The organism is Bacteroides sp. HPS0048 (assembly GCF_964240755.1).
Classification (GTDB): domain Bacteria; phylum Bacteroidota; class Bacteroidia; order Bacteroidales; family Bacteroidaceae; genus Bacteroides; species Bacteroides nordii.
Genome location: NZ_CAXSVC010000007.1, coordinates 115,343 through 173,013, shown reverse-complemented (window position 1 = coordinate 173,013; position 57,671 = coordinate 115,343). Strand labels below are relative to the sequence as shown.

Sequence of the window (57,671 nt, the reverse complement as noted above, 5' to 3'; positions counted from 1 at the left end):
ATTAGTGCATTCCTGCCGAATGGTTCCCTCGGCCTCATTTACGTAGCGTTAAACAAAACTCCGGCAAAAAGCGTCAAAGGGGCGATTGTCTGAGCGAAGCGAGTTCGAGCCCCTTTAGCTTTTTACCGGAGTTTTGTAGCGAAGTAAATGCAGCCTTGATCTTTTCTTTGGTTCTTTCTTTTGCATCAAGGCAAAAGAAAGAATATCAATTTACCCACACCTTGAAGCCCCACACGTCGTACATATCAGGCATCCTTCCTGATAAACCAGTGTTTCGTTTCCGCAGTTCGGGCACTTCTTGCCTTTGGCTTCCGTACCATCCTGGATATATTTCTTCAATGCACGTTCCACACCGTTTTTCCAGGTATTGATATTTTCACTATCCAGTTGCAGCGAACCTACCAGTTTGATAACCTGTTCAATTGGCATTCTGTAACGAAGCACTCCGGAAATCAGTTTTGCATAGTTCCAGTATTCCTTGTTAAACTTCTCGGACAGACCTTCGATTGTCATCTTATATCCGCGCTTGTTCTCGAACTGGAAATCATAGCGTTTGTTTCCGTTTTCGTCTACATTCTTAATAATACGTCCGCAAACGACACTCTTCGGAATGAAGATACCTTCATCATCATCCTGCAGACCGGTGAATATTTCATAAGGGTGTCCATCGAGCAGACCTACCAATGCTACCCATTTCTCTTTATTATTCTGGAAACGTACTACGTCGGCTTCCAATACAGATGGGCGGGTTTCGACTACAGTAGGTGGTTTGCAGGGAGGCAGACCCTCTTTCTTTTCTGGTTTGGCAGAGATCAATACTCCTGAACGTGATCCGTCACGGTATACTGTACAACCTTTACAGCCCGATTTCCAAGCTTCCACATACAAACGGTTTACGAGATCCTCGTCTACATCGTTCGGCAGATTAATCGTTACACTGATGGAGTGGTCTACCCATTTCTGGATACGTCCTTGCATCTTTACCTTCATTAACCAGTCTACGTCGTTAGAAGTAGCTTTATTATAGGGTGATTTGCTTACCAGTTCGTCGACTTCCTCCTGAGAATAACGTTTAGCTGGGTCGTATCCGTTAGCTTCCATCCAGGTCACAAACTTATGATGGAATACGATATATTCTTCAAAAGCATCTCCTGTTTCGTCTACAAAGTCAACATGGACATTGGTATCGTTCGGATTTACTTTTCTGCGACGTTTGTATACAGGCAAGAACACAGGCTCTATACCCGAAGTTGTTTGCGTCATCAGACTTGTTGTTCCGGTTGGAGCAATAGTGAGGCAAGCTATGTTACGGCGTCCATACTTTTTCATTTCTTCGTACAGTTCCGGATCTGCTTCACGCAAACGGTTGATGAATGGGTTATTCTTTTCGCGTTCTGTATCGTATATTTCAAAAGCACCACGTTCTTTAGCCATTTCTACTGATGAACGGTAAGCGCAAAGAGCCACAGTCTTGTGAACTTCTTCGGAGAATTCCGTAGCTTCTTCAGTACCGTATCGCAGACCCAATGCGGCAAGCATGTCACCTTCAGCTGTAATACCTACACCGGTACGTCTTCCCTGACCGCTTTTCTTATAGATCTTTTCCCATAGTTCGCGTTCGGTACGTTTTACTTCACCATTTTCAGGATCTTCGTCTATCTTCTTCATGATACGCTCAATCTTTTCAAGTTCAAGATCGATAATATCATCCATGATACGCTGTGCAAGTGCCACATGTTTCTTGAACAGATCGAAATCGAAGTAAGCATCCGGCTTGAACGGATTAACTACATATGAATAAAGGTTGATAGCCAACAAGCGACAAGAATCATAAGGGCATAAGGGGATTTCGCCGCACGGATTGGTCGAAATGGTTTTGTATCCTAAGTCTGCATAACAATCGGGTACAGACTCACGAATAATTGTATCCCAGAACAATACACCCGGCTCTGCAGATTTCCATGCATTGTGCACTATCTTTTTCCATAAGGTAGAAGCGTCAATTTCTTTAGTGGTGGTTGGATTGGCCGAATCAATCGGATACTGCTGTATGTAAGGTTGCTCTTCTACTGCGGCCTGCATGAATGCATCGTCCAGTCTTACGGAAACATTCGCTCCGGTTACTTTTCCTTCCGTCATCTTGGCATCAATGAATGCTTCTGAATCCGGATGTTTGATAGATACGCTCAACATTAATGCACCCCGACGTCCGTCCTGTGCCACTTCGCGGGTGGAGTTAGAATAACGTTCCATGAAAGGAACCAACCCGGTGGAAGTCAGTGCCGAGTTTTTTACCGGAGAGCCTTTAGGACGGATATGTGAAAGATCATGACCTACACCTCCGCGTCTTTTCATTAATTGTACTTGCTCTTCGTCAATTTTGATGATGGCACCATAAGAGTCGGCTGCACCATCTACTCCAATTACGAAACAGTTGGATAATGAAGCTACTTGATAGTCATTGCCAATACCTGTCATTGGGCTACCCTGGGGAACAATGTATTTAAAGTGGTCGAGCAGATTGAATAACTCTTCTGCACTAAGCCCATTTGCGTACTTGGCTTCAATACGTGCCACTTCATTTGCAATTCTCCAATGCATGTCTTCCGGAGATTTCTCGTAAATATTTCCGAAAGAATCCTTGACTGCGTATTTGTTTACCCAAACTCTGGCAGCAAGTTCGTCTCCTTTGAAATAATGTAAAGATTCTTTAAAGGATTCTTCGTAAGAATAAATTTGTTTTTCCACGTTGGTATGTGTCTTAGATTACTTTAATAAATAAGAAAATGTGTAGAAGCTTACTTATCATTAACAAACGTGCTGCAAAGCTATGAATGTTTTTTGGTATATCAAAATAAAAATGAGATAAATTGCTGACTGGCTGCAAGTTTTCCATTTCTAAATGGTAAGCTATTGATAAACAATAAAATGATTGTTTTGTTCGATGCTTGAAGTTTTCCAAAAAGAAAATTAATCTATTTAGTGTAAATAGCAAAATAAAAATTCTTTTTATATCTTTGCAGGAAAAAAGATATGATTGAGACCGTTAAGAACAGAAGAACAATCAGAAAGTACTTACAAAAAGATATTTCATCTGATTTGTTAAATGATTTGCTTGAAGCTTCTTTTCGCGCTTCTACTATGGGAGGAATGCAGTTATATAGCGTTGTTATCACACGTGACAGCGAAATAAAAGAAAAACTCTCTCCTGCACACTTTAATCAACCAATGGTGAAAGGAGCACCGGTAGTACTTACATTTTGCGCAGATTTTCGCCGTTTTACAAAATGGTGCGAACAGCGTAAAGCAATACCGGGATATAATAACTTGATGTCATTTATGAATGCGGCGATGGATACATTGCTAGTAGCACAAACTTTCTGCACATTGGCAGAAGAAGCAAGATTGGGTATTTGCTATTTGGGTACTACTACCTATAATCCACAAATGATTATTGATACCTTGAAGCTTCCGGAACTTGTTTTCCCGATTACTACAGTGACGGTAGGTTATCCCGATGGTATTCCTGCTCAAGTAGACCGGTTGCCTTTAGAGGCTGCTATTCATGAGGAACATTATCATGATTATACGGAGAAGGATATTGATAAACTGTATGCTTACAAGGAGTCGTTGCCTGAAAGTAAACAATTTGTAGAAGAAAACCGGAAAGAAACGTTGGCTCAGGTGTTTACAGATGTCCGTTATACAAAAAAGGATAATGAGTTTATGTCTGAGAATCTGTTGAAGGTATTGAAACAACAAGGATTTATGTAGACAATAAAAAAGAGAGACAATACTTATAATTGATACTGTCTCTCTCTTTTTATCTAATTTCCTTTCTTTTTTAGTAATGCTTCTATATTCTCCAGATCAGAACGGAAGCTTTTGTCCACTTCGCACTGTCCTTTTACGGTTTTACAGGCATGGAGTACGGTTGCATGATCTTTATTGCCAATAAACTTGCCAATCTTTGAAGTAGAGAAATCTGTATGTGTTTTGGCTAGATACATTGCTACCTGACGAGCTTGTACCACTTCTCTTTTTCGTGATTTAGTATGGATGGCAGTAGTATCTAATCCAAAATGTTTGCATACCACATTGATGATATCATCAATACCAATGCTTTTGGCCTCATTACGAACAACGCCACGTACAATGTGTTGCGCCAGATCGAGATCTATTTCTTTATTGAAGATAGTAGAACGCGCCATGATAGCAATAACGATACCTTCAAGGTCGCGTACGCTCTCATTAACATTCTCTGCAATATATTCAATAACTTCAGGAGGGAACTGTAAACCATCACGATGAATTTTATTACGCAGAATATTTTTACGTAATTCTACTGTTGGCTTTTCAAGTTCAGCCACCATTCCCCATTTAAAACGGGTAAGAAGGCGTTCTTCCATTCCTTGTAATAATACGGGTGCCCGGTCGGAAGTAAGAATCAATTGCTTGCCGTTTTGGTGCAGGTGATTAAAAATATGAAAGAAAGTATTCTGCGTTTTGGTAACGCCTGCAAATTCTTGAATATCGTCAATAATCAGTACGTCGATTGTCTGGTAGAAGTTGATGAAATCGTTTGTAGTATTATTACGAACAGAGTCGGTATATTGTACCTGAAAAAGATGTGCTGATACATACAATACTCTTTTCCCAGGATACAGTTCTTTTATTCTTGTTCCGATGGCATTGGCTAGGTGAGTTTTTCCTACCCCTGATGCACCATGTAAGAACAAGGGGTTGAAGGCAGTACCAGCTGGATTTTGAGCTACGGCTTCAGCAACACTTCTCGACAGTTTGTTACTGTATCCTTCAATGAAGTTTTCGAAATTATAGTTGGGGTTTAAATGTGGGTCCAGATCTTGTGGTGCCGGAGCATGTAATAGGTTCGGTGCTTTATTGCCACTACCACGAATTACACTTGTTTGTGGCACGGCTATAGAGCGGTTGCTGGCTTCAAGATTTACCGTTTTATTCGGTATTGAAGTCCGGTCTACCATTACATTATACATTAACTTGGTTCCTTCGCCTATGACTTTATATAAAGTCTTTCGTAACAAGTCCACAAATTTATCTTCCAGAAATTCATAGAAGAACTGGCTGGGTACTTGTACGATTAACGTTTTGTCCTCATATTTTAATGGTACGATGGGAACAAACCAAGTTTTATATGTCGATTCGGGAACATTGTCTCTAATTATTTCAAGACAGCGGTTCCACAGCCCGACATGATTGGATTCACTCATAATGGCTATAATACATTTATTAATTAAGCAAAACTTCTACGCTTGCAAAATTGGGAATCTTATTTGAGAAAAACAAATCTATTTTTTCTTGTATTTCTCACTGAAAGAATAATGCCTTTACTTTCAGATACTTATGATCCTTCGATAAAATAGTCCCATTGTTGGTACTATTGTTTTTTTATAATATTCTGTCTGTGAGAGTGTTATAGTATTATCAAAGGAGTAAGATATTTAAATAAGCATTTCTATATTTTATTTCTTTCAGTCTGTCTATGCACTTTTCAAAGCTTTTAAGACTTGTAATTGAATACGACGCTATTTAGATAAAATCTATATAACGCTAATTTCTTACTTATCTTTCTTTCCGAATAAAGAGAAGTGCACATACCGTTTGGGGTGTTCTTTTAAGTCCTCAAGTAGGCTTGCAGCATTAGCAGTTGTTGCATTCAGATTGTTATAAAGTTGTGGATCGTTTAGTAACAATCCTACTGTATTGTCTTTGCTGTTTAGCTTTTCTGTAACCATTTTTACGTTGGCCAGTGTTTGTTCAATTTCTTTGAACGTAGCAGCATAATCAATTTCCTTCAGGTTTCCACTAATAGTAATAAAGTTATCTCCGATTGTATTTAGTTTACCTGTTAGCTGTGGAATATCACGTCCCATTAATACCTTTAGTTGTCCACTTGCTACTTCAAGATTAGCAGCAGTCTTTTCTACAGAGTGTAGTGTAGCGGGAATGCTCTGATTATTCAGAATGTTATTTAAAGAGATCATAATGGAATCCAGTTTCGGCAACATTTGTTCTATCTGCGGCATGAGTGCAGCTACGCTTTCCATCATACCGTTGTTCAATTTACCTGGAATAGTGTCTCCTACTGCATATTTTTCCCGGGGATTGTTTGCCAGAAGGATATTCATTCTTACTCCTCCCATCAATTCGGATACCAATTCGGCAGAACTTCCTTTAGGGATGCGGAGCTCTGTATCCAATTCTACTTCTACTATTACATTTTCAGCTTGGTTATAATCATAATAAATGTCACGTACAATACCGACGCGTACTCCATCAGCGAAAACGGGGCTTGATTTAGCCAATCCGTTTACATTCTGAAATTTTACATAGAAATAACTTGAAGGTTTGAACATATTGATTCCCTTCAGATAGTTGATACCGTAAACGAGTATACACAGGGCAATGATTCCCGCTATTCCTATTCTGACTTCTTTTGTAATGTATTTCATTTCTGTTCTCTATTTATTTCGTTTCTTTTTAAACTCTGCAATTGCTGCGTTAATATTCATTTTTTCTCCATCCCGGAAAGCTATAATAAAAGCATCCTTAAACTTATCTGTAATAGCACGTTTATTTCTTAATACTTTATTATAATCGGTTGAGGCTCCATAAGTGTACTTATACAATCCTTTTTCTTTATAATAATCTACGTCTTTCAATCCCTTTAAACGTTTATCGTTTTTGGTCAGCGGACTTGACGAAGTTAGTATCTGTATTTTAAACGTTATTTCTCCACTATTTGTTGCACTTTCTACTGTGATAGGACGTTGCTGTGGTTTGGCTTGTGCTACCAACTCCGTTTGGTCTGGTGCACTGTCTGGTTTTTCTTCTTTAGGCTGTTGGGCTGCCAGTTCGTTCTCAGACATCTCTTCATCATCAGGGATGATGGTACGGCTGACACCTGTCAGACGAATCTCATGTTCTTTTTTATAAGTAAGAAAAGCACGATAGATTCCTTTAGCTAATGTACCGGTTCCTTCTTCGGAGTTGAGATAGCGCTCTTCTTCAGGAGTTGAAATAAAACCCAGTTCTACCAGAATACTTGGCATAGCGCTTGCTTTTAGTACAAGAAATCCGGCTTGGTGTACTCCGCGATCTACACGCTTGCAGGTATGGCGGAATTGTTTTTGTATCAGGGAAGCCAAATGTACACTTTGCTCCATATATTTATCCTGCATAAATTCAAAGATGATATACGACTCAGCCGAGTTGGGGTTAAAGCCGGCATAACGGGTTTTATAATCACTTTCGTAAAGGATTACTGAATTCTCACGTTGTGCAACAGCGAGGTTAGCGTCCGATTTGGCAAGACCGAGCGTCCAGGTTGATGCGCCTTTAGCGGTGCGATTATTGGCTAATGCATTGGTATGTATGGAAATAAACAGGTCGGCTTTGGCATTATTAGCTATTTCTGCACGACGATTCAGTGGGATAAATACATCTTTAGTGCGGGTAAAGATTACTTTCACGTCATCACAGTTCTTTTTGATCATGTTTCCCAGCTTTAATGCAACGTTCAGGTTGATATTCTTTTCTTTAGAAATCTTACCTACGGCTCCAGGATCATGCCCGCCATGCCCGGCGTCAATTACGACAACAAAGTCTTTTGCCCATGAATTACTGATACAAAGCGGGGAGCTAAGTAGCCAAAGGCAAATGAATGTATATAATATGTAGTATCTATGACGTCTCATTTTATTGGAATGACGATGCAAATGTAGCAGAATTTTGCTGAAAACTTACTATTCAATATTAAGTTTTGTATTTTTTTCCATATTTCATGGGTTTATTTCCATGATTCGTTGTTACTTTGTGTTTTGAAATTATAAATGATATAGCGATGCTTAAGTTCCTGAAGAATTGGACGTTGCCCATTGCCATGTTGGTGGGGGCCATTGGTTATCCATTATTTATCACTCTTTCTTTCTTGACTCCGGTACTTATTTTTACCATGTTACTACTCACTTTTTGTAAGGTGTCTCCTCGTGATTTAAAGCCGAAGCCTCTACATTTATGGTTACTTTTGATTCAGATTTTTGGGGCTATTGCTGTTTATTTACTCTTTTTCCGTTTTAATAAAATTGTAGCAGAAGGAGCAATGGTTTGTGTTATTTGCCCTACAGCTACTGCGGCTGCTGTTATTACTTCCAAATTGGGTGGGAGTGCTGCCAGTTTGACTACTTATACATTGATTGGTAATATTGGTACTGCTATTGCTGTTCCGGTTTTGTTTCCATTGATTGAGGCGCATGCTGATATTAGTTTTTTTGATTCGTTTTTGTTGATATTGAGTAAAGTTTTTCCTTTATTGATTTGTCCTTTTTTAGTTGCATGGTTTTTACAACGTTTTGTACCTCGCGTACACCGTACGTTGTTGAATTATCATGAACTGGCATTCTATCTTTGGGCTGTATCTCTTGCTATTGTTACTGCACAGACTCTCTCTTCTTTAATTAATGATCCGGCAGATGGGATAACTGAAATCATGATTGCTCTCGCAGCTTTGGTAGTTTGCTGTCTGCAATTCTTTTTTGGAAAAACACTCGGTAGTTTGTATAATGATCGCATTAGTGGCGGTCAGGCGTTGGGGCAAAAGAATACCATTTTAGCTATTTGGATGGCTCACACATATTTGAACCCTCTTTCTTCCGTTGCTCCGGGAAGTTATGTTTTGTGGCAAAACATTATCAATAGTTATCAGTTGTGGAAAAGGAGAAAGAAAGAGATTGAATAGTAAGTGTAAATTTTTGGTAGTTAATTGTTTATAATATGGGAGACAAGATGAATGCAGATTATAAGGTAGGTGATTTGATTTATGACGCAAATATTTATGATGGATTAAACACCTTCCTGTCTGATTTGCAATTTTACAAAAAGTGGTTGCCGGAAAATAAGGATGATAGGAGGATACTTGAACTCTGCTGTGGCACAGGCAGACTTACGCTTCCGATAGCAAAGGATGGATACAATATTTGTGGGGTTGATTACACTTCATCCATGCTTGAACAGGCAAAGGCAAAAGCTTCTGAAGCAGGATTAGAGATTAATTTCATTGAAGCAGATATTAGAACATTAAACTTGCAGGAAAAATTTGATTTTATTTTTATCCCATTCAATTCAATCCATCATTTATATAGAAATGAAGATTTATTTAAGGCGTTAAAGAGGGTTGAGAGTCATCTCAAAGAAGGGGGCTTATTTTTGCTTGATTGCTTTAACCCTAATATTCAATATATTGTTGAAGGCGAAAAAGAACAAAAAGTAGTTGCTGAATACACAACCAGCGATGGAAGAAAAGTATTGATAAAACAAATAATGCATTATGAAAGCGCAACCCAAATAAATCGTATCGAATGGCATTATTTTATAAATGGTGAGTTTCATTCAATCCAAAATATGGATATGAGATTGTTTTTTCCTCAAGAATTAGATTCATATCTGGAATGCGCTGGATTTAATGTTCTTCACAAGTTTGGAAGTTTTGAAGAAGAAGCCTTTAATGATAATTCGGAAAAGCAGATATACGTTTTATCATTTAATAAATGACGTTACCAATTTTAGGTGTATCCTGGAGCAGCATTTGCTGCAGACAAAACATTTTAATTGTTAGAGAGTCCGCTTGGGCTGATGTGAGAAAAAGTATTATACGAAATCTACCTGAAAGTATTGCGATATTGTCTACATGGGCAATGGATAGTGATTCTTACAGTAGGTATTTTATGCCTGCTTCTAATTCTAATAATATCTTTTTGGCTGCGAGCCCACCACCATATCCGGTTAATTTGTGATTGCTGCCAATAACACGGTGGCAAGGGACAAATATGGAAATGGGATTTGTACCATTGGCTGCTGCTACTGCACGGATGGCCTTAGGATTGTTTAATCTTTGCGATAGTTTTGCGTAAGATATGGTTGTTCCGTAAGGAATATTAAGTAATTCATTCCATACGGCTTTTTGAAAGTCTGTTCCGATAAAGGCTAATGGAATATCAAATGTAGTTCTTTTTCGAGAGAAATATTCATCTAACTGCGCCATTGCTTCCGTTATTATTTCAGAATTTCCTATTTCATATTTAGCATGTAGTGTGTTCTGTAGCCGTTTGTCAATTACTGCTCTACGTTCCTCATTCATCCAATCGCACATGCAGAGCTTCTCTTCAAAAGATCCAAGTATTAACTTCCCGCATATGGATTGATAGTATTGTATTTGAATTGTTTCCATATTGTTATGTGTCTATAATTGTTGTTTATTAAATTGTTTGATGGGAGGGAGTATATGCTGTCCTTTAAGGTTTCGTTTTGTTTCATTAGGTTGAGAATTTTGTTTCAACCTATTGAGAAAGATTTCTCAATACGGTGAGAATTTTGTTTCAACACGTTGAGAATATTTTCTCAAAGGATTGAAACAAGATGAAACATTCGTGTTCCGAATCAATATAGTAGATACTTTTCCCGCATTTCTTTGTACTTTTGTAGTTCCGTCTTCCATCCTGCCCGTATTTCCGTTTCACTTTTTCCTGCTAAAATCTCTTTACGTACAGTATCTGTACCCATTAGAAGGTCGAACCAGCGTGCCCGGTCGAAGAAAGCGCTCCCGGCATTCGATTTCCAGTAAAAGCGCAGGAAGTAACGCAGAGTGAATCCATCTATATTGGCAACTCTTCTTAAATCTTCTCCATAACACAGTTGGTCTTTGTGCATGGGATTCTTGTCAAAACCGGGTAGCGAATGCGGAGTGAATGTAAAGTCACCATACTTTTTATCCGGTGCACCGAGCACCTGAAATGGGAAGGTTGTACCCCGCCCCACACTGATACGGGTTGCTTCAAACGGACAGAGAGAAGCGTATAACCGTATAGCCTGGTCATTAGGCAGATTAGGCGAGGGCTTAATAGGAAGAGAATAAGGTTGGCCGTGTTCCCAGCCCGTCATGGGAATGACTGTCAACCGGCAGGCATCCGGGGTTTTGTTTATCCACCCTTCACCATTTATCATGAGCGCCAGTTCGCCAATGGTGCAACCGTGGAGTATAGGGATAGGCAATATACCTACAAAACTACGGAAAGCAGGACGAAGAATGGGCCCATCTATATAGTCGCAAGGGTTGGGCCGATCGAGTACAATCATCTCTTTCCCATTCTCAGCGCAAGCCTCCATTACATAAAACATTGTACTGATATAGGTATAGAATCGTGCTCCCACATCTTGTATATCGAATATAATAATATCTATATCCTGCAATTGTTGCATGGTAGGCTTTTTATTATTCCCATAGAGTGAGATGAGGGGAATTCCCGTCCGACTGTCTTTTCCGTCTTTTATCGTTTCACCTGCGTCTGCATTACCACGAAAGCCGTGTTCTGGGGCGAACACTTTCACTACATTAATGTTTAGTTGTAAAAGGGTATCGAGCAGGCAGGTTTGTTCTTCACCAACAATGGAGGTGTGGTTGACTACCATTCCTACCCGTTTTCCTTTCAGCAGTGGTAGGTATTCTTCGGTACGTTCTGCTCCGGTAGCGAGAGTGCCTTCTGCAAAGAGGGTGCTAATGCCAATAAACAGGCTGGTGAGAATGAAGATTATTTTTCGGTGCATCTCGGTATTTTTTAGTAATATTGCACAAAAATATCCATTTGTATTGATTATTACAAGTTATAATAGGTGAAGTTATGAATCCGATTGATATAATTGATAAATACTATCCACAGGATAATGAATTGAAACATATTTTATTAGTACACAGCCAGTCGGTGGCCGACAAAGCACTGTGGATAGCTGCGCGGCATCCGGAGTTAAATCTTGATGAAACATTTCTTTATGAAGCAGGCATGCTTCATGATCTTGGTATCTTTCTGACGGATGCTGCTCCTATTTATTGTTTTGGTACAGAACCTTACATCTGCCATGGCTATCTGGGAGCGGATTTAATGTGTAAAGAAGGTTTTCCGTTGCATGCTTTGGTATGTGAAAGACATACGGGTGCCGGGCTTTCATTGAAGGAAATTCTTCGTCAGCAGCTTCCGATTCCTCATCGCGAAATGCTTCCTGTGAGTATGGAAGAACAGGTAATATGTTTTGCGGATAAATTCTACTCAAAGACCCATCTTGACAGAGAAAAAACGGTAGAAGGTGCCCGGAAAAGCATTGCGAAGTATGGAGAGGAGGGATTGAGCCGTTTCAATCGCTGGTGTGAGCTATTCTTGTAGCACTAAAAAATAATTAAAAAGAGAGATTCCGATGTATAATTGATGAAGATTGTGTACTTTTGCCCCTTCAAGCGTAAACTATTAGTTAATGACGCCATTGAAAGCAAATACATTAATATCATTTATACTACTGTTTGTCTTACTGGTGCTTCCTGATGAGGCCATGTCTCAACGTCGCCGAAACAGGGGAGTAGAAGGAGGTGTAGAGACATTTAACCCTCCGGCAGCTCTGAATGCAGATTCTTTGACGACTGACTCGGTCAGAACAGATTCTGTTGTTGCTAAACCCATTAAGAAACAGCCACTGGATGCTCCGGTGATTTATTCTGCAAACGATTCCATTGTTTTTGAAGAAGGAGGATATGCTCATCTTTATGGAGATGGGAAGGTAAACTATCAGAAGGTAGAGTTGGGAGCACAAATTATCACCATGAATATGGACAGTAGTACGGTGTATGCTCGTGGTGTGAAAGATTCACTGGGAGTAGAAACCGGAAAGCCTGTTTTTAAAGACGGTGATACTTCTTATGATACGGAGGCTATCCGTTACAACTTTAAGAGTAAAAAAGGATATATTAATAACGTTGTCAGTCAGCAGGGTGAAGGATATGTAACCGGTAATAATGCAAAGAAAGGCGCTGATGATGAACTGTTTATGCAGAATGGTAGGTATACTACCTGTGATCATCATGATCATCCTCACTTTTATCTTCAACTAACAAAAGCTAAAGTCCGTCCGAAAAAGAATGTGGTAACGGGGCCTGCTTATCTGGTGGTGGAAGATGTACCGTTACCATTGGCTGTACCCTTTTTCTTCTTTCCCTTTTCCAGTAGTTATTCTTCTGGGTTTATTATGCCTACTGTTCTTGATGATTCTGCCCGTGGATTTGGTCTATCGGATGGAGGATATTACTTTGCTATCAGTGATTTGATGGATTTGAAATTAACAGGTGATATCTTTACGAAAGGTTCGTGGAGGTTAGGGTTGGAGACGAATTACAACAAGCGTTATAAGTTTTCCGGTTCTTTGATGGCCGATTATCAAGTGACAAAGACGGGAGATAAGAATATGCCGGACTATTCGGTATCAAAAGACTTTAAGATTGTATGGAGTCACCGACAGGATCCTAAAGCAAACCCTAATGCTACTTTCTCGGCGAGTGTAAATTTTTCAACTAGTAGTTATGAGCGTACCAACATTGGTAACTTATACAATTCTCAGTTGCTGACTCAAAATACGAAGACATCAAGTATCAGTTACTCACGTACATTTCCAGATATTGGTCTGACATTGTCGGGGACTACTAATATCTCGCAGACTATGAGAGATTCTTCTATTGCAGTGACATTGCCTGATCTTAATATTTCATTGACTCGTCGTTTCCCATTCAAGAGAAAAAAAGCAGTAGGTGCAGAGCGTTGGTATGAAAAAATTTCATTCCAATATACCGGTCGTTTGACAAATTCTATCACAACTAAAGATGATCGGTTGTTTAAATCAAATCTGATAAAGGATTGGAAAAATGCTATGCAGCACACCATACCAGTAAGTGCTACATTTACCCTTTTCAAATATTTCAATCTGACCCCGTCATTCAATTATACAGAACGTTGGTATACTCACAAGACTGATAATTATTACGATGAAGAAAAGCGTCAGTGGGTAGCTACCGATACTATTTATGGTTTTAACCGCGTGTCCAATTATAATTTCTCTTTGGGGTTGAGTACCAAACTTTATGGTATGTATAAGCCTATTTTTATGAAGAAGAAAGAGATACAGATTCGTCATGTTGTTACTCCGCAGGTAAGTGTGAGCGGTGCACCGGGGTTTGGGAAGTATTGGCAGGAACATGAAGATGCCAATGGAAATATGTCGTATTTTTCTCCTTATACCAGTCAGCAGTTCGGTACGGCACCACGTGAGAAACAGGGGACAGTGACTTTTGATTTGTCGAACAATATAGAGATGAAGTTTAAAGACCGGAATGACTCTATTAAAAAGATAAGTCTGATTGATGAATTAGGAGGTTATATTTCTTATAATATGGCTGCTGAGAAGAGGCCGTGGAGTGATCTTACTTTGCGTCTACGCTTAAAACTGACGAAAAACTATACTTTCAATCTGAATTCTACATTTGCTACATATGCCTATACGTTTGATAAAGATGGTAGGGTTGTGACTGGTGACCGTACAGAATGGTCTTACGGACGTTTCGGACGTTTTTCCGGTTGGGGATCTTCATTTAATTATACCTTCAATAATGAAACCTGGAAGAAGTGGTTTGGTCCTAAAGACGACAAGGATCAGAAGGATAAAGACAAGGATCAGAATGGGGAAGATAGCGAAGATATGGATGCTGGAAATGATACCGGAACCACAAAAAAGGTGGAGAAAGCACAGGCGGACGCTGATGGTTATCAGGTGTTCAAGATGCCATGGTCTTTGAGTGTGAACTATTCATTTAATATTCGTGAAGATCAGAGCAAACCTATTAATGTACATTCAATGCGCTATCCGTTTTCTTATACGCACAATATTAATGCCTCTGGTAATATCAAGCTTTCAAATAACTGGCAGGTGTCTTTTAGTACCGGTTACGATTTTCAGGCGAAAGAAGTAACTCAGACGTCAATGACTATTTCTCGCGACTTACACTGTTTCAATATGTCAGCAAGTCTCTCTCCTTTCGGACGTTGGAAATACTATAACTTTAAGATTAGTGCTAATGCAAGTATTTTGCAGGATTTAAAGTGGGAGCAAAGAAGTCAGACGCAGAGTAATATACAGTGGTATTAAAAATTTCCTTCTACTTTTAAGTATATATTCGATAGAATTTCAAAGAAATAAAAAAGCCAACCAGTCACTGAGACTGGTTGGCTTTTTTATTTATAGAATATTCCTACTTTACGATCAGTTTGACTGTTTCTGTTTTTGCATCGGTAGCGATTACAACCAGATAAGTTCCTGAACTAAGTGTGTTGATATTCATACTCTGTTCTGATGTTTCATTACCTGTAGCAGTAAGTACAGTTTGTCCGAGTAGATTATGAATTGCAATATTCTTAATCTGACTTCCATTGGTCTTGATATTGATCTGCTCACTTGCTGGGTTGGGATAAAGTGACAACTCTGCTTTAATGGTAGTATTATTTTTAATACCTGTAGGAGCGTTCTTTCCAAAGTTTGGACGGATATAAGGAGCACCATAACCCGGTAGTTCACTCATGAATCCATTTTTGGATGCTGCAATTAATCCATCTTTTGATTGGTCACATACTAATCCCATGTTCACTGCACTTTCTTGTTTTACCTCAAACATATATTTGCCGGGAGCAAGATTTGTTTCAGGGAGTTTGTAAACGATTTCTTCTCCACCTTTACCTCTGAGTACAGATTTGGTAACCATCGTTGCTCCTATCTCTGAGTTATTATTAGTGTTTATTTTATATACGTTCAGGGTGATTTTATCGTTGGCTTGTTCTTCTTTAAGCATGAAACCAAGGCTGAGTGAGGTCAATACGTCCTCTTTCAGTATAGTGAATGCTGCACCAAATGCAACGGGACCACTACCACTACCTACACCAAATTTGAAATCGGTTGGGTTATCCCAGGCATAAATAGAATCGGTTACAATCGTTGTAAGCTGAGCTGTATTATTTGTAAGGTCGTCATCCTGAGTAATGCTAGCTTCGACAGAGAAAGCAGGTACTTGTTCTTTACTGCTTACTATATTGTCCAGATTAAAATTGAAGGTTTCCTTCTTTGTTTCTCCTACAGCCAAGGTCGGGATGGTGGTAGTTGCTAAAACATCATCATAAGCTTTCACGTTCAGTTTGATGTTGTTTTCAACTTGTTGTCCATAGTTTGCAACAGTTACTTCAAACTTCTGTGCCGTGTTTTTGATGTGGAATTGAGGAATCATTCTTGGATATTTCTCTTCGCTGGTGATTGATTCTACCTTAATATCATGTTCCAAAATCTTACTTACGCTGATACTGAATATTTCAAGATAAGACAGTTCGGTTGCGTTGAAGCTGATACCATAGTTACCTTCTTCGGTTACAGTAAATGTTATCTCTTTCTTAACTGTAGTATAATTAGTAAATTCTTTGAATTTCCCTAATTCGTTCCAGTTAGTTATATCACTTCCACTTTTTCCAAATGTAATGTTAAACAGGTCATATTTTATACCTCCGATAAGCAGTTCACTTCCTGCACTGTAATTGAAGCTGAGGCGATAGTTACCCGGTTCCATATGAATACATCTGGATAATAAAGAAGAAGGTACTTCTGCTTTATAAGCTCCGGACTTATAAATCCAACCGTTAGGGGTTATAGGATTCCAGTTTAGAAGATCAATGGCTTTCTCGAAGTTGGATTCAAACGGTAATAGGGCAGGTGATAGATTAATAACACGACCCGCTACCGTATCATTGGCAAAATTCGTTTGACCTGTGCACTGAGCTACTACTTTTATATTGTATCCTTGATCTACAGATGAAAAATCAACAGGTGTGGCAAAAGTAACATCCAATGAAGCATCTGGAGCTATTACCTCTGTGAAATCTTGTGTCACTTTGATATCTTCATCTTCCAATTCATAATATAGGCTGAAACCGTTGATCGGTCCTGTTCCTAAGTTTTTGACAGTTACTTTGATAGGGCTACTTCCCAATGTACAATCGGAAGGAGGAAGTATCAGATTTTCCAAAGCAATATCCGGCACTCCATTAAAGCTGCCTTCATCAATAGCTATATTATCTATGTAGATACTTCCTTTATTTTTTTCTGATATAGCATGAAAAGAGAAGTAATAATCTCCGGTTTCTGCTACTTCAAAGTCGTTGATACTGGCAACCCATTCCTTGGTTTTTTTGTCTATCAAAGACGCTATGACTGTCATTGTGGTAACGTCGCTTGATTTTCCATAGAGTACTTCAAACCTTTCAGGATAATTAGTTGACGATGATGTGCGATAGTAAAAAGAAATACAATTAGCTCCGGCCTTCAGGGTAACAGGATTTTTTGTAGTAAGATAATCATCTGCTGCATTTTTGCTGTTATACTGATACCTTGCTATTCCTTTTCCGCCATCTGCGTCGGGTTCACTATCTCTGTCATTCAGCCAGGTTGATTTATCATTATTATTATCAAGTACCACCCAATTATTGGTGAAATTCTCTTCAGCTGCAAAGTCTTCATAGAAGAGGTGCTTTGCCGGCTCCTCGGCCATTGCCACCAGTGCTGTTGATTGCAATGCCAACAAAAGTAATAATCTTTTCATAAGCGCATGTTTTTTAAATTGTGAGTAATCTATTTATTGTTTAATGAACTTTAATGGAACCGATTTTCCATTGTCATCAGTGTAACTGCCTACAAGACCTAACCAACTGTTTAAAGCCGGAATTTCTAAACCGAGAGCATGACCAACTTCAAAGCTGATTACCTTGTCTTTGTAAATACCTGTTATAGGGTCGGATGTTTTAACCCACATACCACCTGATATCTGTTTGTGAGTGAGTTCGACTCTGTTATTACTATACATTCCTACCGGTTGGCTGGCGGTTATAGTCAATTTATACTCTCCTTCATTTCCTGTTTCTTCTACATCTGCAATAGCAGCTCCACCGTGTCCAAAGTCTAAATATATCTGTTGGAAAGTGTTGTCTACAGAAGTAAGAGTACATGCATACCCTGTCACTCCGGTTGGAGTCGGAAGCTGGCTTTTTCCTTCCATCGAGTATTTTCCTTCTATAGGACTGTTTTCTACTATATTAATTTTGCACGTATTTATTGAACCAGCAGTTGCCCCTTCTACATCTGCAATCGCTATTGAAAAAGAGCGATTCTGCACTATTTGCTCGTTGGCTATTGAAAGAAGGGTTTCCACATTTACTGATTCTGTCCGCATCGGAATGGATAGGTGGTCTTCCGTTATGAGAATTGCTTTTTCACTTTCAAAGCCGCTATTGTTTTCTTTCAGGATAACGTGTACTTTTATGAGTCCGTTACGTTCTCCTTTTACTACGATGGGTAGATTAAGGATAGAGGTAAGCTCTTTTACCTCAATTTCAGCCGATTGAAATTCAACGGTAGCCTCTTGGGTATTAAAGTTTTCATCATTACTACAAGCAATCATAGTAAATGATAAAAGGAATATGGTTAGTAATTTGAAATAATTCATAACAGTTTCATTTTATGTATTGAGATTAGTAACCTGGGTTTTGTTGGTTCTTAATTTGAGGATTAGCATCTATCTCCGCTTTAGGGATAGGCCATACCCAACGTATGTTATCCGTTTTTATATTCAGATCTAGAGCCAGTTCATAGGATAGTTGTACCGACTGAGGTGTTTGGCGTCTGAACTCTTCACCGTATCGTTTTAAATCAACAAGACGGAATCCTTCGCCGAATAACTCACGTTCTCGTTCGGCACGGATTAGATTTTTGAGGGTCAATCCTGTCACCGGTGCATATTGGATGGAGGCGTCACGAGCTGACATTAACTCAAATAATATATCATAGGCCATTGATTCGTCACCCGCTTCTCCTCTTAGGTAATAGGCCTCGGCTGTAATAAGATATTGTTCTGCAATACGGAAAATCTTGGGCTTATTCACATAGTTGTTAGTCCCTTCATACATTTCCGGATTTCCGGGATATTTAGTGAATACTATTAATCTCTGCTTTTGATTGGTTGAGAAGGCTATGTCTTTGAAAGCAAAATAACAGTTGATGCGTATATCTTTCTCTCTGAACGAGTTGATGATATCTTTAGAGGGTAGGAAAACCGGTTTATCGTTGATGTCGTCCAAGAAGTAGTTTCCAATGGTAGGAGCCAATTCTTGTTTAGAACAGGATAGTTGGCAGATTACTTCCGTAGTAATATCATTTTTCCACATCTCTTTAAGTTTCGCTTCATTATTAATGAGTGGATATCGTGCACTTTTAAGTAAGCTTTCGGAGCTTTCAATAGCGGTATCATAGTCTTTGGTTAGTAAGGCTATTCGTGCTTCGAATGCGCTTAGGGCATCTACTGTCAGGTATTCTGATGATTGTGCTCCTTTAGCACTTAGGTTTTCTTTAGCCAATCTGATATCTTCTTTGATAAAACTATAGGTTGCAGCTAAAGTAGCACGTGAAGGATATTTAGTGTTATCGGATGTTGGAGCATATTCGTCTACCAAGGGGATACCATATTGGTTTCCTGCAGTAGCCGGGTCATAAGCTGCACAGAATTTTTCAGCTAATTGAGAGTAAGCAATAGCACGGATCAGATATGCTTCTCCGAGGTAGTTTTTTATTATTGGTTGCTCACTTACTTCAAATATATCTTCCTCCTGAAGTTTTTCTATACTTTTAATGAGTAAATTACATTGGGCAATAGTGACGTAGCAATTACTCCATACAGTAGAAAAAGTACTTTCTGAGGCGTTTGCTTCCCAACGATAAATGGCTCCGAGTTGATTGCCAAAGTAAGAGAGCGGAATAAAACCATCCGCTTGTATTTCAGATGCCAGTGCATTGACTGAAACTCCGATGATCCGTAAGTCGCGGTACATCCCTGTGCGCAATTTCTGGCAATCAGCAAATGACTTGGCGGCACTATCTAAGGGAATCTTGTCATAAGGATACTTGTCCATATCACAGGATACCAGTGTCAGTGTTAAGATAGAGGTTAATATAATTGACTTTAATGTTTTCATATATTTGTAGTTCTTTAAAATTTAACTTCCAGTCCTATTGTGTATTGCCTTGAGTTGGGATAGTCTCCTAATGCCAGATTCGAATCAATTTCCGGATCTATACCAGAGAATTGAGTGAATGTGAGTAGATTACGTCCGGTAGCAAACACTCTGATTCCCTCTATGATTTTGGTTTTCTTCAATATGTTTTTAGGTAATTCATAAGCTATAGTCAGGTTCTTTAAACGGACAAACGCTGCATTCTCTAAAAAGTAATTGGTACGAAGTAAGTTTTCGCTTGCAGTGCCATAGCGCGGTACATCAGTGATGTCACCAGGTTTTTGCCACATGCTGAGCATACGTTTATTCATGTTAACCATATTTGAATTGGTTGGATTTTCTGTAAAGAACCGATCGTTGTTAATGAGGTATCTTTCACCTATCCATGAAAAATCTATCATCATGGTTATTCCTTTCCAGCCCAAAGATGTTCCGAAACCACCACTGCAAGGAGCAAACATTTTCTTTCCGGTAAATTGCATGTTGTCCATGGTGAATGTCTTGGTTTTATTACCATTTAAGTCGTAGTACATGAGCGAACCGTCTCTGGGATCTACTCCGGCACATAGCACTGAGTAATATTCATTGGGGTCATGCCCTACTTGATATTTCAAACCATATTGTGGAAACGCCAGTTCGTCCAACCCATTGAACAGAGATTCTATTTTGGTTTTATTATAGTTGAAATTGGCATATACGCTCCATCTGAAGTTGTTGGTGTTCAAAAGGTCAAGATTCATATTCAGGTCAACTCCGGTATTCAAGAGAGTACCTACATTTCCCATACCGGTGGAATGTCCGGTAGTGAGTGAGAAGGGTACGTCCATTAGCATATCAACCGTTTTCTTTCGATAGTATTCAATACTGAAATCCAAACGATCGAATACCCGGGTAGATATACCGGTTGAAAAGTTTTTCAAAGTTTCCCATGTTAAATCGGAGTTACCAACTGTGCCAATGACCCAGCCACTTTGATTATTATAGTTATATTTGCCGCTACCAGCTACCATACCTAAAGAAGCATAGTTCCCTATTTCTGAATTACCTGTGGTTCCATAACTGACTTTTAGTCGTAAATCATTCAACCATTTTGTGTCTTTAAGGAAAACCTCATTTTTGATATTATACATGGCTCCAACAGAGAAGAAAGAAGCCCAACGATGGTCTTTACTGAAACGTGAAGAGCCATCTCTACGGAATGAAGCGTCCAGATAGTATCTTTCGTCATAGTTATATTCTCCACGGAAAAAGTAGGAATTGAATACATACTCGGAACGTGCACCGTCAACTTTTGCCGATGAAGCTGAAATGGCGGATAATTGGGTTAACCGTTTATCTTCAATACCTTTACCAGAAGCAGAGAAGCCATCTGCATTGTGTATGATTGATTCTTGTCCGGCTAAAAGTGTCATGAAATGTTTCTTTGCAAATGTATGTTTGTATTCAACTGTGTTGGTGAAAGTCCAGTTGCTTGCTCTTTGAAACTGCTCAGAGACATTTCCGTTGAATTCATTATCTTCCCAGGGGTAGTTTACTCCTCTGTATTTATATATATATCCTTCAAAAGCTTGTGCTCCTTTTATGGTCAGTCCTTTTAGCGGAGTTAATTCAATGAATGTGTTTAGGTTGCCTAAAATTCGTTCATTCTTGATAGATGAATTCCGGAAAATCATCATTGGGTTAGTATATCCTGTTCCTGGTAAGTATAGTAAATCTTCTCCGCGTGACCATGTTCCATTTTCGTTCTCTATGATTTCATAAGGAAAATCGATAGGGCGGCCTGTGCGTGCTAATATAAGAGGTGAATTAACCCAGGCGCCTTCATTATTGTCCCTGATACCCAGAGTGGTTACATAATCCTGATAGGAAATGGCGGAGTTTACTCCAAACTTTAACCAGTCTTTCAATTTAGTGTTGAGATTAACCCTGAAGTTCTCGCGAGTCATGCCCGATTGGAATGAGGTTCCTTCCTGATCAAAATGACCTGCGCTTACATAATAATTTGTAGAACCTGAGGCACCGCTTATGTTCGCATCTATAGAATAAGTAGGAGTGTTATCTCTCAATACATAGTCGGCCCAATCCATACTTAAACCATATTTTTCTATCTTGGCTTTATCGGCCTGAAACTGTGCATTATTAGCTAAAGAAGGGTCACACATTAATTTAAACTGAATAAATTCCTGTGCATTCATCATGTCCTTTTTGAAATCTGGTAATTGGGAGATTCCGTATTGTCCGCGAATCGTAATATTTGCCTTTTCACTCATTTTCCCTTTCTTGGTTGTAATATAAACAACCCCATTGGCAGCACGTGCACCGTAGATAGAGGTTGAAGAGGCGTCTTTCAATACCGTCACATTTTCTATATCATTTGGATTGAGAGAAGTGAAAACGTCATTTGAAACCGGTGCGCCGTCTAATATATATAAAGGTGAGGTTCCTGCATTGAGGGAGGTGTATCCACGCACTCGCATCGAAGAAGTGGCTGTAGGTTCTCCCGAAGAAGTGAATACCTGCATACCGGCAACTTGTCCCTGGAGTGCATCTGCAAAATTCATAGTTGGTTTTGCTTCTAATACTTTGTTATTGACCGTAGAAACTGAACCTACTACCGAACCTAATTTTTTGCCCGTACCGTATCCGATAACTACAACTTCATCAACCAATTGTGAATCCGATTTTAGGATAACCTTCATGTTGGGTTTGATTTCGCCTTCGTATGTTGCCAAACCGATGAATGATATTCGTATTTTATGTGCAGAACTTGGAATGTTTGATAAAGTGAAGTTGCCGTCTATATCAGTAATGGTCCCCATATCAGTACCAATAATTGAAACGGAGGCACCAACGACCGGTAAATTATCCTCTTCAGAGATTACTACGCCCGTTACTTTGGAGGTTTGCGCTATTATTATGTTTGTGCCAACCAGCAAACATGTTAATAATAACATTAATTTTTTAATCATAAGTTTCTTGAGGTTTAATTTTGTATATTATGCCATTTCTGAATGCAAATATATTAATAAATATGAAACTAACAATTTTGTTTATGAAGAAACATTGTAATAATAACAAATGGTTACTAAAACATCTTTATAATATGTTCTAAAGCATCGGTAAAGCTATCTTTTGTGTGATAGTGTAGTGTTAAATAGTCTAAAGCGATAGTGTTTGGGTGCATATTTATGCATTATTGCTCGTTCTGTGTGGTCTGATTGGAGAAAAGAGATGGAAAAAGAGAGGGTATATCAGTTGACGGATTGATAACTGAAGTTATGGTTCTTAGGAAAGTAAAAATTGAGAGTTGAAGATTGCTGTACTATTATGCTGTATGGCAATTTTCAACTCTCAACTTATAATTTTGGACTAAGTCGTCACCAAACGATTTCTGTTTCTCCGTATGTCTTTAAGTATTCATTAGCTCTACTGAAATGCTTGTTTCCGAAGAAACCATTGTAGGCAGATAGGGGTGAGGGATGTGCTGAGCTGAGTACAAGGTGTTTATTACGGTCAATGAACGCCCCTTTGCGTTGTGCATAGCCTCCCCAAAGAATAAAAACGAGATGTTCCCGCTCTTCGGCTAATACACGAATAGCGGCATCTGTAAATTCTTCCCAGCCACGACGTTGATGTGAACCGGCTTGGTGGGCACGTACGGTCAGGGTGGCATTGAGTAGCAGAACTCCTTGTTCGGCCCATCGTGTTAGATTGCCGGTAGTTGGAGCATCGGTACCGATATCTGCTTTTATCTCTTTAAATATATTGATCAATGATGGCGGGAAGGGTACTCCGTCGTTCACAGAGAAACAAAGGCCATGTGCCTGTCCGGGACCGTGATAAGGATCTTGTCCGATAATGACTACTTTTACTTTGTCGAACGGACAGAGATTAAAAGCATTAAAAATCAACTTTCCCGGAGGATAGATGGCGTATTGACTGTATTCACTTTTCACGAATTCTGTCAGTGTACGGAAATAGTCTTTTTCAAATTCGGGTTGGAGGTGAACTTTCCAGCTTTCTTCTATTTGTACATTCATAGTATGAGATACTTTTATATAAGGTGTATGTCAAATGCTTCACATTCTTTTCTCATGTCTTCGGGCCAGATACTTGCTTGGATTTCTCCGATATGAGCTTTGCGGAGGTAGAACATGCACAGGCGTGATTGGCCGATACCACCACCGATAGACAGAGGCAAAGTGTCGTCCAACAGACGTTTATGGAAATAGAGTTCGAGGCGTTGCTCTTGTTTTTCTTCTTTTACCTGGCGTAACAAAGCCTCTTTGTCAACGCGGATACCCATGGAGGACAATTCTATAGAACGCTGTAAAACATCATCCCATAACATAAGATCCCCATTTAATCCCGGTAAGTCATTGAGCCCTTTTGTGGTATAATCGTCATAGTCGGGTGCACGTCCGTCATGCTTTTTTCCGTCACCAAGTTTGCAACCGATACCTATGATAAATACAGCACCATACTTCTGGCAGATAGCATGCTCACGGCATTTAGGTTCCAGAGTGGGATATAGCTGGCGGAGTTCTTCTGCATGAATGAAGTGTAACTTTTGCGGTAGGCAAGGTTTTATTTGCGGATACATTTCGTATACCATATATTCGGTGCGAATCATTGCGGCGTATATGCGATTTACGATTTCCTTGAGAAATTCTACGTTACGTTCTTCTGCTGTCATGACGCGTTCCCAGTCCCATTGATCTACATATAATGAGTGCAGGTTGCCTAATTCTTCATCTGAACGTATGGCGTTCATATCTGTATAGATACCATATCCGGGTTCAATATGATAGTCGGCAAGTGTTAACCTTTTCCATTTGGCAAGTGAGTGTACAACTTCGGCCTGTGCGTCTTCCAGATCCTTGATAGGGAAGGATACAGGGCGTTCTACCCCGTTCAGGTCATCGTTGATTCCCATCCCTTTGAGTACGAAGAGGGGAGCGGTGACACGACGCAAGCGCAGTTCTGACGATAGATTCATCTGAAAGAACTCTTTTATCTGTTTGATACCAAGTTCCGTCTGCTTCAGGTCAAGAAGAGGTTTGTAATTTTGAGGTTTTATAAGATAACTCATAGGTTTATTATATGTTAATTGTCGACAAAGATAGGAATAATATCTATAATATGTATTGCTTTTCGTCTAAAAGAATGTCAATATGATAAAGATTTCCTTGATGTCGGTTTCAAAATAACACATTTTCGGAGGCGGGAATAGAAAGAAGAATGAAAAAATGTCTGAAAGATTAGGAAGATAAGAAGTTTTTATCTATTTTTGTCGTCGCAAATGTAACCCGGCTCTGTAGTTCAACGAATAGAATGTAGGTTTCCGGTACCTAAGATAAGGGTTTGATTCCCTTCGGAGCTACTTTGAGGCTGTGCTTTTTTAATGAGCACAGCCTTTTATTTTTATCTATAAAGCAAATGTTCTACTATTGTTCTACAGTTCATTTGCGCTTTTTATCTGCTTCTTTATTTCCTTGTAAGCTGTTGGTAAAGGTGGTCCATCCATCACAAAGAGCTTGCATGGAAGGATACAGAGCATTTGCGCCGGCATCCAGTAATACTTTGTTATCCAGCGGGCCTGTATTGACTGCTATTGTGAAGATACCGGCTGCTATCCCTGCCTGTACGCCGAGTGGAGCATTTTCTATGACTATTGCTTCGTTGACATTGAAACCACCTTTTTCGAGAGCCATCAGGTAGGGCTCAGGATGTGGTTTGCCGTGTTTTACGTCGAAAGCTGTCACCATCAATTCCGGGTGAAATGTGTTGGGGAAATTGTGCTCGAGACGGTCCAGTAGTGATCGCTGGCCAGAACCGGTAACTACCATAGGAACTAATCCGGCTTCTTTTATTTTTTGCAATAACTCCCAGGCTCCCGGCATCGGTTCGGGTTCGGGGAATTTGTTGAACTCTTCACTTTTTTCGTGATAAATGTTTTCTATTTCGTCCGGAGTGGCTTCCCGGCCCAATTGACGCTGGCTGACAATGTTGATTGTTCCGGCTCCGGTACGACCTTCATGCAGATAGGCTTCTTCGCGACTGAGATTGAGTCCGTGGGCCTGCATTACTTTATGCCAAGCTTCTGCATGATAGGGCATGGAATTAAACAGAACGCCGTCCATATCGAATAGTACGGCTTTCAAGTGTATTTCTTTCTGAGACATATCTTTGATACCTATTGATTTTTGTGCTACAAAGTTACGCTTTTTTTGCATATTCGGATATATTATGTATTTTTGTGGCATAATCAAGAGAACTACATAACATGAAAAAGCTACTTCTTGTATCATTATTACTACCGCTGTTAGTTTCGTGTTCTGGCTCGGCAGAGAGTCCTGTTATTGAAATAACGGGGTTTTTCATTGGAGATGATACTAAAGATTATAGTAAAGATATGGCTTCCATGCCTTCTTTGAAAGTCGGCGATGAAATGACTGTTTCATTGAGACTGGATGGAAATGGTGAGGATCTGAATACGTTTATAGTGAAGGAAGCAGCAGAACAGCTTGGTATAAAAGGGTTTGATTTGCCGGGTGGTGTTTCTTCCGAATCGGATTTGTCGAAGCCGGAGAATGGCGTTATTACGTTTAAAGATGGGATACAATATACCGAACTGAAGGTAGAGGTATGTGTAAAGACAGTGGCCGATGCGGATGCTATATTGGCTTTTTACTTGTCTTCGAAGGCTGAATGTGAAAGTGCCCAGGAAAAGATAGAATTGAAAACGGAAACGAAGAAGTAATATTCGAACCGTATATAAATCAGAAGGGCGGAATTTTTAAAGTTCCGCCCTTTCTATTTATATACTTTTATTTATAGCTTTGCTTGTATCGCTTTTGATTCTTCTTCGTATCCCGGTTTGTTCAACAGAGCAAACATGTTCTTTTTGTATGCTTCTACACCTGGTTGATTGAATGGGTTTACGCCCAGCAAGTAACCGCTGATACCACAAGCTTTTTCAAAGAAGTAGAACAGTCCGCCGATGTTATATTCGCTTAGTTCGGGAAGAACAATGCGCATATTGGGTACACCACCGTCTACGTGAGCCAATTGAGTACCAAGTTCGGCCATTTTGTTCACTTCGTCTACGCGTTTGCCTGCCAGGAAGTTCAATCCGTCCAGGTTAGCTTCGTCCGAAGGTACTTCCAGTTTGTGGTTTACTTTATCTACAGAGATAACGGTTTCAAAGATGGTACGTTCGCCTTCCTGAATCCATTGTCCCATAGAGTGAAGGTCGGTAGAGAAATCTACGGCAGCCGGGAAGATACCTTTGTTTTCTTTTCCTTCTGACTCTCCGTAAAGCTGTTTCCACCATTCGCCAATGTAGTGCAATTTGGGGTTGAAGTTTACGAGTATTTCGATCTTTTTGCCATTCTTATACAGTTCGTTGCGGGTAGCAGCGTAGAGGGCAGCAGGATTCTCTGCAAAGGGTACGTTCAGCGCACAAGCCTTTTCCATATCGGCAGCACCAGCTACCAGTTTTTCAATGTCAAATCCGGCCACTGCGATAGGTAGCAGACCTACCGGAGTCAGTACGGAGAAACGTCCGCCTACGTTGTCGGGGATGATAAATGATTTGTATCCTTCTTTGTCGGCAGTGATGCGTGCTGCACCTTTCTGGGCATCTGTAACAGCTACAATCACTTTCTTTGCCACCTCTTTGCCACGCTGGTCTTCGCACTGTTTTTTCAAAAGGCGGAAAGCAAGGGCAGTTTCAGTAGTGGTACCTGATTTGGAGATATTGATGACACCGAATTTTTTGTCTTTCAGGAATTCGGTAAGTTCATACAGATAGTCTTCGCCGATATTGTGTCCGGCGTAGATGATAACCGGTGCGGTTTTCTTGTCCTGTAACCATGTGAAGCTGTTTGACAATGCTTCGATAACTGCGCGGGCTCCGAGGTAGCTGCCACCAATACCGGCTACGATCACTACTTCGCAATTTTCACGCAATACCTGTGCAGTAGCTTTCAGATCGGCCAGATGTTCCGGGCTGATAGAAGAAGGCAAGTGCAGCCATCCTAGAAAATCATTTCCTTTACCGGTACCGTTTTCTAGTGTTTCTTGTGCGGCTTTTACCTGAGCTTCGTAGGCAGAAACCTTTTCTTTAGAGATAAATCCCAAAGTCTTTTCAATGTTCAAACTAATCATAATGTATATGTTTTAAATATTCTTTTAGTAGTGATTTAGTAGTAAGTAGTCAAGTAGTAAGTAGGAGATGGTTTTACTTACCAACAAGTAGCAAGTACTATCTTCTACTTACTACTTAACTACTTGACTACTTACTACTAAGCTACTTCTTTTCACCTAAATGAATCTGTCAGCAACTTGATCTCGATCATTGGTGATATACGTTCGTACAGAATGTTGTAGACTGCATCGAGTATCGGCATATTCACATGGTGGTGTTTATTGATCTCTTTGATACATTTCGTACCGTAATATCCTTCTGCTATCATCTCCATCTCTATCTGTGCGCTCTTCACCGAATATCCTTTGCCGATCATGGTACCAAACGTACGATTACGGCTAAAATTAGAGTATCCCGTTACCAACAAATCCCCTAAATAAACAGATTCGTCTACGTTTCTGTTCAATGGATGTACGGTGTCGAGAAAACGTCTCATTTCCTGTATGGCATTGGAGATAAGCACAGCCTGGAAGTTATCGCCGTATTTTAATCCGCTGCAGATGCCGGCGGCGATGGCATATACGTTCTTTAGTACAGAGCTGTATTCGATACCTGATACATCGTCGCTAATGGAAGTCTTTATAAAATTACTTCCCAGTCTGCGGGCGAAGATCCGGGCTTTATCCGTGTCCGGACAGGCAATGGTCAGATAGGAAAGACGTTCCAAGGCTACTTCCTCGGCGTGGCAGGGGCCTGCCAACACTGCTATGTTCTCGGGAGGAACGCCGTATTCTTTCGTGAAGTATTCCGATACGATGAGATTGTTGTCGGGTACAATTCCTTTGATAGCGGTAATAATGAACTTGTCTCTTATACGCGTTTTCAGCTTTTTGAGATGAGTCTTCAAATAAGGGGAGGGGGTGACGAAGACGAGTGTGTCCGATTCCTTCACGATGTCATTGATGTTTGAACTGAAATTAATGCGTTTCATGTCAAACTTCACACCAGTGAGGTAAGCCGGATTGTGTCCAAGTCGTTTAAAGTCGGCTATACGATCGTCACGGCGCATATACCAATTGATAGAGTCCTCTTGTGCGAGGAACATCTTGGCTATGGCTGTGGCCCAGCTTCCGCCGCCCATTATCGCTATCTTACCGGGTAGTTTCATATTGTAGAAATTAAAGATTGAAGATTAAAAATTAAAGGGAGGAGGCGAGAGAGGCCCCTCCCTGTTTAATTTCTAATTTCTCATTTTTAATTAAGTTTCTGTATCCATTCGGTGACATCGTTCACGGAAGGATTGGTCAATTCCAATTTATATTTCTTATTGATGCCGCAAATGTCTTGATGCAACTTCTGCGGATTCACCTCTTTCATCTCTTCTACCAAGTTGTATCCGGCTTTTTGGATAACTGCTATCCAGTCTTGAGGGATGCCTAATTCGGTATATTTGGAATCCGGATCTTTTTTGATGACCTTTTCCGGGCGCATCTGTGGGAAGAACAACACTTCCTGAATGAAAGGTTTGCCGGTCATCAGCATAGTCAGGCGGTCGATGCCGATGCCGATACCCGATGTCGGCGGCATACCATATTGCAGAGCTTTGAGGAAGTCCTGATCGATGAACATAGCCTCGTCGTCGCCTTTTTCGCTTAGTTGTAGTTGGTCTTTGAAGCGTTCTTCCTGATCAATCGGGTCATTCAGCTCGCTGTATGCATTGGCCAGTTCCTTGCCGTTTACCATAAGTTCGAAGCGTTCGGTCAGTCCTGGTTTGCTGCGGTGCATTTTGGTCAACGGGCTCATTTCTACCGGATAGTCGGTGATGAAAGTGGGCTGGATAAACGTTCCTTCGCAGAATTCGCCGAAGATTTCGTCTATCAACTTGCCTTTACCCATTGTATCGTCGATTTCCATGTTCAGTTCCTTGCATATCTGGCGGATTTCGTCTTCGCTCTTTTCGTTGAGGTCGTATCCGGTTTTTTCTTTGATCGCATCCAGGATGGGCAGACGGCGATACGGAGCTTTGAAGCTGATTGTTTTGCCATCGATGGTGGTTTCGGGGCTTCCGTTTACTGCAATGCAAATACGCTCCAGTAAGTTTTCGGTGAAACTCATCATCCAGTTGTAATCTTTATATTGTACGTACAGTTCTATGCAGGTGAACTCAGGATTATGGTTTTTGTCCATCCCTTCGTTACGGAAGTTTTTCCCGATTTCATACACACCTTCAAATCCGCCTACGATCAGTCGCTTCAGATAAAGTTCGGTAGCGATACGCAGGTAAAGGTCCATGTCCAGAGAATTATGGTGAGTGATGAAGGGACGGGCACTCGCTCCACCGGGGATGGATTGCAAAGTCGGAGTTTCTACTTCGGTATATCCGGCTTCATCCAGTATGGCACGCATCGTTCTGATAATGGTAGCACGCTTCAGGAATGTTTCTTTTACACCCTCGTTCACAATCAAGTCTACATAGCGTTGGCGATAGCGCAGTTCGGGATCTTCAAAAGAGTCGTACGCCACACCATCTTTGTATTTTACAATAGGTAACGGTTTGATAGACTTGGCCAGTACAGTCAGCTTTTTGGCATGGATACTGATTTCGCCCATCTGTGTACGAAATACAAAACCTTCGATTCCGATAAAGTCACCTAAGTCGAGCAGGCGTTTGAATACGCTGTTGTACATCTCTTTATCTTCTCCCGGGCAGAGGTCGTCACGGGTGATGTACACCTGTATACGTCCTTTGGAATCCTGCAATTCAATGAAAGATGCTTTGCCCATAACGCGGCGACTCATCATACGTCCGGCTATGGATACCATGCGGGGTTCGTCTTCGTCTTTGAATTCCTGTTTTATATCGGTAGAGAAAGCATTGGTTACATACTCTGCTGCGGGATAAGGCTCAATGCCCATCGCACGAAGCTCATTCAGACTGTTGCGTCGGATGATTTCCTGTTCACTTAGTTCTAATAGGTTCATTTCGTTACGTATTAACTCAATATTTGGTGGCAAAAATACGAAACATTTTTAATATTACGGCATGAACCGGCTGCTAATTTGCCCGAAGGGGAGTAGGAGGGAGGGATGGAAGGAGGTGAAACCGGTGATTATAGATTGTCAAATTGACAAAATGTATATAAACTGGGGCAGGAAGACGCTGGTTGTGGCGTGCCGGAGGGTGGGTGCTGTTTTTTCGATTGTAGGGTGATTGGGAGTATTCATTTTGCTTGTTATCTGATGCATGATGGTGTGTTTGTCTCTTTGTGAATGGAAAAGTAGGGCTATTGTGCGGCGTTTCTCCGCTATTTCTTTCATTATGACAGAGATGAGTGCCTCTTTTCGTTGTGTCGGATAGGCGAAAAAGGCGTCAGAAAGTTCTTTTTTTGCTCTTTCGATTGCTCCTCGGTGAGGAAGAAGTTGTTCCCCGGTGAGGAACGAGGTGTTCCTCGGTGAGGAACGGAGCCTTCCCCGGTGGGGAACAGAAGTTTTGCCGGTAGTAAAAGGAGGCTTTATATGCAGAAATGTTGTATGTATATTCTTTTATTGTGCGATAATTTGCATATTCTTGCGTGTGCTATTCATGCTAATCCTCTGGTTGTACTATTTTGTATTCGGGTGTTGTTAGTCAATAAGGGATATTTGTGTTATAAAGATAGTGTTTTGTGTTTTCTTGTGACAAGTGTTAAATGGACGAATTGTCCGGGGTGAGACTGAAACAGACATAACCTCTTTTACGTAGTTTCAAAAAGTGAACTTCCGTTTGTACACCTCTTTGAAAAACACTACTTTTGCACCCTGAATATAAGAAACAGGTATGACAACAGGACAAAAGGCACCCACAGCGTTGGGTACTGAAAAGATTGGAAAACTTTTGATGCAGTATGCCATCCCGGCTATTGTTGCAATGACTGCATCTTCTCTTTATAACATGGTAGACAGTATCTTCATCGGGCATGGAGTGGGACGTATGGCGATTTCCGGTCTTGCGCTGACTTTTCCGTTGATGAATCTTGCGGCCGCTTTTGGTTCGTTGGTAGGGGTAGGGGCTGCCACGCTGATTTCTGTGAAACTCGGGCAGAAAGATTATGACACTGCCCAACGGGTTCTTGGCAATGTGCTGGTGTTGAATATCATAATCGGTTTAGCATTTACTGTTCTTACTTTACTGTTTCTCGATCCCATCCTTTACTTCTTCGGAGGGAGTGAGGCTACTATCGGGTATGCCCGTGATTATATGGAGGTGATTCTGCTGGGCAACGTCATTACCCATCTTTATCTGGGCTTGAACGCGGTGCTTCGTTCTGCGGGGCATCCTCAGAAAGCGATGTACGCCACCATTGCTACGGTAGTCATTAATACCATACTCGATCCGGTATTTATCTTCGTTTTCGACTGGGGGATTCGCGGAGCTGCCATTGCTACGATTGTAGCACAAGTCATTGCGTTGTTGTGGCAGTTCAGGTTATTTAGCAATAAGGACGAATTGCTGCATTTCCACCGGGGCATTTTCCGTCTGAGGCGCAAGATTGTATTCGATTCTCTTGCCATCGGCATGTCTCCCTTCCTGATGAATCTCGCCTCCTGTTTTATTGTGATTCTTATCAATCAGGGGCTGAAACGTCATGGGGGTGACCTTGCTATCGGAGCCTTTGGCATCGTCAACCGGCTGGTATTTGTCTTTGTAATGATTGTGTTAGGATTGAACCAGGGGATGCAGCCCATTGCCGGTTATAATTTTGGTGCCCGGCAATATCCGCGTGTCACCCGCGTACTGAAACTGACTATTATAGGAGCGACTATTGTTACTACTACCGGTTTTCTGCTTGGCATGTTTATCCCCGATCTGCTTGCCTCCATCTTTACTTCTGACGCCGAGCTTATACAGCTTGCGGCAGAAGGGTACCGCATTGTCGTGATGTTCTTCCCTATTGTGGGGTTCCAGATGGTTGCATCCAATTTCTTTCAGAGCATCGGTATGGCAAGCAAAGCTATTTTCTTGTCACTCACCCGGCAGATGTTATTCCTCATTCCCTGTTTGCTTATTCTCCCGCAATACTATGGGCAGACAGGCGTATGGGTAAGTATGCCGGTATCCGATCTGGCAGCGAGCCTTGTTTCGGGTGTTATGCTTTGGTGGCAGTTCCGTCAATTCAGAAAGATGAGCCTTGGATAGAAACGTTGAAAAACTCCGTTCGTCTCTTTTTTCTTCTCTTCTTCTGCATTCTTTCCGATTATTGCGTATCTTTGTAGAAAGTGAAAAGAAGGATCATTATGGGACAGAAAGACAGATACATCCGATTTGACTGGGCAGCGAAGCGCTTACTCAGGAACAAAGCCAATTTTGGCGTGCTCGAAGGGTTTCTTACCGTACTATTGGGCGAGGATATTCATATTCTGGAGATACTTGAAAGCGAAAGCAACCAGCAAAGTGAAGAAGATAAATTCAACCGGGTAGACATCAAAGCCCGCAACAGTAAGGATGAGATTATCATTGTTGAGATACAAAACACTCGTGAACTCTACTACTTGGAACGCATCCTATATGGAGTGGCGAAAGCCATAACCGAACACATTGAGCTGGGCAGTATCTACTCCGACGTCAAAAAAGTATACTCTATCAGTATTCTCTATTTTGACATAGGCCAGGGTAATGACTATCTCTATCATGGTCAGAACGCTTTTGTAGGCGTACATACCGGAGACTTTCTGCAAGTGACCACTAAAGAGAAAGGAGCCATTGTGCGTAAACTACCGGCCGAAATATTCCCGGAGTATTTCCTTATCCGTGTCAATGAGTTCAATAAAGTAGCTGTCACTCCGCTGGAAGAGTGGATAGAGTATCTCAAAACCGGCAGTATCCGTCCCGACACCAAAGCACCGGGATTGGAAGAGGCACGAAAGAAACTGATCTATTATAATATGGAACCAGCCGACAGACAAGCCTATGACAGGCATATCGACGCAATCATGATACAAAATGATGTGTTGGGAACCGCTAAACTTGAGGGTTTGCAGGAAGGAAGAGAAGAAGGCTTGCAGGAAGGAAGAGAGAAAGGCTTACAGGAAGGAAGAGAGAAAGGCTTACAGGAAGGACGGCAAGAAGGACGTCAGGAAGAGAAAAGAGCTATTGCGCGTAATATGAAAGCGCTCAATTTACCCGTCGAAACCATTACCCAAATATCCGGCTTAACAAGAGAAGAGATAGAACAGCTTTAATAAAGAGGTTCTTATTTCCCCTTTCCTATCCCCGCCCTTATTCGGCTCAATGATTGTGGTGTGATCCATAGATACGATGCAATGTACTTCAACGGTACATGCAGCAACAATTCCGGCGTTTCTTTTATGAGTGTCAGGTACCGCTCTTTGGCCCTTGGGCTGCCGGCACTGATCAGCCAGTTTTCCGTAGTCAGCAGTTGGTGCTCCATGAGCCGTCTGCCCAGGTTGGCCAGACCGATAGAAGTAGAATACAACTCGTTTAATACAGCTTTTGAAATGCAATAGGCGATGCTGTCAGACATCGCCTCTATGCTTATTTGTGAATAAGAGTTGTCCACATATCCCCATACAGAGAAAGCCGCTTCGCCTTTCGAGGCAAACCAAATGCTGGTGTCTACGCCATCCTTTAGATAATGCCCCCGCCAGATACCTTCTTTTATAAGATAGAGATTTGTATTCTTTGTTCCTTCCTGAACAATCACCTCTCTCTTTTTAAACCGTACCTCTTCCATGTGGCTCAGCAATGCTGATATATCTGCTTCAGACAGTTGATATCTGTTCCGGAATTTCTCTTCAAACGTTTCCATGCTGCAAAGATACATTTCCCCGGTGGGACAAGAAACGATCTTTCAGATAAATTGCTACAATATAGAGAAAAGTCAATAGTTCGGCCAACGGAACGGCCAGCCAAATGCCCGGTACCCCAAAGAAATGAGGCAATGCTAAGAAGCCGATGAGCATAAATACCACACCACGCAGCAGGGTGATAATCGTAGCCCTGTGTGCCCGTTCGATGCTTTGGTAATAACCAATGCCCACAATGTTGAAGGCAAAAAAGAGGTATCCGATAGCGAAGTATGGTATTCCCGCTACAGCGATGTCATAAGCACCATAGCTGCGGTCGATAAATAACGACACAATGTTGCGGTTGCACAAAACGGTTACTATAAAAAAGCAGATGCCGCAAAAGAGAGCGGTCTTTATAGAGAGGCGGAAGGTCTGTTGTACCCGCTTGCTGCTGCCTGCTCCGAAGTTGTAACTCATAATGGGTTGTGCCGATTGTGCAATAGCATTGTACACCATAAATATAATGGGGAAGAAATAGCAAACGATACTGAAGGCTGCTACTCCGTCTTCGCCCAGATGACGGATGAATACATAATTGCCCAGAAACATCATACAGGCTATCGAGGCCTCACTGACGAATGCCGAAGAACCTAACTTTACCATATAGCCGATGTTGCGGAAAGTCAGTTGCCTGCTTTTCCGGCTCAACTTAATAGGATAAAGCCTGAAGGTTCGCGAGAAACGCAACAGATAGATAAGTACCATCAATCCTCCAATCATTGTTCCCAAACTTGTGGCAAATGCCGCCCCCATCAATCCCCATCCAAAGACGAAGATAAAGACGTAATCTAGTACAATATTGCTAATTGCCGCAATGGCATTACACCACATGGCATAGTTGGGCGCTCCATTCAGGCGTACAAAGAACATACCTGCATTGAGCAACAGATAGAAGGTGAGGAACGGGACATACCAGTTCATATACTCTACTACTAAGGGTAACAGTCGCTCCGAGCTTCCTAATAATCTGCCTACCGGTTCTACAAAATAACAACAAAGTGCCGATAAGATAAGTATCAGCAAGGATGAAAACACAAGTGCCTGTGTGATATTAATACCTGCTACTTTACGTTTACCGTGCGATAAGTGGATGGATGCAACTACAGAAGCTCCCACCCCAAACATTAACCCTACTCCGGTCGTAATCATAAACAGAGGGGCAGTAATATTGACAGCTGCCAGTGCGTCGCTTCCTACGCCTTTGCCAACAAAGATCCCATCTGTTATTACAAATACAGCGGAGAAAACCATCCCTAATACTGTTGGTATTAATAACTTACGGAACAACTTAGAGATATCCATACTCCCAAAGTCGATACTGTCCTTCATTTCTATATTCTCTTTCTTTTTCATGCTGCAAAGGTATGGCAAGAAATGGAGAGAAAAGTTACCATTTTGTAATAAATAATCCGAATCGATAGTGAAAACCAAGATGTGGTAAATTATAGTTCATTTCTGTATGGTATTTCACCACAGAGGTCGCAGAGGGCACAGAGTTTAAATCTTTATTGAAACACAGAATTCTAAGACCTGCACAAATATTTGCGCAGGTCTTAGAATTCTGTGATTATCCGCGTTTTATCAGAGAAAATAATATCTCTGTGCCCTCCGTGTCCTCTGTGGTGAACTGATTCATTTCGGATCACTTATGCACTAAGTAATGCTCCGCCACAACGCAGCCAATTGGCATATTGGCACATTGAATAATTAGCACATTATTTTTCTTCTTTTCAGAAATATTCCGTATGTTTGCTTCAGAACCAATATACAAATGTACTATGAGTGGTAATTATGTTATTAATATCGGTCGTCAGTTGGGTAGTGGCGGAAAAGATATAGGCGAGAGGCTGGCAGCCCGGTTAGGAATCGACTTTTATGATAAGGAGTTGATTAATCTCGCTTCAGAAGAGAGTGGACTTTGTAGGGAGTTCTTCGAGAAAGCCGATGAGAAGGCTTCGCAAGGCATTATAGGTGGATTGTTTGGGATGCGCTTTCCCTTTATAAGTGACGGGGCTATGCCCTGTACCAATTGTCTGAGCAATGATGCACTCTTTAAAATTCAGAGTGATGTTATCCGCAATTTAGCGGCAACCAAATCCTGTCTATTCGTCGGACGTTGTGCCGATTATATCTTGCGTGAACATCCCCGTTGTGTTAATATCTTTATATCTGCCTCGAAAGAAGACCGTATCGCCCGGCTTCGAAGCATACATGGCATCAGTGAAGAGGATGCTGAAGGAATGATGGAGAAGGCGGACAAGAAGCGTTCGGAATATTATAACTATTATAGCTATAAAACCTGGGGAGCAGCAGCAACCTATCATCTCTGCATTGATTCTTCTGTGTTAGGTATTGAAGAAACCGTCAGGTTTATAGAAGAGTTCGTTGCCAGAAAACTGAAACTGTAGTCGAATTGACAGTTGACAATTGACAGTTGACAGTTAGCTGCGCTATCATGCTGCATAGTAACTGTCAATTGTCAACTGTCCACTGTCAATTAAATAATTACATCATCAGCAGCAATATCATTTGCCCCGCCAGAATGCGCAGAAACATAGTCAGCGGATAGACAGTAGAGTATCCCACGGCAGGTGCATCATTATTTGAAGCCTGATTGGAATAAGCCAATGCGGGAGGGTCGGTGTTACTACCGGCAATAAGCCCCATTAGTGTGAAATAATTCACCTTATAATATAGACGTGCAATTGCCCCGATAATCAGCAATGGAATAACGGTAATAAGGAAGCCATAACCCACATACAATAAACCGTCTCCTTCTACCACCGTGTGTACGAAGTTTGCTCCCGCTTCGATACCCACACTAGCCAGGAATAATACAATACCTATCTCACGTAGCATCAGGTTGGCACTCATTGTTGTATAAGTAACCAAATGAAGTTTGTATCCAAAGCGGCCGATCAGAATAGCCACCACCAACGGACCACCTGCCAAACCAAGTTTTACCGGTGTTGGCATGCCCGGGAAAGCAATCGGCAGACTACCTAGGAGGATACCTAAGAAAATACCTACGAAGATAGTCACGATATTCGGATGGTCCAGGCGCTTCAATGAGTTACCAAGTACACTTGCCACACGCTCTACAGCATCCTGCTGGCCTACTACCATGACGCGGTCACCTACCTGTAAAGTAAGGTGCGGGTCGGCAAACAAGTCCATACCCGAACGGTTGACGCGGGTAATGTTCACTCCGAACATACTTCGGAAATGCATATCTCCCAATTTTTTACCGTTAATATCAGATTTAGTGATCAGGATACGGCGTGATACCATCGGCATGTCTTGCTTTTCCCAGTCCACCTGTACCTCTTTTCCGATGAAAGCAATGATGGCCTCTGTGTCTTCTTCAGAACAAACAATAAAGACCTGGTCACCCATATGGAATTCGGTTTCATGATTGGGAATACTGACGTGCCCTTCGTGCCGGATGCGTGAACAGACAAAAGGGCGTCCGAGAAAATCCTTTACCTGAATCAGCCTTTTGCCGTCAATCGATTCATTACGTACCTCAAGGCTCATCAGATGAGGCTTGTGTTTCATATGTTCGGCATCCTGATTCTTGAGTTCTTCTTCCTCTTTCGCAAGGTTGATACGGAAAAGGTAACGAATGGCAATGATGGAACCAATGATGCCAACTACCCCCAACGGATAAGCACATGCATATCCCAAGGCTATCTGAGGCCCGTTGTAGTTGAGTTGTGTCAATGCTTCCTGTGCAGCACCGAGTCCCGGTGTATTCGTTACGGCACCATATAAGATACCCACCATCATCGGCAATTCAATACGGCCGTTGGCAATGAAATAGATAGTCAACGCCACAGCTATATTCAATACCACAATACCTACAGCCAGCAGATTGAGTGTCATTCCTCCTTTTTTGAATGAAGAGAAGAAACTGGGCCCCACCTGTAAGCCGATACAGAACACGAACAATATCAATCCGAACTCGCGGATGAAATGCAGAATGTGTATGTCGCCGGTAAATCCAAAGTGTCCCATCAGGATACCGGTGAACAAAACAAAGGTAACTCCCAATGAAACTCCGAAGATTTTAATCTTCCCTAAGAGTACTCCGGCAGCTATCACAAAGGCATAAAGAAAGACGATGTGTGCTACGGAGCTGGGATCCCATAATAGACTTTGTATCCAATCCATAGTAGTTTTTTATTAAAATTGCCGCAAAATTAGTCATAACAAAGCAGGTAATCAAACAAATTCTCTCTTTTATTTGTTGATGACACCTTGCTATCCGGCTGTGCGAATTTTCCCTAAAAAAAGTATTGCATTAGAAGTATTTGTCTATCTTTGTGAGACTATTGGCAGCACTTAGAAAGATTCATTAAGATAAAGATAATATTAATCTTGTTTTAAACTTACAATAAACTATGGCAGACAGTAAAGAAAAGCTCTTCTCAGATTTTTCTCCTGTGCCCACCGAAAAGTGGATGGAGAAAGTCACAGCAGACCTTAAAGGTGCTGATTTTGAGAAGAAACTCGTTTGGAAGACAAACGAAGGATTCAAGGTAAAACCTTTCTATCGTATGGAAGACCTTGAAGGATTGAAAACAACCGATGCACTTCCCGGAGAATTTCCTTATCTGAGAGGAACGAAAAAAGACAGTAACGAATGGTTGGTTCGTCAGGAAATCAAAGTAGAATCCCCCCAAGAAGCAAATACCAAGGCACTTGATATATTGAATAAGGGTATCGACTCTCTCTCTTTCCATGTAAAAGCAAAAGAACTTAATGCAGCTTATATTGAGACTTTATTGAACGATATTTGCGCAGAATGTGTTGAACTCAACTTCTCTACCTGTCAGGGTCATGTGGTAGAACTGGCCAATCTTCTGGTAGCTTATTTCCAAAAGAAAGATTATGATTTGAAGAAGTTGCAGGGATCTATCAACTTTGACTACTTCAACAAAATGCTCTCTAAAGGTAAGGAGAAAGGGGACATGGTTCAGACGGCGAAAGCCCTGATTGAAGCCATTCAACCATTACCTTTCTATCGTGTACTCAATGTAAATGCACTTTCGCTGAATAATGCAGGTGCTTATATCTCTCAGGAATTAGGATATGCACTCGCTTGGGGTAATGAATATATGAGTCAGCTCACTGAGGCCGGAGTACCTGCTGCTATAGTAGCGAAGAAGATTAAATTTAACTTCGGCATTAGTTCTAATTACTTTCTTGAAATAGCTAAATTCCGTGCTGCCCGTATGCTATGGGCCAATATTGTAGCTTCCTATAATCCCGAATGTCTGCGCGATTGCGATAATAAAGGAGCAAACGGCGAATGTCGTTGCGCTGCCAAGATGAGGGTACATGCCGAAACTTCTACTTTCAACCTCACTTTGTTTGATGCTCATGTGAACTTGTTGCGTACACAGACAGAGGCGATGAGTGCTGCTTTGGCAGGTGTAGATTCAATGACGGTTGTCCCGTTTGACAAAACTTATGAGACTCCGGATGAATTCTCTGAGCGTATGGCCCGTAATCAGCAATTGTTGCTGAAAGAAGAGTCTCACTTCGATAAAGTGGTTGACCCGGCTGCAGGTTCTTATTATATCGAAAATCTGACAGTATCCATTGCCAAACAAGCATGGGAACTTTTCCTGGCTGTAGAAGAAGAAGGTGGATTCTATGCTGCTCTCAAAGCCGGTACGGTACAGGCTGCCGTGAATGAGAGTAATAAAGCCCGCCACAAAGCTGTAGCACAGCGTCGTGAAATTCTGTTGGGTACCAATCAGTTCCCGAACTTCAACGAAAAAGCAGGTGAAAAGAAACCGATAGAAGCAAAATGTTGCTGTGGCGGACACGATGCCTGTGAAAAAGAGGTGACTACACTGAACTTTGACCGTGCTGCCAGTGAGTTTGAGGCATTGCGTCTTGAAACGGAGGCTTCCGGTAAACGTCCTAAAGCATTCATGTTGACCATTGGTAACTTGGCTATGCGGCAGGCACGTGCACAATATTCATGTAACTTCCTGGCTTGTGCCGGATATGAGGTGATTGATAACTTAGGATTTGAATCTGTAGAAGCTGGTGTAGAGGCTGCAATGGCTGCTAAGGCTGATATTGTAGTACTTTGTTCCAGTGACGATGAATATGCAGAATATGCTATCCCTGCCTTCAAGGCAGTGAATGGCCGTGCGATGTTCATTGTGGCCGGTGCTCCTGCCTGCATGGACGAATTGAAAGCCGCAGGTATTGAAAACTTCATTCATGTGCGTGTCAACGTACTCGATACACTAAAAGAGTTTAACGCGAAGTTATTGAGTTGACAAGTTTTTAAGCTGATAAGTTTTTAAGTTTGTGAGTTTGCGAGTCCCGTACCTGGAACTTAAGAACTAATGATCTTGAAAACTAAAAAACTAAAGAAAAAGATGAGAAAAGATTTTAAGAACTTAGATATATATGCCGCATTTCAGCCCGCTAACGGTGCAGAGTGGCAAAAGGCTAACGGAATCGAAAGTAACTGGAAGACTCCGGAACACATCAGTGTGAAGCCTGTTTATACAAAAGAAGACCTTGAAGGTATGGAGCATCTGGAATATGCAGCCGGACTCCCTCCTTATCTGCGTGGCCCGTATTCAGTGATGTACACCCTTCGTCCCTGGACAATCCGTCAGTATGCCGGATTCTCTACTGCCGAAGAATCCAATGCTTTCTATCGTCGTAACTTGGCTTCCGGCCAGAAAGGTTTGTCGGTAGCATTCGACCTTGCTACGCACCGCGGCTACGACCCCGATCACGAACGTGTAGTAGGTGACGTCGGTAAAGCCGGTGTATCTATTTGCTCGCTTGAGAATATGAAAGTCCTGTTTGATGGTATTCCTTTGAACAAGATGTCTGTATCTATGACAATGAACGGTGCGGTTCTTCCGATTCTGGCTTTTTATATTAATGCCGGCCTTGAACAAGGTGCACAGTTGGAAGAGATGGCTGGAACCATTCAGAATGATATTCTGAAGGAATTCATGGTGCGTAACACCTATATTTATCCACCTGCATTCTCTATGAAGATTATCTCTGATATCTTTGAATATACTTCACAGAAGATGCCGAAGTTCAACTCTATCTCTATTTCGGGTTATCACATGCAGGAAGCAGGTGCAACAGCCGATATTGAGTTGGCTTATACACTGGCCGATGGTCTGGAATACCTTCGTGCTGGTACGGCTGCCGGCATTGATATCGATGCCTTTGCTCCTCGTTTGTCTTTCTTCTGGGCTATCGGAACCAACCATTTTATGGAAATAGCCAAGATGCGTGCCGCCCGTATGTTGTGGGCCAAGATTGTAAAACAGTTCAATCCCAAGAACCCCAAATCATTGGCATTGCGTACTCACTCGCAGACTTCCGGTTGGTCACTGACCGAACAGGACCCGTTCAACAACGTAGGGCGTACCTGTATCGAGGCAATGGCTGCTGCGCTGGGACATACTCAGTCGTTACATACCAATGCGCTGGATGAGGCTATTGCTTTGCCGACAGACTTCTCCGCACGTATTGCCCGTAATACTCAGATTTATATTCAGGAAGAAACGTATATCTGTAAGAACGTTGACCCATGGGGTGGCTCTTATTATGTAGAATCTTTAACCAATGCTCTTGCTCATAAGGCATGGGAACTGATTGAAGAGGTAGAGAAGTTGGGTGGTATGGCGAAAGCAATCGAAACCGGTATTCCTAAAATGCGTATTGAAGAGGCTGCTGCCCGTACACAGGCTCGTATTGACTCCGGTTCACAGACTATCGTAGGTGTGAACAAGTATCGTTTGGAGAAAGAAGCTCCGATTGATATTCTTGAAATTGACAATACGGCTGTTCGTCTGGAGCAGATTGAGAACCTGAAACGTTTGAAAGAAGGACGTAACGAAGCTGAAGTACAGAAGGTCCTCGAAGCTATCACCAAGTGCGTGGAAACCAAAGAAGGTAACTTACTGGAGCTGGCTGTAGAAGCTGCCCGGGTTCGTGCTACACTGGGTGAAATCTCTTACGCATGCGAGAAGATTGTAGGACGGTATAAAGCAGTAATCAGAACTATATCAGGCGTGTATTCATCAGAAAGTAAAAACGACAGCGACTTCAAGCGTGCTTGTGAACTGGCCGAGAAGTTTGCGAAGAAAGAGGGACGTCAACCTCGTATCATGATTGCAAAAATGGGACAGGACGGTCACGACCGTGGTGCCAAAGTAGTAGCAACCGGCTATGCCGACTGTGGTTTCGATGTGGATATGGGACCGTTGTTCCAGACTCCGGCTGAAGCTGCCCGCGAAGCTGTTGAAAACGATGTTCACGTAGTGGGCGTTTCTTCATTGGCTGCCGGACACAAGACACTGATTCCGCAGATCATTGACGAATTGAAGAAGTTGGGCCGCGAAGATATTATCGTGATTGCCGGTGGTGTAATTCCTGCTCAGGACTATGATTTCTTGTATAAAGCAGGTGTAGCTGCTATTTTCGGCCCGGGTTCACCGGTAGCGAAAGCAGCTTGCCAGATACTGGAGATTTTGCTGGACGAAGAATAAGTCAACAAGTCTTTTAAGAAATAAGAACAGGGGTAGGAGCCAAATGGTACTGCTCCTGTTTTTTTATCCGGTACAGAAGAGACAGGGCTGTTTTAAATTGGTATTTTATACACAGGAGGGTGTGCCAAAAAGTCTGAGAAAGCTATCAATGTATAATATCGTAAACGCAGATTCACGCAACTTATCGCAAATATTCATTTATTCTTTGCGTCAATTAGCGATCATCTGCGTTTTAATAATAGCGAGTTTTACTTTTGTTACCCTCTCGCTAATACCTCCCTGAAACAATCTGATTACAATAAACTTATTTGGATATTTCCACTACAACCGGATTTACCATATTCCGGGCATAGCTATCAATCATATTCATATAATAATCCCTGTTCGTAAATTGTTCGTCTGCCAGTTCCCAGGCGGCATAGGCATTGAACAGGTATTTTCCTTCTTCATTGGGTTTCATTTTTACACACCACGTTTTCAGGATATCCGAACCCTTGTCGGGCGCATTAAAGACATCGGAATAGTTGCTCACTGGCATAATGAGACTCATCCCCATATACCACTCCTTATTGTAAGTTTGCCGGTCATGCGTACTCATAGAAACAACTTTCCGATCATAAGTCTCCAGTCTTTGAGGCATATCGTTGAAGTTTCCTACAATTCCTGTTACCAATACTGCGTTATCGGGTAGAGGAGAAGTTGTTATCTCATTTTCATATCCATACTTTCCTGCCCAAATAGTCATTGTTTCATGTACGTCGACTTTGGTATTCCCCACTTGCCATCCATAAAAGTCTAATTTAAAGATAGAGCGCACAGGGCCTTTACAAACAAGTGAGTAACGTGTTGAGTCCACATTATCTACAGTTTCTTCTATAGTAACTCCCATACGTAAAAGGGTATCGGGCAATTGAACAGCTATACCTCCCAGTCCGAAAGAGTTGGCAGCGCTCATAATGTCTCTCCCCCAGGGGCGGAGAACGTGATAGGTATCACCCGGAGTTCCGTCAGGACGGATACCTACTGTATCGAGCACAAGATCGGGTATTCTTTTTCCAAACACATCTCTACAGTTTCGCCCGTCAAAGTAATGGCGGAATCCCATTTTGTCATTTTCCCATGATGGGCCGTCTGTCTGGTAGGGATAAGGGTTGTTATCGTCTCCACCTCGTGCCAGGTTTTCTTTTCCATGCATATCGGTTGTCAGCTCTTCTATCAATCCTGGGCGTTTCATTTTACCATAATGCACATTGGTGCGTACAGGGAAATCCGGGTAGCTCGCTTTATCTATCCATTCTAATTGTAAAGTCAGTTTCTCTTTTTCGTTTATGTTGTATACGAATGCCAGTTCATCCCATAGTCCGTCTCCGTCCAGGTCGTCTAACTGGGAAGGAATATACTGTCCTCCTTTATCCTTTAGTACGGGAACCAATTTCTGATTTTCCGCACACAGGTCTTTGCGCTTGATTACACAGGCTTCGTCTTGCCGGGAAGTATCTGTTGGATTGGTTAGTGTGATTATATCTGCATTTCTTTCCGCACAGCTTTCGCAGACCACAGCAGCTACTCCCAAAATGAATAAGAATTTCATACTTGTTTTCATGTTTTCAGAACTTATTTAATGTTGGTTACAAAAGTGGTAATATTCTGTTTAATAAGGTATGAAATCTGATCCATATTCTGGTAAATTTGTATTTTACCCTCTTTTATCGGCTTAAAAAAACAGGTTTATTATACGAAAGTACAAGTACTTGATATAATTTTCACATGTTTCTTATCTATTAAGGTTTATCTTTGTAGCGTTCGCATGATATTTAATTTAATTCCTATATTTGCGTACGTTTATACCAATTGTGTGAAAGAAATATGAAAAACATTGTCATTAACGGGAAGTTCTGGCTCATTTGTTTTTGCTTGTGGTGGAGCTTTTTGTCGATAAGTGCTTTGGGTAATGACTATTCTTTTAGGACATTGACTGTGATGGATGGACTTTCCAATAACTCAGTGAAAGCTATTTATCAGGACTCCCTCGGGTTTATCTGGATGGGAACTAAGAATGGACTTAACAGGTTTGACGGATATGAGTCCAAAACTTATTATAATCATAATGAAGAGTTTGTAGGCCAGTCCAATGATGTGATCAATATAACCCCGGACAAGGTCGGTAACATGTGGATCGGGACTTTTAACGGAGTAATGCTGTTCAATCCGTATACAGGTAAATTTAAAGATCTGTCACAGGCTTATCAGGGGGAACTGCCACGGGGAGTTGTTATAAACATCTGGATGGAGAATGATTCAACAGTCTGGGTAGCAACCAAATCGGGGCTTTATTTTCTTAGAGGCAATACAAGTTCCTGTGTGGAAGCCTTCCGGGGGAAGTATATCAACGCGATGGCGGCTTCGGGTGAACATACTTTGCTGATCGATATTGTACAACAGGGATTAATGGAGTTTAATATAAAAACCAACGTTATCACTCCTTTCAAAGATAAAGAAGAGCGTCCTGTCTCTTCCAAAATAATGCGTGATACAAAGCAAAGGATATGGTGTGCTGCCGATCTGGGAAATATTTTCATTGCTGATTCTGACGGTTATACCTTAAAAAGAGTAGATACCAGTGATTTGAAAATAGGGTTTAAGCAAGCCCAGATACATGATTTGTTAGAGTATAATGATTCTACTTTGCTGTTGGCCACTGACAACGGATTGTATGCGTTGGACGTGAGTAATTCTTTGAAAGTTCATCCGGTCTCTGGTGTTTTTCCTACCGAATTGGCTAAAGTGAACCGGCAAATGTGTTTGTTTAAGGACCGGCAGGAGTCTTTATGGATCGGAACCTTCAATGAAGGAGCCATGCTTTTCAACTCCAAATATACGAAATTTAAATCCTACTTGTTCCATTCGGAAATTCGTAAAGAACCTCTCCGCGTAGTAGGAAAATTGGTTGAATACAAACAGCAGATATGGGTGGGGTGTAATACCGGTATTTTTGTGATTGATCTGATCACCGGGCAGTGGCATCGTGTAAACCTTGACAATCAATTGGAGATAGATACAAACTCTGAAATTTATTATGTATACCAGTTGTCGGCGAATCAAATATTATTCTATTTGCTGAATCAGGGAACATTTGTCCTGAATCTGGATACCAGGAAGGTATCACGCTATGATATCGGTTCACCCGCTTCTTCCCAAATCCGGTCTATTGCCAAAGATGTGGATGGGAAGCTATGGATAGCGCAGGATGAGTTATCGTTATTTGATGTTGTTCTGCGAAAAAGTTCTGTAGACTTATCAACCAATTACGATGGTACTACCCGTTTTATGTTTACTCAGGACATTCTTCCTGTCGGAAAAGATATGCTGGTAGGAACACGTACCAGAGGTGTGTGGCGCTTTCAGCGTAACCTGGATGATGAACTTAAATATTTTAAAGGTGAACCCTGGGGAGGAAAAGAGCTTGAAAACAAGAATGTGAGTGTGCTTTATGAAGATAGCGAGCGGAATATATGGGTTGGAACGTATGATTCCGGATTATATATGTATGATTCGAAGAGTAATGAGGTGATTCATTTCTTCGGGCAGGATAAGATTGCACACAATACCATCTATGATATTATTCAGGATAAACAGACCGGTATGATTTGGGTTGCCACTTTAATGGGGATTTCCCGGATAACCAAAGATCAACAAGTTTTGAACTATACTTATAAGAACGGATTTCCTATTCATGAACTTTCCGGTCATTCTTTTTTGGAAGCCTCTAATGGAAACATCTTTGTGGGTGGTAGAGGGGGAGTGGTAGAGTTACTTTTGAGCGAGCTGTACAATACTTCCGGCATTGCCTTACAACCCCGCATTTCTCAGGTAGAGACTCTGAACTCTATTACGGGCTCCAATCATCTTCTGTTTGATAACGCCGAGGCTTTTAAAGAGATTGAACTTAATTATGGAAACTCTTCCGTGCAGATCAAATTTTCGGCTATGGATTATCTTTTCCCGGATGGTGTGAAGTATGCCTACCGTTTGAAAGGGGTTGAGAAGGAGTGGAATTATGTCAATAGAAATGAAGCGATCTATTCCAATCTGCCGGCCGGCATCTATACGTTTCAGGTTAAAGTTTGTAGTAGTGACGGAGTATGGGGAGACGCAATAACGAGCCTGCCTTTGATTGTTAATCCTCCTGTATGGTTATCCGTATGGGCCAAAATGCTATATTCTCTTTTAGTTTTATTCATGATCTATCTTATTCTGCGGTATTATTATATGAAAAAGACGGCTAAATACCGGTTGAAGATCGAAGAGATAAAAAAGGAGAATATTGAGCGTGATTATAAGATGAAGATTGAGTTGTTCACCAACTTCTCTCATGAGTTACGCACTCCGCTGACTTTGATCAAAGGACCTGCGGAAGATATACTGTATGATGAGGCCTTGCCCCGGAAGTTTGTTTATTCGGTGAAACAAATATTGAAGAATTCGAACAGGCTGCTTTTGCTGGTGAATCAACTGATGGATTTCAGGAAGATAGAACATGGAGCCATGCAGCTGAATCTGTCTAATGTGAATATGGTCTCTTTTATGACAGAGCGAATAGACAGTTTCTCGGAATTATTACAGAAACGGGGGATTATGATCCGGTATACGAATGATTACTATGGAAGTAACTGGTGGATTGATGCCGATTTAATGGAGAAAGTGATTTTTAATCTTTTGTCCAATGCCATAAAGCATTCAAAGGATGACAGTGTTATAAAGGTGGTATCTTCCGCAGAAGGTGACAAACTGCTTCTGTCCGTTCAGGATTATGGTGAAGGTATATCACAGGAGAATATAGATAAGATATTCGATCCATTTTTCCAGGTGAAACAGGGGAGCATGTCCAATATGTTCGGTAGTGGCATCGGGCTTAATCTGGCAAAGTATGTAGTAAGCCTGCATCATGGTAAGATTTGGGCAGAAAGTGTTGTCGGGCAAGGAACCACTTTTTTCATAGAACTTCAATTGGGGAAAGAGCAGTATACAAAAGATGACGTGGTTTATGTCGAGGGAGATTCGGTGGATAAGACATTTGCATTAGAGAAAGAGAGTCTGAAACCAATCGGCGAACCTTTGTGGGAGGATACGAATCCGAATGAAACGGACGAAGCGCCTGTTGTGTTGGTGGCGGAGGATGATGAAGACCTGAGAAAATATCTCGTATTACAATTGTCCGCTTCTTATAAAGTGATTGAAGCTGCCAATGGACGTGCCGCATTAGAACTGGCACTCGAAAAATTCCCGGATATCATATTGAGTGATGTGATGATGCCAGAAATGAATGGACTGGAATTTTGTGAACAAGTAAAGTCGAATCCTAAACTTGCTCATATTCCTTTTGTCATGCTCACGGCAAAGGTGTTGGATGAACATATAAAAGAGGGGTATAGCGTGCTGGCCGATGACTATATTTTGAAACCGTTCAATATAACTGTTTTGAAAGCTAAAGTAGAAAGTATTATTAAGAACAGGGAACAACTCCGCCGGCTCTTCGGCGAAAAAATGTCGGCTATTGAAGTTCCGATGCCGGAGATTGCTGCAGTGGATCCTTTTATGGATAAGCTGATAGAACTGATAAAAGAAAAAGCTTCTGATTCTGAATTGCAAGTAAGCGATTTGTATGAAGCAATGGGATATGGGCGAATACAATTTTTCAGAAAGATAAAAGCTGTTTCCGGGATTTCACCTAATAAATTGATCGTGAATATACGAATGAAAATGGCTGCTGATATGCTTCGTGAGAATCAATATACTATATCAGAGATTGCTTACCAGACCGGATTTTCCGATCCGTCTTATTTTTCCAGAGTATTTAAGTCTGTATTCCAGATCACTCCTAAGGAATATCAGAAGAATATGAATTAGCATACTTTTACTGTTCCTGCCTTGGGGCGGAGGGGTGTTTCAATGCTTTGAGAAGAAACTCTCAATGCTTTGAGAAAGAATTCTCAACGTATTGAGAAACTTTTCTCAACGCATTGAAACAAAATTCTCAATAGGTTGAAACAAAGTGTTTCATCCTAATGAAACAAAACTCTCATGAATATGAAACGAAATGGAACGATCGGTTTCCTTTTTTGTATAAAGCGGTTTACTACCTCCTTTATACAAAACTACCAGTGGTGATACTAATTTACCAGATTACAAAATATTTTCAGGTATGACACAATTCTACAGAGGATTGATACGATTCTCCTACTGTTATTGGCGTCGTGCGGATACATTTGCAACAGAAATTAATAGAAATCTTAAAATATAATGCGTATGGAAAAAGTAACGAGTTAACCTGACCACTTTTCTGAATATCTCCAAAGATATCTTCTATCTATCAGATGTATTATAGCATCTATTATATTATTAAAACAAGAATAAGTTTAATCAAAACAAAAATCAAACTTAAGTATGCAAAAACACATTTTGCTAACAAATTCCAGATTCATTTGGGTAACTGCACTGTTATTAATCTGTAATGTAGCTTTTGCACAAATGAAGGTTACCGGAATAGTAACTGACCCATCTGGTGAGCCTGTTATAGGTGCAAATGTTTTGGTGAAAGAAACATCCATGGGAGCCATTACGGATTTAGACGGACATTTCACGGTAAATGCCCCGGAAAATGGTTCTCTGGTTGTTTCTTACATCGGCTATTTAACTAAAACCATTAAGATTTCCGGCAAGAACAATATCAAAGTGGTTTTGAGTGAAGATAGTAAAGCGTTGGACGAAGTAATCGTTATTGGTTACGGTAGTGTAAAAAAGCAGAATCTTACTTCATCGGTGTCTAAAATGACAGACGAAGCTGTCAAGGAGCGCCCTGTAGCTACGCTGGGAGAAGCATTGGCTGGTAATCTGGCAGGTGTTCGTGCCCAAAATACAAGCGGTGTTCCCGGCGAAGAACTGCAAATACGTATTCGTGGTGTGAATACGATCAATGGTAGCAGTGATCCGCTGTATGTGATTGATGGTGTACCCTATGAAAGCATGAGTGATATCAATCCTGCTGATGTGGCATCCATACAGGTTTTAAAAGATGCTTCGGCTACTTCTATTTATGGTGCTCGCGGTGCAAACGGGGTTATCCTGATCGAAACGAAGCAAGGTAGTGACAAACCGGCTGTTACATTTGACGGTTTCTATGGTCTGCAAGATCCGGAGAAATATGTAAGTATGATGGATGCCAAAGAATGGCTGGCTTTCAATATCTGGAAGAGAAACAACGACCATTTGCGTAGTGGAGGTTCGATGAGTGACCCTATGAGCGCACGTGCCGATGCAAATAAGATTCCGGATTCCTGGTTAGATCCGGACTTGGTGACTACAGATTGGCAAAAAGCAATTACTCAGGTTGCACCTGTACAGAGCTATCAGTTGTCTGCATCGGGTAAACATAAGATGGGAACGATCTATTTTTCAGGAGGTTATTATGATCAGAAGGGTATCATTAAAGAGACCTACTATAACCGTATTAACTTCCGCCTGAACGGAACATTGAATCTCTCGGATTATTTAAAAGTAGGTGCTAATATTTCCGCTTCACGTAGTAAGCAGGATAATAAAGAGGCACAGGGCAAAGAGACTGTTATTCAGCACGCTTTGATGCAGGCACCGATTGTAAAACTGGATGAAGCTACCCGTGACTGGGGATATCCGGACTTAGGTATTACCGTATATCCTAACCCTTTGGAGCGTTTGAAAGAAACACTGGATCAAACAGTGCAGAATAAGGCAGCAGCATCCGCCTGGGCTGAGATTACTTTTATGAAAGGCCTTGTGTTCAAGTCACAGTATAATTATAGTTATGACGGCAGGGTATATGAGTACTATGTTCCGGGCAATGTTACCTACAATAACAATAATGTAACTTTGGGAAAAAGTAATTCTCAAAGCAATAATAGCTGGTCTATTCAAAACACCTTGACTTATGATGCTTTGTATGGTAACAAACATGCTCTGAATGTTATGTTGGGGCAGAGTGCCGATGCAACTGATAAGTATCGTATTGATGGTGAAGCAACCGGATGGCCGTTGGAGAACATTCCGACACTGAATGTGGCTACTTTGGCAAAAAGGGCTTCTACGGAAAAATACCAGGTGCGTACGGCTTCTTTCTTTGGTCGTGTAAGTTATAATTATAAAGAAAAGTATTTGCTTAATGCAACCGTACGTAATGACGGTTCTTCACGTTTCGGTGCAAACAATCGTTGGGGATGGTTCCCGTCATTCTCGGCAGGATGGAAACTCAATGAAGAGTCATTCCTGAGCTCTGTAAAATGGATTTCTTTATTAAAACTTAGAGCATCCTGGGGAAAATCGGGTAATGACCGTATTGGATATTACGATTATCTGTCAGTGCTGACTACTGATAACTCGGCTTATGGCAATACACTTCAGGCTGGTATGGCTCCTAAAAATCTGAAGAATGAGGACTTGAAGTGGGAGAGTACAGCCAGTCTTGATTTCGGATTGGATTTCTCTGCTTTCAATAACCGTTTGCAGTTCAATTTTGACTATTATATTAACAAGACCGATAACCTGTTGTTTAATCTGCCTATTGTAATGACCAGTGGTTATGACAGAATCCGTACCAACCTGGGATCCATTCAGAATAAAGGATGGGAGTTGGACATAACAAGTCACAATCTGACAGGTACATTCAAATGGTCTACTTCTCTGAATCTTTCCGGTAACCAGAATAAAGTGCTGGACATGGGAGGTATCGATAGTTTCACCGATTCAATGTGGGATGGTAAGTTCATAACCCGCGTAGGCGGATCGGTATCACAGTTCTATTGCTATCGCACGAATGGTATCTTGACAGCAGATGATTTTGAAAAGAAAGCAGATGGTACTCCGGATGAAAACAAACCTCTTGTACCTGTATACAAAGGTCAGCGTATTGGTAATGTGAAGATGGTGGACCAACCTACTAAAATGGTCGACGGAAAACTGGTAGGTGACGGAGTAATCACAGAAGACGATCTGGTACCTTACGGAAATAATATCCCTGATGTCATTTATGGTATAACAAACCGTTTCTCTTATAAGAACTTTGAGTTGAGTGTCTTGATTCAAGGACAGATTGGTGGTGATGTTATGTTCCTTGGACAACGTTCTTTGGATTATGGTTCTCCAGGAGTTAACCAGTTCTCTCATTGGGTACGTTGCTGGAAGCCCGATTATCAGGCTGTTTACGGAGATCGTGGAGATCCTACTCCTTATTATCTGGGTGTAGATATGTCATGGGATGGTACAACCCCTAACATTTATAACCGTAATTCTACTTATGAGAATAATTCAGACTTACGTATCTATGATACTACTTATTTGAGAATCAAGAATATCACTTTGTCATATACTTTACCCAATGACTTATTGAAAAAGTCTTTCCTGAAGAAAGCTAAAGTATATGTTTCATTGGATAATGTGGTAACCTTTGACAATTATCCGGGTGTATCTCCTGAAACGAATAGTTATGGTAATTCTACAACAAGAGCCGGGGTGGATTATAGTACATATCCTATGAGCCGAAAATATACCCTTGGTGTAAATCTTGTATTCTAACTCTATAAAAACAATGAAAAAATGAAGCAAATAACATTCATATTATTGTTATCGTTGTCGTTTGTGTTGGGAGCTTGCAATGCTTTTCTGGACATTACTCCACAGTCCGATTATACAGTGGAAGAAGGCTATAAAAAAGAATCGGATTTTGAGCAGGCTATCTCGGCTGTTTACGGAAAACAACAACTTCTGTATAATACGAACTCTTGTTGGTTTATGTATATCAATCACCGTAGTGATGATTCGCGAAATGCAAATAACGTGGGCCGATTTGTTGATTCACCTAACGAGAGTATCTGGACTACTTCCTGGAAAACTTACTGGTCTATAATTGACCGCTGTAATCTGATTCTGGATAAGATTGATAATGCCGAATTCACAAATGAGGAAAGACGTGATTACATTAAAGGAGAAGCCTATATGCTGCGTGCCTATGCTTATTGGAGTCTGGGTTGGCAGTGGGGAGGAGTTCCTTTAATTACAAAGACAACTCCTTTGGCGGAGATCCGTAAAATTCCGCGTTCTACTCAGGAGGTAACTCTCGGACAGGCCATATCCGATTATAAGGAGGCTATCAGATTGCTTCCCGAAGAATGGGGCACGAATGATATCGGACGTGCTACCCGCTATGCTGCTGCTGGAATGCTCGGCCGGTTATACATGTTCCAGAATAATTTTGAAGATGCCCGGACTTACCTGAAAATGGTAGTAGATCAGGAATCTGTACGTTATGAAATGGAGAAAAAATATGAAGACTGCTTCATTGACTCCAAAGACAATGGAAAAGAACGTGTTTGGGAAGTTCAGTTTATCGGAGGGCAGATTGGTGAAGGTAACTCATTTATTACAGGCTTTATTCCTGAAAAACTGACATTGCCTAACACTGCTTATGTGGCTCCTTTCACCGGATATAGCGGTAATATGAGAGCGTCGGAGAATTTATGGGATGCTTACGAAACCTCTCCGAAAGTGGATAAACGGAAAGCTCTGTCCGTAGTTACCAATGTGAAGATTAACGGAACCTATGATACACAGTCCAAGCTGGTATACAAATATTGCAAGTGGGATACTTACACACCGAAAGAGAAAAATGACTGGGCAAACAATCTCCCTATCCTGCGGTATACAGATGTAAAGATGATGTATGCTGAGGCTCTTAACGAGTTGGGCTATGTGGCTGATATCAACAGTGAACCTTTTAAAATTCTGAATGCCGTACGGGCTCGTGCCGGACTGGATGCATTGACTCCTGTGGAACTGTATGACAAAGATACTTTCCGCAATGCAATTATCCAGGAGAGAAGAGTCGAGTTTGCTTTTGAAGGCCTGCGTTGGTGTGATTTGATTCGTTGGGGAATAGCCGTTTCTACAATGAATGAACACTTTAAGCATCGTGACGAAGGTTCCGGACAGTATACAGTTCAGGATTATCAGTTGCTGTTACCGATTCCTTTCTCCGAAATGGCAGCTTATAACGATGTGAATATCATGTGGCAGAATGAAGGTTATTAATGTATTATTAAAAAAATAGTTATTATGAAAAAACATTTATTAGCATCTTTGATGATTGCAATGGCTTGTTCCAACCAGTTAGATGCAAAGAACGTGTATGTGAAATTAAGTAGCGATACAGAAGCCTGGAGTCATATTACTCAGGATGAAAACAATGTGGTTGTAGAGATTACCGATGGAAAATTTAATGGTATATTGAGCAATATTGCTACCAAAGATAGAGTGTGGGTTGCGAAAGGTATTTATCAGGTGACAGGTTCCATCAATCTGAATGAAGACCGTGCAGGAGTACAGATATATGGTGGTTTTAAAGGAAATGAAACCGCATTGGAACAGCGTATATTGAAAGATCAGGATGAAAATGGCATTGTAGAGCCTTGGGAGTTTGAATACGAAACACAATTCCAGGGAAATACCGATACTGATCCCAGCTATCGTATATTTACTATGAATGCAGAAGGAGATGTGGTAGATGGCATAACGATCTGTGATAATACAAACGTAAATGATCATGGGGCGGGTGCTTACCTGAAAAATAATGCTGTTCTGAGTAATTGCATCGTTCGTAATATTAAAGCGGAAGCCAGTAAGAATAGCGCCGTAAACGGAGCCGGTGTATTTGTGGATGGTGCCGGTTTGGTTAAGAGCTGTTTGATTGAGAATTGTACGAATCAGAACGATGATTCCAATGGTTCTTCTTATGGTGGCGGTATTAATATACAAGGAAATAAAAGTGTTATCAGCAACTCTGTTATTCGGAATAACCAGGTAGTTTCCGGTAAAAACGCATTTGGCGGTGGTATCTTTTTAAATAACAGTGCAGTTGCAGAGAACTGTGTGATATATAATAACTCTTCTGTTTTTCGCGGTGGTGGTGTTTATATCCATACCGGTGGTGGAAAGTTGATTAATACAACCGTAGTAAAAAATATGGGGGCTAAAGCTGGTGGCGGTGTCTTCTCTAATGGAAATTCCACTACTTACAACTCTGTATTTTGGGGCAATGTAAACGAACAGGGGAATGCAAATAATCTCAACCTGAATCAGGCCGGATATGTAGAGACATTTGCATACTGCGGAATCCAGGGTGCAGGTATCTGGATGGAAGGTAAGAATCTGAATACAACCCCAACTTCTTACCAGTTGATTGAAAGCAATGACTTTACTGAAGAGGTAACAGAAGGACTTGCTCCTCGTTTCATTCGTCCGACAGTAGAAGCGGGCATTGGTTACGAATTTCTGGAAGGAACGTTGGAAGCAATAGCCAAGGCAAACTGGGGACTTTTGAATGCATCAGACTTGGTAGATAAAGGTGTTAATACCATTCCTGATTACACGATTGCGACGACCGACATTTGCGGTAATGCCCGTCCGGTAGGTCAGAAGTATGATTTGGGTGCTTACGAATTAGGTAGTGGTGCTACTGGCATTACTACTAACCAGAAAGAGCAGAGTCGCTTTACATTGGTTGCTAACAGCAATGGAGTTACCGTATATGGTATTGAAGGACTTGCTAAGGTAAATGTGTACAATACTTCAGGCGCATTGGTTAAATCCGTACAACTTGGTAATGGAGAGACCATCTCTCTTATTGAGCGTGGAGTGTATTTCCTGTCTGTCTCCGAAGGTGAGACTTCACAATCAGGCAAAATCCTGTTTTAATTAAAAAAACACATCCGGACTACTTGGTCTTGAGTTTAAGTAGTCCGGAACTTTTTCCGGTAATTTTATGAGTGAACCAATGAAAAAACTTTCTATCTGGCTGTGTGTCTTATTATTTATGATAAGTGCTGAAAGTAGAGCGCAGTCTATGATTTCGGGGGCTACCTACGAGAAGCGGTGTGATGCTATGATTCAGTATATGGCAAAGGGTACATCACCTTCCGGAGGTGATCCTAAATATACGGGTCCGTATTATTTTGCACGTTTATATCTTAATTACGATAAGTCACGGGCGATAAACAACCTGGAGGCTATGTATGACAAATATATAGCCGATCCTGATTTGTATTACAACTCTACGGGTTCGGGCGTTGAATTTTATGCTCATGCCACACTACATGGTTATTTGCTGACAAAGGACAATATGCCGGAGTCTTTGAAAGCCAAAATAAGGACGTTTCTTCAGTTAGGTGATTATAATTCAAGAGGAATTACTCTTAATTTGGATATGATACGTTATACGGTCGGCTTTATGGCTACTGAGCAATGGAGTGATTTTACAGATCGGTACGGACGTACAACGAAGCAGATCAGAGATTATAATCGTCCCCGTATTTTGAATTGGCTGAATAAATTCTTCCACAATAATTGTAGTGAAGCAGATGCATTTATTTATTTCTCTACGAATATAATGTATGTACGTATGTTGGCTGAGTTCTGTCAGGATGAGGAAATTAATCAAAAGGCTAATGCGGTTTACCAGCAAATGATTGCCAGTTTGCTTTCGGCCTGGAATCAGGGACTGTATGTGGCCAATCCACCTCGTTGTAAGGGTTGGGACCAATTATATACAGGTGCCCGTGCTTCCAATTCGAATATAACGGCGCTTGCCTGGTTGTACTTCGGTAATCAGGAGAATAAGTACCTTTTTATTCCAGGACTGACCGTAACCAATAATACGGCAAGTATGAATTTCTGGTTGGCTTATAAACGTAATGTGGCTCCCGACCCAGCTTTGTTGCAGGTTTACGATTCGAAGGAATATCCTTATGTATATACCAGTTACATTAATGATATAGGAGTGAATGGTTCAAACAAAGATGTGTTGAACTGGAAACGTTTTAAATATACATATCAAAGCAACAATTACGGTTTGGCTACTCAAACAGAAATCCCTTATGATTTGTCAAAAGCTACTTCCTGCTATGCCTATAAAGAGACCAAACGTACTTATCTGGCTTGGCAAAGTGATGTTGTAGAGAGTGTATTTTCTGTTTGTCAGGATAATCCTGCCCGTCCTACCGACAATACAAATGCTAATATTGAAGGATACGGAGAGAACCCTTA

The 57,671-nt window shown here is 41.2% G+C and carries 36 protein-coding genes and 1 tRNA gene (1 of these 37 cut by a window edge); 17 read left to right on the top strand and 20 right to left on the bottom strand.

What is annotated here, in order from left to right; genetic code table 11:
* Positions 1–210: 210 nt before the first annotated feature.
* A complete protein-coding gene (locus tag ACESQI_RS08145) occupies positions 211–2,748 on the bottom strand; it encodes an adenosylcobalamin-dependent ribonucleoside-diphosphate reductase (RefSeq protein ID WP_007486959.1) in 2,538 nt (845 codons plus the stop codon).
* A 285-nt stretch (positions 2,749–3,033) separates the two neighbouring features.
* Between ACESQI_RS08145 and ACESQI_RS08140 the strand changes: the two genes are divergently transcribed.
* A complete protein-coding gene (locus tag ACESQI_RS08140; RefSeq protein WP_002562524.1) occupies positions 3,034–3,774 on the top strand; it encodes an NADPH-dependent oxidoreductase in 741 nt (246 codons plus the stop codon).
* Positions 3,775–3,827: 53 nt separating this feature from the next.
* On the opposite strand, the gene dnaA is transcribed toward ACESQI_RS08140, so the two are convergent.
* From dnaA to ACESQI_RS08125, 3 genes are all read right to left on the bottom strand, one after another.
* Positions 3,828–5,249, bottom strand: a complete 1,422-nt coding sequence (dnaA, locus tag ACESQI_RS08135) for a chromosomal replication initiator protein DnaA (RefSeq protein ID WP_002562523.1) — start codon at positions 5,247–5,249, stop codon at positions 3,828–3,830.
* Positions 5,250–5,597: 348 nt separating this feature from the next.
* A complete protein-coding gene (locus ACESQI_RS08130) occupies positions 5,598–6,491 on the bottom strand; it encodes an MlaD family protein (protein ID WP_195350997.1) in 894 nt (297 codons plus the stop codon).
* Positions 6,492–6,500: 9 nt separating this feature from the next.
* Entirely contained in the window at positions 6,501–7,736 is a 1,236-nt protein-coding gene (locus ACESQI_RS08125; protein ID WP_025866709.1) for an N-acetylmuramoyl-L-alanine amidase, read from the bottom strand.
* 146 nt (positions 7,737–7,882) lie between these two features.
* On the opposite strand from ACESQI_RS08125, the gene ACESQI_RS08120 reads away from it, so the two are divergent.
* Positions 7,883–8,776 (top strand): bile acid:sodium symporter family protein, encoded by an 894-nt coding sequence (locus ACESQI_RS08120; protein ID WP_195660230.1) that lies wholly within the window; start codon positions 7,883–7,885, stop codon positions 8,774–8,776.
* A 47-nt stretch (positions 8,777–8,823) separates the two neighbouring features.
* Positions 8,824–9,588 (top strand): class I SAM-dependent methyltransferase, encoded by a 765-nt coding sequence (locus ACESQI_RS08115; protein ID WP_044095604.1) that lies wholly within the window; start codon positions 8,824–8,826, stop codon positions 9,586–9,588.
* 157 nt (positions 9,589–9,745) lie between these two features.
* Here the strand turns inward: ACESQI_RS08115 and ACESQI_RS08110 are convergent, their stop codons facing one another.
* Positions 9,746–10,264: a methylated-DNA--[protein]-cysteine S-methyltransferase gene (locus tag ACESQI_RS08110; RefSeq protein WP_002562518.1), complete on the bottom strand. Its 519-nt coding sequence runs from the start codon at positions 10,262–10,264 to the stop codon at positions 9,746–9,748.
* Positions 10,265–10,473: 209 nt separating this feature from the next.
* Positions 10,474–11,637, bottom strand: coding sequence for an exo-beta-N-acetylmuramidase NamZ domain-containing protein (locus ACESQI_RS08105; RefSeq protein ID WP_122201883.1), 1,164 nt, complete (start codon positions 11,635–11,637; stop codon positions 10,474–10,476).
* A 74-nt stretch (positions 11,638–11,711) separates the two neighbouring features.
* Between ACESQI_RS08105 and ACESQI_RS08100 the strand changes: the two genes are divergently transcribed.
* Positions 11,712–12,248: an HD domain-containing protein gene (locus ACESQI_RS08100; protein ID WP_320969403.1), complete on the top strand. Its 537-nt coding sequence runs from the start codon at positions 11,712–11,714 to the stop codon at positions 12,246–12,248.
* A gap of 88 nt (positions 12,249–12,336) precedes the next feature.
* Positions 12,337–15,048, top strand: a complete 2,712-nt coding sequence (locus ACESQI_RS08095; protein WP_007486968.1) for a putative LPS assembly protein LptD — start codon at positions 12,337–12,339, stop codon at positions 15,046–15,048.
* Positions 15,049–15,151: 103 nt separating this feature from the next.
* Here ACESQI_RS08095 and ACESQI_RS08090 read toward each other — a convergent pair whose 3' ends face one another.
* The 6 genes from ACESQI_RS08090 to asnA all read right to left on the bottom strand — a co-directional run bounded on the left by ACESQI_RS08090 (position 15,152) and on the right by asnA (position 25,089).
* Complete coding sequence (locus ACESQI_RS08090; RefSeq protein ID WP_373125726.1) at positions 15,152–17,536, bottom strand: choice-of-anchor J domain-containing protein; 2,385 nt, start codon at positions 17,534–17,536, stop codon at positions 15,152–15,154.
* A gap of 33 nt (positions 17,537–17,569) precedes the next feature.
* A complete protein-coding gene (locus ACESQI_RS08085) occupies positions 17,570–18,436 on the bottom strand; it encodes a hypothetical protein (RefSeq protein ID WP_007486971.1) in 867 nt (288 codons plus the stop codon).
* A gap of 25 nt (positions 18,437–18,461) precedes the next feature.
* Positions 18,462–19,958, bottom strand: coding sequence for a RagB/SusD family nutrient uptake outer membrane protein (locus tag ACESQI_RS08080; protein WP_195660233.1), 1,497 nt, complete (start codon positions 19,956–19,958; stop codon positions 18,462–18,464).
* A 14-nt stretch (positions 19,959–19,972) separates the two neighbouring features.
* Positions 19,973–22,951 (bottom strand): SusC/RagA family TonB-linked outer membrane protein, encoded by a 2,979-nt coding sequence (locus tag ACESQI_RS08075; protein WP_373125723.1) that lies wholly within the window; start codon positions 22,949–22,951, stop codon positions 19,973–19,975.
* Positions 22,952–23,374: 423 nt separating this feature from the next.
* A complete protein-coding gene (locus ACESQI_RS08070) occupies positions 23,375–24,037 on the bottom strand; it encodes a uracil-DNA glycosylase (RefSeq protein ID WP_007486975.1) in 663 nt (220 codons plus the stop codon).
* A 14-nt stretch (positions 24,038–24,051) separates the two neighbouring features.
* A complete protein-coding gene (gene asnA / locus ACESQI_RS08065; protein ID WP_007486978.1) occupies positions 24,052–25,089 on the bottom strand; it encodes an aspartate--ammonia ligase in 1,038 nt (345 codons plus the stop codon).
* Positions 25,090–25,308: 219 nt separating this feature from the next.
* Here asnA and ACESQI_RS08060 point away from each other — a divergent pair.
* Positions 25,309–25,380, top strand: a tRNA-Arg gene (locus tag ACESQI_RS08060).
* Between the two features lie 79 nt (positions 25,381–25,459).
* Here ACESQI_RS08060 and ACESQI_RS08055 read toward each other — a convergent pair.
* On the bottom strand, positions 25,460–26,182 hold the full coding sequence (locus ACESQI_RS08055; RefSeq protein ID WP_044166771.1) for an HAD family hydrolase: 723 nt from the start codon (positions 26,180–26,182) through the stop codon (positions 25,460–25,462).
* 101 nt (positions 26,183–26,283) lie between these two features.
* On the opposite strand from ACESQI_RS08055, the gene ACESQI_RS08050 reads away from it, so the two are divergent.
* A complete protein-coding gene (locus ACESQI_RS08050; protein ID WP_025866719.1) occupies positions 26,284–26,760 on the top strand; it encodes a DUF5035 family protein in 477 nt (158 codons plus the stop codon).
* A 71-nt stretch (positions 26,761–26,831) separates the two neighbouring features.
* Here ACESQI_RS08050 and ACESQI_RS08045 read toward each other — a convergent pair whose 3' ends face one another.
* The 3 genes from ACESQI_RS08045 to lysS all read right to left on the bottom strand — a co-directional run bounded on the left by ACESQI_RS08045 (position 26,832) and on the right by lysS (position 31,131).
* Positions 26,832–28,169 (bottom strand): glucose-6-phosphate isomerase, encoded by a 1,338-nt coding sequence (locus tag ACESQI_RS08045; RefSeq protein WP_007486983.1) that lies wholly within the window; start codon positions 28,167–28,169, stop codon positions 26,832–26,834.
* Positions 28,170–28,321: 152 nt separating this feature from the next.
* Complete coding sequence (locus tag ACESQI_RS08040) at positions 28,322–29,317, bottom strand: NAD(P)H-dependent glycerol-3-phosphate dehydrogenase (RefSeq protein ID WP_195450026.1); 996 nt, start codon at positions 29,315–29,317, stop codon at positions 28,322–28,324.
* Between the two features lie 86 nt (positions 29,318–29,403).
* Positions 29,404–31,131 carry a lysine--tRNA ligase gene (gene lysS, locus ACESQI_RS08035; protein ID WP_195450025.1) on the bottom strand — a complete coding sequence of 576 codons (1,728 nt, stop codon included), beginning with the start codon at positions 31,129–31,131 and terminating at the stop codon, positions 29,404–29,406.
* 835 nt (positions 31,132–31,966) lie between these two features.
* Between lysS and ACESQI_RS08030 the strand changes: the two genes are divergently transcribed.
* Together ACESQI_RS08030 and ACESQI_RS08025 are read left to right on the top strand one after the other, a co-directional pair.
* Positions 31,967–33,325 (top strand): MATE family efflux transporter, encoded by a 1,359-nt coding sequence (locus tag ACESQI_RS08030; protein WP_195660235.1) that lies wholly within the window; start codon positions 31,967–31,969, stop codon positions 33,323–33,325.
* Positions 33,326–33,423: 98 nt separating this feature from the next.
* Positions 33,424–34,368: an Rpn family recombination-promoting nuclease/putative transposase gene (locus tag ACESQI_RS08025; RefSeq protein WP_373125719.1), complete on the top strand. Its 945-nt coding sequence runs from the start codon at positions 33,424–33,426 to the stop codon at positions 34,366–34,368.
* An 11-nt stretch (positions 34,369–34,379) separates the two neighbouring features.
* On the opposite strand, the gene ACESQI_RS08020 is transcribed toward ACESQI_RS08025, so the two are convergent.
* Together ACESQI_RS08020 and ACESQI_RS08015 are read right to left on the bottom strand one after the other, a co-directional pair.
* On the bottom strand, positions 34,380–34,955 hold the full coding sequence (locus tag ACESQI_RS08020; protein ID WP_373125718.1) for a Crp/Fnr family transcriptional regulator: 576 nt from the start codon (positions 34,953–34,955) through the stop codon (positions 34,380–34,382).
* On the bottom strand, positions 34,942–36,324 hold the full coding sequence (locus ACESQI_RS08015; protein WP_373125767.1) for an MATE family efflux transporter: 1,383 nt from the start codon (positions 36,322–36,324) through the stop codon (positions 34,942–34,944). The genes ACESQI_RS08020 and ACESQI_RS08015 overlap by 14 nt, the downstream gene beginning before the upstream one ends.
* Before the next feature lie 416 nt (positions 36,325–36,740).
* Here ACESQI_RS08015 and ACESQI_RS08010 point away from each other — a divergent pair, with 416 nt between their 5' ends.
* A complete protein-coding gene (locus ACESQI_RS08010) occupies positions 36,741–37,403 on the top strand; it encodes an AAA family ATPase (protein ID WP_195349757.1) in 663 nt (220 codons plus the stop codon).
* Positions 37,404–37,500: 97 nt separating this feature from the next.
* Here ACESQI_RS08010 and ACESQI_RS08005 read toward each other — a convergent pair whose 3' ends face one another.
* The gene (locus ACESQI_RS08005; protein WP_195450024.1) at positions 37,501–39,168 is read right to left on the bottom strand and encodes a putative transporter; all 1,668 of its coding nucleotides are present in this window, start codon (positions 39,166–39,168) and stop codon (positions 37,501–37,503) included.
* Positions 39,169–39,398: 230 nt separating this feature from the next.
* Between ACESQI_RS08005 and mutA the strand changes: the two genes are divergently transcribed.
* Together mutA and scpA are read left to right on the top strand one after the other, a co-directional pair.
* Positions 39,399–41,297, top strand: coding sequence for a methylmalonyl-CoA mutase small subunit (gene mutA / locus ACESQI_RS08000; RefSeq protein ID WP_373125716.1), 1,899 nt, complete (start codon positions 39,399–39,401; stop codon positions 41,295–41,297).
* A gap of 102 nt (positions 41,298–41,399) precedes the next feature.
* Entirely contained in the window at positions 41,400–43,547 is a 2,148-nt protein-coding gene (scpA, locus tag ACESQI_RS07995; RefSeq protein WP_373125714.1) for a methylmalonyl-CoA mutase, read from the top strand.
* Positions 43,548–43,851: 304 nt separating this feature from the next.
* Here the strand turns inward: scpA and ACESQI_RS07990 are convergent, their stop codons facing one another.
* Positions 43,852–45,138 (bottom strand): DUF4861 domain-containing protein, encoded by a 1,287-nt coding sequence (locus ACESQI_RS07990; RefSeq protein WP_373125713.1) that lies wholly within the window; start codon positions 45,136–45,138, stop codon positions 43,852–43,854.
* A gap of 275 nt (positions 45,139–45,413) precedes the next feature.
* Here ACESQI_RS07990 and ACESQI_RS07985 point away from each other — a divergent pair, with 275 nt between their 5' ends.
* The 5 genes from ACESQI_RS07985 to ACESQI_RS07965 all read left to right on the top strand — a co-directional run.
* Positions 45,414–49,454, top strand: coding sequence for a hybrid sensor histidine kinase/response regulator transcription factor (locus ACESQI_RS07985; RefSeq protein WP_234130278.1), 4,041 nt, complete (start codon positions 45,414–45,416; stop codon positions 49,452–49,454).
* Between the two features lie 537 nt (positions 49,455–49,991).
* Positions 49,992–53,150: a SusC/RagA family TonB-linked outer membrane protein gene (locus tag ACESQI_RS07980; protein WP_373125710.1), complete on the top strand. Its 3,159-nt coding sequence runs from the start codon at positions 49,992–49,994 to the stop codon at positions 53,148–53,150.
* Positions 53,151–53,171: 21 nt separating this feature from the next.
* Positions 53,172–54,662, top strand: coding sequence for a RagB/SusD family nutrient uptake outer membrane protein (locus ACESQI_RS07975; RefSeq protein WP_007486998.1), 1,491 nt, complete (start codon positions 53,172–53,174; stop codon positions 54,660–54,662).
* A gap of 24 nt (positions 54,663–54,686) precedes the next feature.
* Positions 54,687–56,324, top strand: coding sequence for a T9SS type A sorting domain-containing protein (locus ACESQI_RS07970; RefSeq protein ID WP_007487001.1), 1,638 nt, complete (start codon positions 54,687–54,689; stop codon positions 56,322–56,324).
* A gap of 79 nt (positions 56,325–56,403) precedes the next feature.
* Positions 56,404–57,671 carry the 5' portion of a T9SS type A sorting domain-containing protein gene (locus tag ACESQI_RS07965; RefSeq protein WP_320935287.1) on the top strand. Its footprint extends 895 nt past the window's final position, so 1,268 of the gene's 2,163 nt are visible here — the first part of the coding sequence; it begins with the start codon at positions 56,404–56,406; its stop codon lies beyond the right edge, outside the window.

Bases quoted from the DNA above. Each gene is read 5' to 3' on its own strand.
- ACESQI_RS08140 (WP_002562524.1), top strand. From the start codon at position 3,034: ATGATTGAGACCGTTAAGAACAGAAGAACAATCAGAAAGTACTTACAA.
- ACESQI_RS07990 (WP_373125713.1), bottom strand. From the start codon at position 45,138: ATGAAATTCTTATTCATTTTGGGAGTAGCTGCTGTGGTCTGCGAAAGC.
- mutA (WP_373125716.1), top strand. From the start codon at position 39,399: ATGGCAGACAGTAAAGAAAAGCTCTTCTCAGATTTTTCTCCTGTGCCC.
- asnA (WP_007486978.1), bottom strand. From the start codon at position 25,089: ATGAGTTATCTTATAAAACCTCAAAATTACAAACCTCTTCTTGACCTG.
- ACESQI_RS08125 (WP_025866709.1), bottom strand. From the start codon at position 7,736: ATGAGACGTCATAGATACTACATATTATATACATTCATTTGCCTTTGG.
- ACESQI_RS08050 (WP_025866719.1), top strand. From the start codon at position 26,284: ATGAAAAAGCTACTTCTTGTATCATTATTACTACCGCTGTTAGTTTCG.
- ACESQI_RS08030 (WP_195660235.1), top strand. From the start codon at position 31,967: ATGACAACAGGACAAAAGGCACCCACAGCGTTGGGTACTGAAAAGATT.
- ACESQI_RS08120 (WP_195660230.1), top strand. From the start codon at position 7,883: ATGCTTAAGTTCCTGAAGAATTGGACGTTGCCCATTGCCATGTTGGTG.
- dnaA (WP_002562523.1), bottom strand. From the start codon at position 5,249: ATGAGTGAATCCAATCATGTCGGGCTGTGGAACCGCTGTCTTGAAATA.
- ACESQI_RS08080 (WP_195660233.1), bottom strand. From the start codon at position 19,958: ATGAAAACATTAAAGTCAATTATATTAACCTCTATCTTAACACTGACA.
- ACESQI_RS08045 (WP_007486983.1), bottom strand. From the start codon at position 28,169: ATGATTAGTTTGAACATTGAAAAGACTTTGGGATTTATCTCTAAAGAA.
- ACESQI_RS08115 (WP_044095604.1), top strand. From the start codon at position 8,824: ATGAATGCAGATTATAAGGTAGGTGATTTGATTTATGACGCAAATATT.
- scpA (WP_373125714.1), top strand. From the start codon at position 41,400: ATGAGAAAAGATTTTAAGAACTTAGATATATATGCCGCATTTCAGCCC.
- ACESQI_RS08015 (WP_373125767.1), bottom strand. From the start codon at position 36,324: ATGAAGGACAGTATCGACTTTGGGAGTATGGATATCTCTAAGTTGTTC.
- ACESQI_RS08055 (WP_044166771.1), bottom strand. From the start codon at position 26,182: ATGTCTCAGAAAGAAATACACTTGAAAGCCGTACTATTCGATATGGAC.
- ACESQI_RS08025 (WP_373125719.1), top strand. From the start codon at position 33,424: ATGGGACAGAAAGACAGATACATCCGATTTGACTGGGCAGCGAAGCGC.
- ACESQI_RS08040 (WP_195450026.1), bottom strand. From the start codon at position 29,317: ATGAAACTACCCGGTAAGATAGCGATAATGGGCGGCGGAAGCTGGGCC.
- ACESQI_RS07970 (WP_007487001.1), top strand. From the start codon at position 54,687: ATGAAAAAACATTTATTAGCATCTTTGATGATTGCAATGGCTTGTTCC.
- ACESQI_RS08070 (WP_007486975.1), bottom strand. From the start codon at position 24,037: ATGAATGTACAAATAGAAGAAAGCTGGAAAGTTCACCTCCAACCCGAA.
- ACESQI_RS08100 (WP_320969403.1), top strand. From the start codon at position 11,712: ATGAATCCGATTGATATAATTGATAAATACTATCCACAGGATAATGAA.
- ACESQI_RS08085 (WP_007486971.1), bottom strand. From the start codon at position 18,436: ATGAATTATTTCAAATTACTAACCATATTCCTTTTATCATTTACTATG.
- ACESQI_RS07975 (WP_007486998.1), top strand. From the start codon at position 53,172: ATGAAGCAAATAACATTCATATTATTGTTATCGTTGTCGTTTGTGTTG.
- ACESQI_RS07980 (WP_373125710.1), top strand. From the start codon at position 49,992: ATGCAAAAACACATTTTGCTAACAAATTCCAGATTCATTTGGGTAACT.
- ACESQI_RS08090 (WP_373125726.1), bottom strand. From the start codon at position 17,536: ATGAAAAGATTATTACTTTTGTTGGCATTGCAATCAACAGCACTGGTG.
- ACESQI_RS08105 (WP_122201883.1), bottom strand. From the start codon at position 11,637: ATGCACCGAAAAATAATCTTCATTCTCACCAGCCTGTTTATTGGCATT.
- ACESQI_RS08130 (WP_195350997.1), bottom strand. From the start codon at position 6,491: ATGAAATACATTACAAAAGAAGTCAGAATAGGAATAGCGGGAATCATT.
- ACESQI_RS08075 (WP_373125723.1), bottom strand. From the start codon at position 22,951: ATGTTATTATTAACATGTTTGCTGGTTGGCACAAACATAATAATAGCG.
- ACESQI_RS08020 (WP_373125718.1), bottom strand. From the start codon at position 34,955: ATGGAAACGTTTGAAGAGAAATTCCGGAACAGATATCAACTGTCTGAA.
- ACESQI_RS08110 (WP_002562518.1), bottom strand. From the start codon at position 10,264: ATGGAAACAATTCAAATACAATACTATCAATCCATATGCGGGAAGTTA.
- lysS (WP_195450025.1), bottom strand. From the start codon at position 31,131: ATGAACCTATTAGAACTAAGTGAACAGGAAATCATCCGACGCAACAGT.
- ACESQI_RS08010 (WP_195349757.1), top strand. From the start codon at position 36,741: ATGTTTGCTTCAGAACCAATATACAAATGTACTATGAGTGGTAATTAT.
- ACESQI_RS07985 (WP_234130278.1), top strand. From the start codon at position 45,414: ATGAAAAACATTGTCATTAACGGGAAGTTCTGGCTCATTTGTTTTTGC.
- ACESQI_RS08005 (WP_195450024.1), bottom strand. From the start codon at position 39,168: ATGGATTGGATACAAAGTCTATTATGGGATCCCAGCTCCGTAGCACAC.
- ACESQI_RS08095 (WP_007486968.1), top strand. From the start codon at position 12,337: ATGACGCCATTGAAAGCAAATACATTAATATCATTTATACTACTGTTT.